This window comes from bacterium (assembly GCA_026708015.1).
In the GTDB taxonomy this organism is placed as follows: domain Bacteria; phylum Actinomycetota; class Acidimicrobiia; order Acidimicrobiales; family Bin134; genus Poriferisocius.
Window position 1 is genome coordinate 56006 of the sequence record JAPOVT010000003.1, and the last position, 55434, is coordinate 111439.

The 55434-nt window shown below is 64.5% G+C and carries 56 protein-coding genes, 4 tRNA genes and 1 other RNA gene (1 of these 61 running past the window's edge); 37 read left to right on the forward strand and 24 right to left on the reverse strand.

What is annotated here, in order from left to right; all coding sequences use genetic code 11:
• From tsaE to guaA, 9 genes are all read left to right on the forward strand, one after another.
• On the forward strand, positions 1 to 397 hold the 3' portion of the coding sequence (gene tsaE, locus OXG30_00745) for a tRNA (adenosine(37)-N6)-threonylcarbamoyltransferase complex ATPase subunit type 1 TsaE (protein ID MCY4133435.1). The gene continues 134 nt to the left of window position 1, outside the view; only the last 397 of its 531 coding nucleotides appear in the window; the start codon falls outside the window, past its left edge; its stop codon occupies positions 395 to 397.
• The gene (tsaB, locus tag OXG30_00750) at positions 373 to 1080 is read left to right on the forward strand and encodes a tRNA (adenosine(37)-N6)-threonylcarbamoyltransferase complex dimerization subunit type 1 TsaB (GenBank protein MCY4133436.1); all 708 of its coding nucleotides are present in this window, start codon (positions 373 to 375) and stop codon (positions 1078 to 1080) included. Before tsaE ends, tsaB begins: the two co-directional genes overlap by 25 nt.
• 8 nt (positions 1081 to 1088) lie before the next feature.
• Positions 1089 to 1571 carry a ribosomal protein S18-alanine N-acetyltransferase gene (gene rimI, locus OXG30_00755; GenBank protein ID MCY4133437.1) on the forward strand — a complete coding sequence of 161 codons (483 nt, stop codon included), beginning with the start codon at positions 1089 to 1091 and terminating at the stop codon, positions 1569 to 1571.
• Positions 1568 to 2617, forward strand: coding sequence for a tRNA (adenosine(37)-N6)-threonylcarbamoyltransferase complex transferase subunit TsaD (gene tsaD / locus OXG30_00760; GenBank protein ID MCY4133438.1), 1050 nt, complete (start codon positions 1568 to 1570; stop codon positions 2615 to 2617). The genes rimI and tsaD overlap by 4 nt, the downstream gene beginning before the upstream one ends.
• An 89-nt stretch (positions 2618 to 2706) precedes the next feature.
• Positions 2707 to 2997 carry a co-chaperone GroES gene (gene groES / locus OXG30_00765; GenBank protein MCY4133439.1) on the forward strand — a complete coding sequence of 97 codons (291 nt, stop codon included), beginning with the start codon at positions 2707 to 2709 and terminating at the stop codon, positions 2995 to 2997.
• Positions 2994 to 4649, forward strand: a complete 1656-nt coding sequence (gene groL, locus OXG30_00770) for a chaperonin GroEL (GenBank protein MCY4133440.1) — start codon at positions 2994 to 2996, stop codon at positions 4647 to 4649. The genes groES and groL overlap by 4 nt, the downstream gene beginning before the upstream one ends.
• 128 nt (positions 4650 to 4777) lie before the next feature.
• Positions 4778 to 6172, forward strand: coding sequence for a pyridoxal-dependent decarboxylase (locus OXG30_00775; protein ID MCY4133441.1), 1395 nt, complete (start codon positions 4778 to 4780; stop codon positions 6170 to 6172).
• A gap of 91 nt (positions 6173 to 6263) precedes the next feature.
• A complete protein-coding gene (locus tag OXG30_00780) occupies positions 6264 to 7427 on the forward strand; it encodes a GuaB3 family IMP dehydrogenase-related protein (GenBank protein MCY4133442.1) in 1164 nt (387 codons plus the stop codon).
• Positions 7428 to 7453: 26 nt separating this feature from the next.
• Positions 7454 to 9013, forward strand: coding sequence for a glutamine-hydrolyzing GMP synthase (gene guaA, locus OXG30_00785; protein ID MCY4133443.1), 1560 nt, complete (start codon positions 7454 to 7456; stop codon positions 9011 to 9013).
• 21 nt (positions 9014 to 9034) lie between these two features.
• On the opposite strand, the gene OXG30_00790 is transcribed toward guaA, so the two are convergent.
• Positions 9035 to 10399, reverse strand: coding sequence for a lysine 2,3-aminomutase (locus tag OXG30_00790; protein MCY4133444.1), 1365 nt, complete (start codon positions 10397 to 10399; stop codon positions 9035 to 9037).
• A 105-nt stretch (positions 10400 to 10504) separates the two neighbouring features.
• On the opposite strand from OXG30_00790, the gene OXG30_00795 reads away from it, so the two are divergent.
• Positions 10505 to 11635 carry a hypothetical protein gene (locus OXG30_00795; GenBank protein MCY4133445.1) on the forward strand — a complete coding sequence of 377 codons (1131 nt, stop codon included), beginning with the start codon at positions 10505 to 10507 and terminating at the stop codon, positions 11633 to 11635.
• Here the strand turns inward: OXG30_00795 and OXG30_00800 are convergent.
• Entirely contained in the window at positions 11632 to 12387 is a 756-nt protein-coding gene (locus tag OXG30_00800; GenBank protein ID MCY4133446.1) for an SDR family oxidoreductase, read from the reverse strand. The two genes, OXG30_00795 and OXG30_00800, sit on opposite strands and share 4 nt — an antisense overlap.
• A 54-nt stretch (positions 12388 to 12441) precedes the next feature.
• Positions 12442 to 12532: transfer RNA gene (locus tag OXG30_00805), tRNA-Ser, on the reverse strand.
• A gap of 75 nt (positions 12533 to 12607) precedes the next feature.
• On the opposite strand from OXG30_00805, the gene OXG30_00810 reads away from it, so the two are divergent.
• The 5 genes from OXG30_00810 (at position 12608) to OXG30_00830 (ending at position 17443) form a co-directional block, all read left to right on the forward strand.
• The gene (locus OXG30_00810; protein MCY4133447.1) at positions 12608 to 12796 is read left to right on the forward strand and encodes a hypothetical protein; all 189 of its coding nucleotides are present in this window, start codon (positions 12608 to 12610) and stop codon (positions 12794 to 12796) included.
• A 43-nt stretch (positions 12797 to 12839) separates the two neighbouring features.
• Positions 12840 to 12926 (forward strand) — tRNA-Ser (locus OXG30_00815).
• Positions 12927 to 12968: 42 nt separating this feature from the next.
• The gene (gene fabG, locus OXG30_00820; GenBank protein MCY4133448.1) at positions 12969 to 13739 is read left to right on the forward strand and encodes a 3-oxoacyl-ACP reductase FabG; all 771 of its coding nucleotides are present in this window, start codon (positions 12969 to 12971) and stop codon (positions 13737 to 13739) included.
• 63 nt (positions 13740 to 13802) lie between these two features.
• On the forward strand, positions 13803 to 15536 hold the full coding sequence (locus OXG30_00825) for an ABC transporter ATP-binding protein (protein MCY4133449.1): 1734 nt from the start codon (positions 13803 to 13805) through the stop codon (positions 15534 to 15536).
• 125 nt (positions 15537 to 15661) lie between these two features.
• Positions 15662 to 17443 carry an ABC transporter ATP-binding protein gene (locus tag OXG30_00830; GenBank protein MCY4133450.1) on the forward strand — a complete coding sequence of 594 codons (1782 nt, stop codon included), beginning with the start codon at positions 15662 to 15664 and terminating at the stop codon, positions 17441 to 17443.
• A gap of 38 nt (positions 17444 to 17481) precedes the next feature.
• Here the strand turns inward: OXG30_00830 and OXG30_00835 are convergent, their stop codons facing one another.
• On the reverse strand, positions 17482 to 18642 hold the full coding sequence (locus OXG30_00835; GenBank protein MCY4133451.1) for an ATP-binding protein: 1161 nt from the start codon (positions 18640 to 18642) through the stop codon (positions 17482 to 17484).
• A 91-nt stretch (positions 18643 to 18733) separates the two neighbouring features.
• A tRNA-Ser gene (locus OXG30_00840) sits at positions 18734 to 18821 on the reverse strand.
• 97 nt (positions 18822 to 18918) lie between these two features.
• Between OXG30_00840 and ffs the strand changes: the two genes are divergently transcribed.
• The 3 genes from ffs (at position 18919) to recR (ending at position 21680) form a co-directional block, all read left to right on the forward strand.
• An RNA gene (ffs, locus tag OXG30_00845) (signal recognition particle sRNA small type) lies at positions 18919 to 19018 on the forward strand.
• Positions 19019 to 19115: 97 nt separating this feature from the next.
• Positions 19116 to 21029: a DNA polymerase III subunit gamma/tau gene (gene dnaX / locus OXG30_00850; GenBank protein MCY4133452.1), complete on the forward strand. Its 1914-nt coding sequence runs from the start codon at positions 19116 to 19118 to the stop codon at positions 21027 to 21029.
• A gap of 39 nt (positions 21030 to 21068) precedes the next feature.
• Positions 21069 to 21680: a recombination mediator RecR gene (gene recR, locus OXG30_00855; protein MCY4133453.1), complete on the forward strand. Its 612-nt coding sequence runs from the start codon at positions 21069 to 21071 to the stop codon at positions 21678 to 21680.
• Positions 21681 to 21865: 185 nt separating this feature from the next.
• Here recR and OXG30_00860 read toward each other — a convergent pair whose 3' ends face one another.
• Entirely contained in the window at positions 21866 to 23044 is a 1179-nt protein-coding gene (locus tag OXG30_00860) for an acetyl-CoA C-acetyltransferase (protein MCY4133454.1), read from the reverse strand.
• Positions 23045 to 23096: 52 nt separating this feature from the next.
• On the opposite strand from OXG30_00860, the gene OXG30_00865 reads away from it, so the two are divergent.
• Together OXG30_00865 and OXG30_00870 are read left to right on the forward strand one after the other, a co-directional pair.
• Positions 23097 to 23972, forward strand: coding sequence for a flap endonuclease (locus tag OXG30_00865; protein MCY4133455.1), 876 nt, complete (start codon positions 23097 to 23099; stop codon positions 23970 to 23972).
• Positions 23973 to 23987: 15 nt separating this feature from the next.
• Positions 23988 to 25121, forward strand: a complete 1134-nt coding sequence (locus OXG30_00870; protein MCY4133456.1) for a nitronate monooxygenase family protein — start codon at positions 23988 to 23990, stop codon at positions 25119 to 25121.
• Here OXG30_00870 and OXG30_00875 read toward each other — a convergent pair.
• Entirely contained in the window at positions 25106 to 25681 is a 576-nt protein-coding gene (locus OXG30_00875; protein ID MCY4133457.1) for a TIGR00730 family Rossman fold protein, read from the reverse strand. The two genes, OXG30_00870 and OXG30_00875, sit on opposite strands and share 16 nt — an antisense overlap.
• Before the next feature lie 51 nt (positions 25682 to 25732).
• Between OXG30_00875 and OXG30_00880 the strand changes: the two genes are divergently transcribed.
• Together OXG30_00880 and OXG30_00885 are read left to right on the forward strand one after the other, a co-directional pair.
• Complete coding sequence (locus OXG30_00880) at positions 25733 to 27289, forward strand: acyl-CoA carboxylase subunit beta (protein ID MCY4133458.1); 1557 nt, start codon at positions 25733 to 25735, stop codon at positions 27287 to 27289.
• A 248-nt stretch (positions 27290 to 27537) separates the two neighbouring features.
• The gene (locus OXG30_00885) at positions 27538 to 28104 is read left to right on the forward strand and encodes an MOSC domain-containing protein (protein ID MCY4133459.1); all 567 of its coding nucleotides are present in this window, start codon (positions 27538 to 27540) and stop codon (positions 28102 to 28104) included.
• Here the strand turns inward: OXG30_00885 and aat are convergent.
• The gene (aat, locus tag OXG30_00890) at positions 28101 to 28781 is read right to left on the reverse strand and encodes a leucyl/phenylalanyl-tRNA--protein transferase (GenBank protein MCY4133460.1); all 681 of its coding nucleotides are present in this window, start codon (positions 28779 to 28781) and stop codon (positions 28101 to 28103) included. The two genes, OXG30_00885 and aat, sit on opposite strands and share 4 nt — an antisense overlap.
• 40 nt (positions 28782 to 28821) lie before the next feature.
• Entirely contained in the window at positions 28822 to 30312 is a 1491-nt protein-coding gene (locus tag OXG30_00895) for a peptidylprolyl isomerase (GenBank protein ID MCY4133461.1), read from the reverse strand.
• 100 nt (positions 30313 to 30412) lie between these two features.
• Here OXG30_00895 and OXG30_00900 point away from each other — a divergent pair, with 100 nt between their 5' ends.
• On the forward strand, positions 30413 to 31627 hold the full coding sequence (locus OXG30_00900; protein MCY4133462.1) for an aspartate kinase: 1215 nt from the start codon (positions 30413 to 30415) through the stop codon (positions 31625 to 31627).
• A 41-nt stretch (positions 31628 to 31668) separates the two neighbouring features.
• Complete coding sequence (locus OXG30_00905; protein MCY4133463.1) at positions 31669 to 32688, forward strand: aspartate-semialdehyde dehydrogenase; 1020 nt, start codon at positions 31669 to 31671, stop codon at positions 32686 to 32688.
• Here the strand turns inward: OXG30_00905 and OXG30_00910 are convergent.
• From OXG30_00910 to OXG30_00920, 3 genes are read right to left on the reverse strand one after another with little or no spacing between them, the layout of a single operon-like run.
• Positions 32685 to 32939: a pyrophosphohydrolase gene (locus OXG30_00910; GenBank protein MCY4133464.1), complete on the reverse strand. Its 255-nt coding sequence runs from the start codon at positions 32937 to 32939 to the stop codon at positions 32685 to 32687. The two genes, OXG30_00905 and OXG30_00910, sit on opposite strands and share 4 nt — an antisense overlap.
• Before the next feature lie 25 nt (positions 32940 to 32964).
• Positions 32965 to 33753, reverse strand: a complete 789-nt coding sequence (locus tag OXG30_00915) for an SDR family oxidoreductase (GenBank protein MCY4133465.1) — start codon at positions 33751 to 33753, stop codon at positions 32965 to 32967.
• A gap of 10 nt (positions 33754 to 33763) precedes the next feature.
• The gene (locus OXG30_00920) at positions 33764 to 34153 is read right to left on the reverse strand and encodes a nuclear transport factor 2 family protein (protein ID MCY4133466.1); all 390 of its coding nucleotides are present in this window, start codon (positions 34151 to 34153) and stop codon (positions 33764 to 33766) included.
• 108 nt (positions 34154 to 34261) lie between these two features.
• Between OXG30_00920 and OXG30_00925 the strand changes: the two genes are divergently transcribed.
• The 5 genes from OXG30_00925 (at position 34262) to OXG30_00945 (ending at position 39367) form a co-directional block, all read left to right on the forward strand.
• Positions 34262 to 34528 carry a helix-turn-helix domain-containing protein gene (locus OXG30_00925; GenBank protein MCY4133467.1) on the forward strand — a complete coding sequence of 89 codons (267 nt, stop codon included), beginning with the start codon at positions 34262 to 34264 and terminating at the stop codon, positions 34526 to 34528.
• A 100-nt stretch (positions 34529 to 34628) separates the two neighbouring features.
• Entirely contained in the window at positions 34629 to 36194 is a 1566-nt protein-coding gene (locus tag OXG30_00930; protein MCY4133468.1) for a methylmalonyl-CoA mutase family protein, read from the forward strand.
• Positions 36195 to 36198: 4 nt separating this feature from the next.
• Complete coding sequence (locus OXG30_00935; GenBank protein ID MCY4133469.1) at positions 36199 to 36645, forward strand: cobalamin-dependent protein; 447 nt, start codon at positions 36199 to 36201, stop codon at positions 36643 to 36645.
• A gap of 42 nt (positions 36646 to 36687) precedes the next feature.
• On the forward strand, positions 36688 to 37650 hold the full coding sequence (meaB, locus tag OXG30_00940) for a methylmalonyl Co-A mutase-associated GTPase MeaB (GenBank protein ID MCY4133470.1): 963 nt from the start codon (positions 36688 to 36690) through the stop codon (positions 37648 to 37650).
• Position 37651: 1 nt separating this feature from the next.
• Positions 37652 to 39367 (forward strand): acyl-CoA dehydrogenase, encoded by a 1716-nt coding sequence (locus OXG30_00945; protein ID MCY4133471.1) that lies wholly within the window; start codon positions 37652 to 37654, stop codon positions 39365 to 39367.
• Positions 39368 to 39375: 8 nt separating this feature from the next.
• Here the strand turns inward: OXG30_00945 and OXG30_00950 are convergent, their stop codons facing one another.
• Positions 39376 to 39780 carry a hypothetical protein gene (locus OXG30_00950; protein ID MCY4133472.1) on the reverse strand — a complete coding sequence of 135 codons (405 nt, stop codon included), beginning with the start codon at positions 39778 to 39780 and terminating at the stop codon, positions 39376 to 39378.
• A 175-nt stretch (positions 39781 to 39955) separates the two neighbouring features.
• Between OXG30_00950 and OXG30_00955 the strand changes: the two genes are divergently transcribed.
• Positions 39956 to 41296 (forward strand): peptidoglycan DD-metalloendopeptidase family protein, encoded by a 1341-nt coding sequence (locus tag OXG30_00955; GenBank protein MCY4133473.1) that lies wholly within the window; start codon positions 39956 to 39958, stop codon positions 41294 to 41296.
• Between the two features lie 75 nt (positions 41297 to 41371).
• The gene (locus OXG30_00960; GenBank protein ID MCY4133474.1) at positions 41372 to 42538 is read left to right on the forward strand and encodes a zinc-binding dehydrogenase; all 1167 of its coding nucleotides are present in this window, start codon (positions 41372 to 41374) and stop codon (positions 42536 to 42538) included.
• 2 nt (positions 42539 to 42540) lie between these two features.
• On the opposite strand, the gene OXG30_00965 is transcribed toward OXG30_00960, so the two are convergent.
• Together OXG30_00965 and OXG30_00970 are read right to left on the reverse strand one after the other, a co-directional pair.
• Complete coding sequence (locus OXG30_00965) at positions 42541 to 43608, reverse strand: Ldh family oxidoreductase (GenBank protein MCY4133475.1); 1068 nt, start codon at positions 43606 to 43608, stop codon at positions 42541 to 42543.
• A gap of 3 nt (positions 43609 to 43611) precedes the next feature.
• Positions 43612 to 44124 (reverse strand): DoxX family protein, encoded by a 513-nt coding sequence (locus tag OXG30_00970; GenBank protein MCY4133476.1) that lies wholly within the window; start codon positions 44122 to 44124, stop codon positions 43612 to 43614.
• Positions 44125 to 44158: 34 nt separating this feature from the next.
• Here OXG30_00970 and OXG30_00975 point away from each other — a divergent pair, with 34 nt between their 5' ends.
• Entirely contained in the window at positions 44159 to 44416 is a 258-nt protein-coding gene (locus OXG30_00975; protein ID MCY4133477.1) for a hypothetical protein, read from the forward strand.
• Positions 44417 to 44517: 101 nt separating this feature from the next.
• Here the strand turns inward: OXG30_00975 and OXG30_00980 are convergent, their stop codons facing one another.
• Complete coding sequence (locus tag OXG30_00980; protein MCY4133478.1) at positions 44518 to 44793, reverse strand: cell division protein CrgA; 276 nt, start codon at positions 44791 to 44793, stop codon at positions 44518 to 44520.
• A gap of 66 nt (positions 44794 to 44859) precedes the next feature.
• Between OXG30_00980 and OXG30_00985 the strand changes: the two genes are divergently transcribed.
• Entirely contained in the window at positions 44860 to 45447 is a 588-nt protein-coding gene (locus OXG30_00985; protein MCY4133479.1) for an aminodeoxychorismate/anthranilate synthase component II, read from the forward strand.
• Positions 45448 to 45450: 3 nt separating this feature from the next.
• Here OXG30_00985 and pknB read toward each other — a convergent pair whose 3' ends face one another.
• Both pknB and OXG30_00995 read right to left on the reverse strand, forming a co-directional pair.
• On the reverse strand, positions 45451 to 47820 hold the full coding sequence (pknB, locus tag OXG30_00990; GenBank protein MCY4133480.1) for a Stk1 family PASTA domain-containing Ser/Thr kinase: 2370 nt from the start codon (positions 47818 to 47820) through the stop codon (positions 45451 to 45453).
• 33 nt (positions 47821 to 47853) lie between these two features.
• Positions 47854 to 48651, reverse strand: a complete 798-nt coding sequence (locus OXG30_00995; protein MCY4133481.1) for a Stp1/IreP family PP2C-type Ser/Thr phosphatase — start codon at positions 48649 to 48651, stop codon at positions 47854 to 47856.
• Between the two features lie 133 nt (positions 48652 to 48784).
• On the opposite strand from OXG30_00995, the gene OXG30_01000 reads away from it, so the two are divergent.
• Positions 48785 to 48868: transfer RNA gene (locus OXG30_01000), tRNA-Leu, on the forward strand.
• 9 nt (positions 48869 to 48877) lie between these two features.
• Here the strand turns inward: OXG30_01000 and OXG30_01005 are convergent.
• Genes OXG30_01005 through larB form a run of 6 tightly spaced genes read right to left on the reverse strand, consistent with a single transcriptional unit; the run spans position 48878 to position 52348 of the window.
• Positions 48878 to 49156 (reverse strand): hypothetical protein, encoded by a 279-nt coding sequence (locus OXG30_01005; GenBank protein MCY4133482.1) that lies wholly within the window; start codon positions 49154 to 49156, stop codon positions 48878 to 48880.
• 51 nt (positions 49157 to 49207) lie between these two features.
• Complete coding sequence (locus OXG30_01010; protein ID MCY4133483.1) at positions 49208 to 49381, reverse strand: hypothetical protein; 174 nt, start codon at positions 49379 to 49381, stop codon at positions 49208 to 49210.
• Entirely contained in the window at positions 49378 to 49776 is a 399-nt protein-coding gene (locus OXG30_01015; GenBank protein MCY4133484.1) for a hypothetical protein, read from the reverse strand. The genes OXG30_01010 and OXG30_01015 overlap by 4 nt, the downstream gene beginning before the upstream one ends.
• Positions 49752 to 50468 carry an MBL fold metallo-hydrolase gene (locus tag OXG30_01020; GenBank protein ID MCY4133485.1) on the reverse strand — a complete coding sequence of 239 codons (717 nt, stop codon included), beginning with the start codon at positions 50466 to 50468 and terminating at the stop codon, positions 49752 to 49754. Before OXG30_01020 ends, OXG30_01015 begins: the two co-directional genes overlap by 25 nt.
• 10 nt (positions 50469 to 50478) lie before the next feature.
• Positions 50479 to 51666 carry a nickel pincer cofactor biosynthesis protein LarC gene (gene larC / locus OXG30_01025; protein MCY4133486.1) on the reverse strand — a complete coding sequence of 396 codons (1188 nt, stop codon included), beginning with the start codon at positions 51664 to 51666 and terminating at the stop codon, positions 50479 to 50481.
• Positions 51659 to 52348, reverse strand: a complete 690-nt coding sequence (gene larB / locus OXG30_01030; GenBank protein MCY4133487.1) for a nickel pincer cofactor biosynthesis protein LarB — start codon at positions 52346 to 52348, stop codon at positions 51659 to 51661. Before larB ends, larC begins: the two co-directional genes overlap by 8 nt.
• A 211-nt stretch (positions 52349 to 52559) precedes the next feature.
• Here larB and pheA point away from each other — a divergent pair, with 211 nt between their 5' ends.
• The 3 genes from pheA to OXG30_01045 all read left to right on the forward strand — a co-directional run bounded on the left by pheA (position 52560) and on the right by OXG30_01045 (position 55434).
• On the forward strand, positions 52560 to 53477 hold the full coding sequence (pheA, locus tag OXG30_01035; GenBank protein MCY4133488.1) for a prephenate dehydratase: 918 nt from the start codon (positions 52560 to 52562) through the stop codon (positions 53475 to 53477).
• 70 nt (positions 53478 to 53547) lie between these two features.
• Positions 53548 to 54768: an LLM class flavin-dependent oxidoreductase gene (locus tag OXG30_01040; protein ID MCY4133489.1), complete on the forward strand. Its 1221-nt coding sequence runs from the start codon at positions 53548 to 53550 to the stop codon at positions 54766 to 54768.
• A 27-nt stretch (positions 54769 to 54795) separates the two neighbouring features.
• The gene (locus OXG30_01045) at positions 54796 to 55434 is read left to right on the forward strand and encodes a helix-turn-helix domain containing protein (GenBank protein MCY4133490.1); all 639 of its coding nucleotides are present in this window, start codon (positions 54796 to 54798) and stop codon (positions 55432 to 55434) included.

The window sequence follows — 55434 nt, forward strand, 5'->3', positions numbered from 1 at the left end:
TGCCGGAAAGACCACCTTCACCCAGGGGTTCGCCGCCGCCTTGGGCATCAGCGAGCCGGTCACCAGCCCCACCTTCACCCTGGCCCGGGAATACCACGGAAGGTTGCTCCTCCATCACCTCGACGTCTTCCGCCTCGACCAGATTGCCGAAGTGCTCGACTTGGGCCTGCCCGAACTGCTGGACAGCGACGGGGTAATCCTTATCGAGTGGGGTGACGCCATCCGCCAGGCCCTGCCCAATGACTATCTCGAGGTCGCGCTGACCTTCATCGAAGGCCAACCCAGCCCGCCCGACGAGCGGATCGTGGTCTTGACCCCGGTGGGACCCAGATGGCAGGCCCGAGCCGACGACTTGGCGGCCGCCACCGATCCATGGAGGGAGGGCCCGCCGTGTTGATCTTGGGCATCGAATCGGCCACCCAGCAGGTGGGATGCGCCCTTGGCGGGCACGAAGGGGTGCTGGCTTCGGCCCATAGCGCTCGGGGCCGCCGCCACGCCGAGGCCATCGCCCCTCAAGTCCAGTTCGTCACCCGCCAAGCTCGGGTCGAACTGCGAGATGTGGGCTGCGTGGCCGTGGACCTCGGACCAGGTTTGTACACCGGCCTTCGAGTGGGCATCTCCAGCGCCATGGCCATGGCCTATGCCCTGGGGGTGCCGATGATCGGCGTGTCCAGCCTCGATCTGCTGGCCTTTGCTGTGCGCCACACCAATCGGGTGATCGTGGCCGCCATTGACGCGCGGCGCAGTGAGCTGTTCTACGCCTTCTATCGCCAAGTACCCGGCGGGGTTCAACGGGTGTCGGATGCCCAAGTTGGCACTCCCGACGATCTGGCCTCCCAGTTGCTGGCCACCAGCGAAGAAGTGCTGCTGGTGGGCGACGGCGCCCGCCGCTACTCCGAAGTATTCGACCGGCTTCAAAAGACCGAGATCGCCGAACAGGATTTGGCCCATCCCTCGGCCGCCTCGTTGGTACAGCTGGCGCACGCCCGGGCTCTGCGGGAAGAGTTCGTCAAGCCGTGGGAGCTCAAACCGATATACCTTCGGGTTCCCGACGCTGACATCAACTGGAGCACCCGATGATCGAGCCCATGAAACGAGCTCACCTCAGCGAGGTCATGGCCATCGACGCCCAGTGCTATCCGATCCCCTGGTCTCGGGAAGTCTACGAATCAGAACTAGCCCGCACTGACGATCGGCTCTACGTCATTGCTCATCCCGATCGAGTCGTCGGCCACGCCGGCGTGGCTTTCGAGGAAGATGAAGCCCACATCACCACCGTGACGGTGGCGCCCGATTGCCGAGGCCAAGGCATCGGCGCCCGGCTGTTCTTGGCCCTTGTCCTCGCCGCCCGCCACCGCAAGACGAGCCTGGCCCTGGAAGTGGCCGCCGACAACCCCTCGGCCCAGTCCCTGTACCGGCGCTTCGGCCTGGCCCCGGTGGGCATTCAGCGGGGGTACTACGCCAACATGGGCCTGTCACCCGACGCGGTGGTGATGCGGGCCGACAACATCCAACAGCCCGACTATGCCGACCGGCTCATCAAGATCGCGGTAGAACTGGACTGCGCATGACCGCCGTGGATTCCCCTAAACAAGCTCCCGCCATTGTGCTGGGAATCGAGACCTCCTGCGACGAGACCGCCGCTGCCGTGGTCTCCGGCCCATCCGACGTTCTCTCGTCGGTGATCAGCAGCCAGGTCGACCTCCATTCCCGCTATGGCGGGGTGGTTCCGGAAATCGCCAGCCGAGCCCATGTGGAGCTGCTCACCCCGGTCGTCGCTCAGGCGGTGATCGAGGCGGGACTCAGCGACCACGACGTGGAGGCGGTGGCCGCTACCGCCGGTCCCGGCCTTATCGGCTCCCTCCTGGTGGGGGTCAGTGCAGCCAAATCGCTTGCCCTGGTCTGGGATGTCCCGTACGTGGCGGTGAACCACCTAGAGGCCCATCTGTACTCCTCCTTCTTGGAGGAGCCCGACTTGGAGCTTCCGGTGGTGGTGCTGCTGGTGTCGGGCGGCCACACCTTGCTGGTTCTGATGGAGGCATTCGGCCGCTACCGGCTCATCGGCCAGACCCTGGACGACGCCGCCGGCGAAGCATTCGACAAGGTGGCCCGCTTCATGGATCTGGGCTATCCCGGTGGCCCGATTATCGACCGACTGGCCATGGACGGCAATCCGGAGGCCGTGGCCTTCCCCCGTCCCATGTACGACGACGGCTATGACTTCTCCTTCAGCGGCCTGAAGACCGCAGTGGTCAACCACGTGCGAAACCACCCCGATTTGGTGGTGGCCGACATCGCCGCTTCGTTCCAGGAGGCGGTGGTGGACGTGCTGGTATACAAGGCCCGCAAGGCCGCCGAGGAGTACGGGGCCAAGGGCCTGTGCCTAGCCGGTGGGGTGGCGGCCAACTCCTCGTTGCGGGAGCGCCTGCTCGACGCCTGCGTGGCCACCGGCATCAGCGGGTTCTTGCCCAGCCGTTCCATGTGTACCGACAACGCCGCCATGGTGGCCGCCGCCGGATGGCAAAGGCTTCAGCTCGACGGCCCCTCACCGCTGGACACCGGCGCCGATCCCAATCTCCCCCTCCCGTTCATCTCGCCCACCGATCCGACAGCCTGAATTGGCCTCAGGGCCGCTGAAGCCCTACTCTTAGCACTCGCCTATTGAGAGTGCTAAAGCTCAAATCTACCAACCATTTGGAGGCCAAGATGGCGCTACAGCCCCTTGATGACCGAATCGTTGTCCGCCCCGGCGAGTCTGAAGAGATGACCGCCAGCGGGCTGGTCATCCCCGACACCGCCAAAGAGAAGCCCCAGCAGGGCGAGGTCATCGCCGTGGGACCGGGCAAGCGGTCCGACAACACCGGCGAGCTGATCCCGATGGACGTTTCTGTCGGCGACACCGTTGTGTACAGCAAGTTCGGCGGCACCGAGATCACGGTGGACGGCGAGGATCTGCTGATCCTGTCGGCCCGCGACGTGCTGGCAATCGTCAAATGACCAAGATTCTCAAGTTCCGTGAAGAGGCCCGCCACGGCCTCGAAGCAGGCGTCAACCAGCTTGCCGACGCGGTCAAGGTGACTTTGGGTCCAAAGGGCCGCAATGTGGTCCTTGACAAGAAGTTCGGTGCTCCCACTATCACCAACGACGGCGTGTCCATCGCTCGCGAGGTGGAGCTGGACGACAAGTTTGAGAACATGGGCGCCCAGCTCATGAAAGAGGTGGCCACCAAGACCAACGACATCGCTGGCGACGGCACCACCACTGCCACCGTGCTGGCCCAGGCCATGGTCCACAACGGACTGCGCAATGTGGCCGCCGGGGCCAACCCGATGAGCCTCAAGCGAGGCATCGAGCAGGCGGTGGCCGCTGCGGTGGACTCTCTGGTCGATCAGGCCCAGGACATCTCCCAGAAGGAGGAGATCTCCCAAGTAGCTTCCATCTCGGCCGCCGACACCGCCATCGGCGACGTCATTGCCGACGCCATCGACAAGGTAGGCAAAGACGGCGTGGTGACCGTGGAGGAGTCGAACACCTTCGGCATGGAACTCGACTTCGTGGAGGGCATGCAGTTCGACAAGGGCTTCTTGTCCCCCTACTTCGTGACCGACGCCGAGCGTCAAGAGGCCGTGCTGGATGAGCCCTACATCCTGTTCAACCAGGGCAAGATCAGCTCGGTCCAGGATCTGCTGCCCGTGCTGGAGAAGGTCATGCAGACCGGCAAGCCGCTGCTGATCATCGCCGAGGACGTGGAGGGCGAGGCCCTGGCCACTCTGGTGGTGAACAAGATCAGGGGCACATTCAACTCCGTGGGCGTCAAGGCCCCTGGCTTCGGCGAGCGCCGCAAGGCCATGCTCCAAGACATGGCCATCCTCACCGGCGGCCAAGTTGTGGCCGAGGAGGTCGGGCTCAACCTGGAGGGCGTCACCCTCGATCTACTGGGCACCGCCCGCAAAGTGATCGTCACAAAGGACGACACCACCATCGTGGAGGGCGCAGGTTCCAAGGCCGACGTTGACGGCCGAGTGGCCCAGATACGCCAGGAGATCGATAACACCGACTCCGACTGGGATCGGGAGAAGCTCCAAGAGCGCTTGGCCAAGCTGGCCGGCGGCGTAGCCGTCGTGCAAGTGGGCGCGGCCACCGAGGTGGAACTCAAGGAGAAGAAGCACCGGATCGAGGATGCGCTGTCGGCTACTCGGGCTGCCATCGAGGAGGGCGTGGTCGCCGGGGGCGGCACCGCCCTGGTGCGGACCCGGCCGTCGGTGGCCAAGGTGGTCGAGAACCTGAGCGGCGACGAGGCCACCGGCGCCAAGATCGTGCTCGACGCACTGACCGTGCCGTGCTCTCTCATCGCCTCCAACGCCGGCTTCGAGGGTTCCATCGTGGTGCGCGACATCGAAGACGCCGAGGGCACCATCGGATTCAACGCTGCTACCGGTGTCACCGAAGACTTGGTATCCGCCGGCGTCATCGACCCGGCCAAAGTGACCCGGGCTGGATTGCAGAACGCAGCTTCCATCGCCGCCATGCTTCTCACCACCGAGGCCTTGGTGGCCGACAAGCCCGAACCCCCTGCCCCCCCGATGCCCCCCGGTGGCGACCCCATGGGCGGCATGGGAGGAATGGGAGGAATGGGCGGCATGATGTAGCCACCTGGCCGCATCAACAACCCAAAGAACAGTCTGGGGGCTGCCATCGCGACCGAGCGGGGCGGCCCCCAGTTCATTCCCCGCCCTCCACCGCAAGACCGCGGCACCGGTGGGCAACAATGACACCCATGGCAGAGCGACCGAACCACATGAGCCCGGAAGAGTTTCGGCAGCGGGGCTACCAGGCGGTGGACTGGGTGGCCGACTACATGGCGCGACTCGGCGAATTTCCAGTCAAATCTCCGGTCGAGCCGGGCGACATCCGGGCTATGCTGCCCACCGAGGCGCCTGCGCACGGCGAGGACTTCGCCGACGTGCTGGCCGACCTCGACCGGGTCATATTGCCCGGCATCACCCATTGGCAAGCCCCCGGCTTCTTGGCCTATTTCCCGGCCAGCGCCAGCGGGCCATCCGCATTGGCCGATCTGGTGTCCTCGGGCCTCGGTGCCCAGGGCATGTTGTGGGACACCGGCCCCGCGGTGACCGAACTGGAGCAACACGTCCTCGACTGGCTGGCCGTCGAGGTGGACTTACCCGAGAAGTTCCAGGGCAACGGCATCATCCAGGACAGCGCGTCCAGCAGCACGCTGTGCGCCATCCTCGCCGCTCGGCACCGGGCTGGCGGTATCGACGCCCTCCCCAATCTGGTGGCCTACACCTCCGAGCAGGCCCACTCGTCAATAGCCAAGGGGCTGCGGGTGGCCGGCATTCCCGACGAGCGGTTGCGGTCCATCGCCACCACGCCCACCTACGCCATGCGAGCCGACCACTTGGCCTATGAGATCGTTAACGACCAGAAGAACGGCCTGACCCCATTCTTCGTAGCGGCGACCGTGGGCACCACCTCCACCACTGCCATCGACCCGGTGACCGAGGTGGGCTGGGTGGCAGAAAATTTCAACGCCTGGCTGCATGTGGACGCCGCCTTCGCCGGCGCCGCCGCGCTCTGCCCTGAGATGCGATTTCTCAACGCGGGGCTGGAAACGGCTGACAGTTACGTGTTCAACCCCCACAAGTGGCTGCTCACCAACTTCGACTGCTCGGCGTTCTATGTGGCCGATCGGGCCAGCCTCAACGAGGCGCTGTCCATCACCCCGGAGTATCTGCGCAATCCAGCCAGCGAGTCGGGAGCAGTGGTGGACTACCGCGACTGGCAGGTGCCTCTGGGGCGGCGATTCCGGGCCCTCAAGCTGTGGTTCGTGCTTCGCCACTACGGCCTGGAAGGACTGCGGGCCCACATCCGCCGCCATATTGCTTGGGCCGCCGAGCTCACCGAGTGGGTGGACGCCGACGACCGGTTTGAGCTGGCCGCCCCCACCGTGGTCAGCCTGGTGTGCTTCCGACACAAAGGTGGCAATGGCGCCACCCAACAGGTTCTGGACGCGGTCAACCAATCCGGACGGGCCTACATCACCCCAACCACTATCGACCGCCAGCTCATCTTGCGGGTGGCCATCGGCAGCCCCCAAACCGAGCGACACCACGTGGAAGAAATCTGGAATCTCGTCCAATCGGCTGCTTGATTTCGCCTACCTCTTGGTGACGAAGTAAATCCCCCTATAGCAAGCCTGAAGGCTTTAGAATTCTTGGTTTCCAATACAAAGGGGCGTCGCGATGGCCGAGGTTGAGATCGGGCTGGGCAAGACCGCACGGCGGGCGTACGGGTTCGACGACATCGCCATCGTCCCCACCCGCCGTACCCGCGATCCCGAGGATGTGAGCATCGCCTGGGAGATCGACGCCTACCGCTTCGATTTGCCCCTCATGGCCGCGGCCATGGACGGGGTGGTCAGCCCCGACACCGCCATCGCCATCGGTCAGCTCGGCGGCGTGGGAGTGCTGAACCTCGAGGGACTATGGACCCGCTATGAAGATCCTGAGCCGGTTCTGGACGAGATCGCGTCCCAGCCTCCGGAGAAGGCCACCCTCCGCATGCAGGAGCTCTATGCCGAGCCCATCAAGCCCGAGTTGATCGGCGAGCGCATCCGCCAAGTCAAAGAAGCCGGGGTGATCTCCTGCGCCTCGGTCACCCCTCAGCGCACCGACCAGCTCGCCCCCCACATGCTGGCCGCCGAGCTCGACCTCATGGTCATCCAGGGAACGGTGGTCACCGCGGAGCACAAGTCCAAGAACCACGAACCGCTGAACCTCAAGCAGTTCGTTCGACGTCTGGAGATCCCAGTGATTGTGGGCGGCTGCGCCAGCTATGACGCTGCGCTTCACCTCATGCGTACCGGTGCGGCCGGCATCCTGGTAGGCGTCGGGCCGGGCCAGGCCTGTACCACCCGAGGCGTGCTGGGCATCGGCGTCCCCCAGGCCACCGCCATCGCCGACGCCCGGGCCGCTCGGATGCGCCACCTCGACGAGACCGGGGTGTATGTCCACATCATCGCCGACGGTGGAATGGCCACCGGCGGCGACATCGCCAAGGCCATCGTGTGCGGGGCCGACGCGGTGATGATCGGCTCTCCGCTGGCCGCCGCCCACGAAGCCCCCGGCCGGGGCCACCACTGGGGCATGGCCACTTTCCATCCCACCCTGCCCAGAGGCGCCCGGGTGCAAACCACCCCCCGGGGCACGCTGGAGGAGATATTGATCGGCCCGGCCAAGGAGAACGACGGGCGCCTTAACCTGTTCGGAGGTTTGCGCACCTCCATGGCCACCTGTGGCTATGAATCGCTCAAGGAGTTCCAGAAGGCCGAGATCATGGTCGCCCCCTCTCTGCAAACCGAGGGCAAGTCCCTCCAGCGGTCCCAGGGCATCGGGATGGGCCGTTGACCCCTGCCGACGGATTATCGGCGGCCATGAACGCAGCCCCGGACGGAGCCAGCCGAGACCACCCGGTCTTGGTGGTTGATTTCGGGGCCCAGTACGCCCAACTCATCGCCCGCCGAGTGCGCGAAGCTCACATCTACAGCGAGATCGTCCCCCACACCATCAGCGCCGATGAGATCACCGAGCGCCAGCCCGGCGCGGTGATCTTCTCCGGCGGCCCCAAGTCGGTCCACGTCGAGGGGTCGCCCCGCATCGACCCCGACATCTACCGCCTGGGCATTCCCATCCTTGGCATCTGCTACGGCGCCCAGCTCATTGCCGCCCAACTCGGTGGGGAGGTGTCCCGCACCGGCATCGGCGAGTACGGCCGCACTGCCATGAGCGTGAGCGACCCCGGCACCCTGTTCGGCCCCGATGAGGACATCGAGCGCCCGGTGTGGATGAGCCATTTCGACTCCATCTCCACTCCGCCCGACGGCTTTGTGGTCACCGCCTCCACCCCCCAGGCCCCGGTAGCCGCCTTGGAGAACCCCGAGCAGCGCATATTCGGAGTCCAGTTCCACCCCGAGGTGGCCCACACCCCCGGCGGGCAGGCGGTGATGGAGCGATTCTTGTACCGGGGGGCGGGGCTGGCCCCCTCGTGGACCACCGAGTCGTTCATCGACGAAGCGGTGGCCGCCACCCAAGCCCAGATCGGCGATGGTCGAGCGGTGTGCGGCCTGAGTGGCGGGGTTGACTCAGCAGTAGCCGCGGCCCTGGTCCATCGAGCGGTGAGACATCAGCTCACCTGCGTGTTCGTGGACACCGGCCTGATGCGCCAAGACGAGGGCCAGCAGGTAATCGACACCTTCCGCCGGTCCCAGGGCATCGAGTTGATCGCAGTGGACGCCGCCGATCGGTTTTTTGACGCCCTCGTTGGGGTGATCGACCCTGAGGAGAAGCGCAAGATTATCGGCGAGCTGTTCATCCGCATCTTCGAGGAGGCCGCCAACCAGGTGGACGGCGCCGCCTATCTGGTGCAGGGCACGCTCTACCCCGATGTGATCGAGTCGGGCTCCGATTCTGCGGCCAAGATCAAGAGCCATCACAACGTGGGCGGCATCCCCGAGGAGATGGACTTCGAGCTGGTGGAGCCGTTGCGCGACCTGTTCAAAGACGAGGTGCGGGCCGTGGGCCACGAACTGGGCCTGCCCGATGAGATCGTGTGGCGCCATCCCTTCCCCGGTCCCGGCCTCGGCGTGCGGGTGATCGGCGAGATCACCCCCGACAAAGCAGGCCTATTGGCCAAGGCCGACGCCATCGTGAGGGCCGAGATCACTGCGGCCGGATTGGAACGGGAGGTGTGGCAGGCCTTCGCCGTGCTGCCCGACATCCGCACCGTGGGCGTGATGGGCGACGAGCGCACCTACGGCCAGGTGGTGGTGATTCGGGCGGTGACAAGCGAGGACGCCATGACCGCCGACTGGGCCCGGCTGCCCTATGAGCTGTTGGAGAAGATGTCGAGCCGCATCATCAACGAGGTTGACGGCATCAACCGGGTGGCCTACGACATCACCTCCAAGCCCCCCGGCACCATCGAATGGGAGTGAGCCCAGCGGGCAGCTAGCAGATCAGGCCGCTCGGGTGGTGATGAGCTGCACCCGCTGGGGGGTGTCGGTCTTCATGTTGTTCAGCTCATCGGTGTAGAAGAACTTCTCCTCGCCGAACGCCGGGCGCAGCTCGTCGAGCCAAGACGCCTTCTCGTCGTAGGCGGCGAAGAACAGCCGGTTCACCCAGTCTGGGTCGCGACCCTGCACGAACTTGAGGCCGATCACCTTCTCACCGTTGATCTCCGCAATGCCGTCCACCAGCACCTTGCCCGGGGTGGCCGACATCGACGGTCCCCGCCAGGTGCGGGCCAGACCCGACACCTGTTTATAGGCGTCGGTGTAGATCTGGTACGCCTCCACCAGCGGCACCTCGAAGTACCGCTTCGCCCCGGTGTCGCGCTCCACGAACATGTAGTAGGGCACTGCTCCTAGGGCCACCTCGGTGGTGATCATGTCGGCCCAGGCCCGAGCGCTGTCGTTCACGTGGCGGATCAGCGGGGCCTGGCACCGCACCACCGCCCCGGTCTCGATGATGCGCCGCAGCGCCTCCCGGGACGCTTCGGTGGCCAGCTCAACCGGATGCGAATAGTGGGCCATGATGGCCAGATGGCGGCCCGAGGCCACGATTTCCTCGAACAGCCGCAACAGGTCATCGGCCTCCTCGCCCTCAGTGAACTTGTAGGGCCAGTAGGCCGGCGCCTTGGTGCCGAACCGGATGGTGCTGATCTCCAGGTCGTCGTTCATGAGCGGCTCGGCGTAGCGGCGGATCAGCTCAGTGCGCATGATCATCGGATCGCCCCCAGTGAACAGCACGTCGGACACCGTCGGGTTCAGCTTGAGATAGGAGACCAGCCGATCGATCTCCTTGCTGGCGAACTTGAGGTCGTCAAGCTGCACGAACTGCGGCCACCGGAAGCAGTAAGTGCAGTAGGCGTGGCAGGTCTGGCCTTGGGTGGGGAAGAACAGCACCGTCTCCCGATACTTGTGCTGCACGCCCTGCACCACCTCTTCCTCCAGGTATCCGGCGTTCATCTCCACCTGCCCGGCGGGATGGGGGTTGAGGCTCAGCTGGATCTCTCGAGCGGCGGCCTTGATCTCGGGCTGGGGCACCTCAGCTTTGATCATGTCGGCGATGCGGGAGAAATGCTCCGGGTCGAGCATGCCCTCTTGGGGGAACGTGAGCTGGAACATGGGATCGTCGGGCACGTTGTCCCAGTCGATCAGCTCCTCGCACACGTAATTATTGGTTTTGAATGGGAGGACCGAGCCCACCACGCGGGTCACCATCTTCTGGTGCTCGCTTAGCCGGTCGAAGCCAGGAGTGTCTTCCAGGTTGCGGAGCTGGAAGGTGCGGAAGGTGTGCTGTTCGCCGTTGTCGGTGCTCATGATGGGTGCCTCCCTGTTGTCTGTGCCTTGGGTGTCAGGGACTCCTCCGATGGTACCAGCCCCTCCGACATTTGTTAGGAGAGCTGGGTCTGCCACCATAGGCGGGTGCTGACCAAATTCGACGATTTCCCCATCCACCAGACCCCCGATCCCATCTCCACTCCTTCCACCGGGGAGAAGGACTTCTACGAGCGCTACTGGTTCAACGGCTATTCCAAGGCCGGCGACATGTATCTCGGCGTGGGCACCGCCCGCTATCCCCATCTCGGCATCCAGGACTGCGGCATCAGCATCGTCCACAACGGCGTGCAGCACGCCTTCCACGCCTCGGCCCGGGCCAACCCCGAGCCCTCCGACCTCAGCGTCGGCCCGTTCAACCTGGAGATCACCGAGCCCATGAAGGCCTGCCGGGTGGTGCTGGAGCCCAACGACACCGACTTCGCCGCCGACCTCACCTTTGAGGCCCGCACCGCGGCCATCGAGGAGCCCCGCCACCACTGGTCCGACGGCAGCCGCCGGATCATGGACACCACTCGATTCACCCAGTTCGGCCGTTGGCACGGCTGGATCGAATACGACGGCCAGCGCATGGAGATCGACCGGACCAAGACCTACGGCACCAAGGACCGCTCCTGGGGAGTGCGTCCGGTGGCCGGCGGCGACAACCGGGGCGCCCCCCAGGCGCCGCGGGCCATGGGGCTGTTCTTCTTGTGGGCCCCGCTCCACTGGGACGACATGTGCAGCCACTACCAGCTCTTCGAGGACACCCTGGGCCGGCCCCGGTTCCACGTGGGGGCCTTCCTGCCCGCCTATGAGTCTCTGGCCGACAACCCCGGCGTGGAGGACCCCGGCGTCGAGCCCATGCACCGCCTAGAGCACCGCCTCGAGTTCGAGTCCGGAAGCCGCATGATCAAGAGCGCCACGCTGGCCATGACCTCGCTGGAAGACGACACCCGCCACGAGATCACCTTCGAAAAGCAGTTCACCTACCGCATGAAGGGCATCGGCTACAGCCACCCCACCTGGTCGCACGGCGACTGGAAGGGCGAGCTAGCCATGGAGTCGGAACGCTGGAAGCTGGCCGATGTCGACGAGACCGCCTTCGAGAACCAGCACGTCCAGCACCTGATGAAGGTCCGCATGGGCGACCGCCAAGGCATCGGCGTCTTGGAGCAGTCCATCTTCGGCCCCTATCGCCCCTACGGCCTCGAGGGCCACATCGCTCCGCCTAGCTAGCGCAAGTAAGCATCCCCGCCGTCGATGTTGACGGTGGTGCCGGTCATGTAGCCGGCGGTGTCGCTGCACAAGAAGGCGACCACTCGGCCGATGTCGACTTCGGCGTCGCCCACCCGCTTGAGGGCGAAGCGCTCTTGGAGGGCGGCGAAACCATCGGGGTTGAATCCCTTCCAGTCCTCCATGGCCGGCGACATAGCCACCGGCATCAAGGTAATGGCCCGGATGCCGTCGGCCCCCCACTCCATTGCCGCGGCCCGGGTTATCGACTGGATGGCCGACTTCACCCCGGCATACACCCCCATGCCGCTGGGGTCAGTCTTCAGGCTCGACCCCGAGCCCTGGTTGATTATCACCCCGCCGTCCTTGAGGTACGGATGGCACAGCCGCATGAACCGGATGGAGGCCAGCGCCCCCGACGTCCACGCCGCCATGCACGCCTCGTCACTCACCTCCAGCAAATGCCCGTGGGGCACCTGCTGGGCGTTGTTCACCAGGATGTCGATGGTGCCGAAGTGCTCCACGGTGCGATCCACGCACGCCTGAATGTCGTCCAGTTCGTTCACGTCGCACACCAGCGCCAGGGCCGACCCGCCCCGATCGGTGATCTCAGCCGCCACCGCCTGCACCTTCGACTCAGTTCGAGCCGCCACCGTGACCCCGGCGCCTTCTGCCGACAGGGCCAAGGCGATACCCCGACCCACTCCCTGGCCCCCGCCGGTCACAATGGCCGTCTTTCCGTCAAGCATTCCCATGGCGTCGAACACTATCCCGGCGAGTTGGGCAAACCACGGGCGACCGGCAATGAGCGGAGAGGGTGGGATTCGAACCCACGAACCACCTTACGGCAGTTACTTCCTTAGCAGGGAAGCGCCTTCAACCGGACTCGGCCACCTCTCCAGGCCCCTCCACCCTAGCGGTTCGCCTTCGGCCTGGCCCTTTGGATTGCCGGGTGACCCTCTACGATCCGATGACATGACCCCGTTCGACACAGGCACCGCCGCCCATCTGCTGGCCGCCGACGAGGTGACCGCCCTGCTGGCCATCCCCGACGACTATCTCCAAATGTGCCTCATTCCGGTGGCCTACCTGCGGGGCGGCGACCTCAAACCCCCCGCCCGCAAGGATCCCGACGAGATCATCGCCTGGAACTCTTGGGCGTAATCCACCTCTTCAGCACCACTCTCAGACAAGTAATCTCCCCCTCGGAGGGATGGCAGAGCGGACGATTGCAACGGCCTTGAAAGCCGTAGGGCCTTCCGGGGTCCCGGGGGTTCGAATCCCCCTCCCTCCGCTTTGGGCGGCTTGGCGCGAACAGATGTGCTACTAAGCCCCCATGACCGTTCCTGCTTGGTCCCAGCCCCGCATCGCCATCGTGACCGGTGGCGGCTCCGGCATCGGTGAGGCCGTCAGCCAGCGGCTGGCCGCCGACGGCGCCGCGGTGGGCGTGTTCGACCTCGACGGCGAATCGGCAGCGGCAACCTCGTCGGCCATCGAGGCGGCAGGGGGTGCCGCCATTGGCGTGGCATGCGACGTGGCCGATCGGGCGGCAATAGAGGCGGGGGTCGCCGAGACCGTCGATCAGCTCGGCCGCCCGACAATTCTCATAAACAACGCCGGCATCACTCCTTTCGGGCGGTTCCTGGATATATCCCGAGAAGCCTTCGACCAGGTGATTGCCGTCAACCTCCGGGGCACCTTCGAGTGCTGCCAGGTGGTAATCCCCCACATGGTGGAAGAAGGCTGGGGCCGGATCGTCAACATCTCGTCGTCGAGCGCCCAAACCGGCAACTTCGGCCACACCCACTACTCGGCCTCCAAAGCAGCGGTGATCGGGCTTACCCGGTCGCTGGCCAAAGAGTTCGGACGCAAGGGCATCACCGTCAACGTCGTTCCCCCCAGCTTCATCGAAACTCCCTCGCTCCACCGGGCGGCCGAAGAGGGCCAGCTCGGCCGCGGAATCGAAGAGCACATACCCACCACCCCGGTGCGCCGAGTGGGCCAACCCGCCGACATCGCCGCGGCCTGCGCTTTTCTGTGCCGCGACGACGCCAGCTACATCACCGGACAGGTGCTCGGAGTCAACGGCGGGCGGGTAATCGTCTAATCCCTCATCCACGTCGGGCAATATCCTGAAGCGCGCGGCAGCCAGCCGCCCGCACAGCCACCCATGAGCCTTCGACGACTCCTCAAGAGCCATCTAGCCCCTCACCGACGGGCCATCGTGCTCGTCCTCATCCTCCAAGCGGGCCAGACCACCACCGGGCTGCTGCTGCCGGGGCTGAACGCCACCCTGATCGACGACGGCGTCCTCCTCGGCGACCAGTCGGTGATCTGGCGGATGGGCGGGATCATGCTGCTGGTCTCTTTCATACAGGTGGTGCTGCTCACTGTGGCGGTCTGGTACGGGTCGGAGGTGGCCATGGCGTTTGGCCGCGACATCCGGCGCGATGTGTTCGACCGGATCACCCGCTACTCCACTCGGGAGATCGGGCGGTTCGGCACCCCCTCGCTCATCACCCGCATCACCAACGACACCCACCAGATCCAGACGTTGACTGCGCTGGTAACGATCATGATGATCACCGCTCCGCTCACCATGATCGCCGGCACGGTGCTGGCCATCCGCGAGGACGCCGGCTTATCGGTGCTGTTGCTGGTGGTGGTGCCTCTCGAGATTGTGGTGGCAGGGGCGATCATCGTCGCCATGAACCCGGCGTTCCAGCAGATGCAGGAGCGCATCGATCGGATCAACGCCGTGCTGCGCGAGCAAATCACCGGCGTGCGAGTGGTCCGGGCCTTCACCCGGGAACCGACCGAGAGCGCCCGGTTCGCCGAGGCCAACCACCGCCTCACCGAATCCTCACTGCGGGCAGCTCGGCTCATGGCCGCGGTGTTCCCCGCGGTCACCCTGCTGGTGAACCTGTCCAGCGTGGCCCTGTTGTGGATCGGGGCCGATCGGATCGAAGACGGATCCACCCAGATCGGGTCGCTGGTGGCCTATCTCACCTACCTGCTCCAGATCCTCCTTGCGGTGACCATGGCCGCGTTCATGGTGTCGATGATCCCCCGAGCGGCGGTCGCCGCCGAGCGCATCGTCGAAGTGCTCGACACCGAGTCGTCGGTGGAGCCCCCGTCGGTCCCGGTGCAGAAATTCACCCGGCCGGGGACGGTGGAGTTCCAAGAAGTGGGCTTTCGATATCCCGGCGCTGAGCATCACGTGCTCGAAGGCATTTCGTTCTCTGCCGTCCCCGGCGAGACCACCGCCATCATCGGGTCGACGGGCGCGGGCAAGACCACGCTGTTGACGCTGGCCGCTCGGCTGGCCGACGCCAGCTCCGGGCGGGTTTCGGTGGGCGGAATCGATGTCCGCCGACTCGACCAGGCCCTGCTGTGGGGCGCCATCGGCTACGTGCCCCAGCGGGCTTATCTGTTCAGCGGCACGGTGGCCTCCAATCTCCGCTACGGACGACCCGAGGCCACCGACGAGGAACTGTGGGAGGCCCTAGAGATCGCCCAGGCCTCGGGCTTCGTCCAGACGATGCCCGAGGGGCTCAAGAGCCGCATTGCCCAAGGGGGCACCAACGTGTCCGGCGGCCAGCGCCAGCGGCTGTCCATCGCCCGGGCCCTGATCGCCCAACCGGCGGTTTACCTGTTCGACGACTCCTTCTCCGCCCTTGACCTCGCCACCGAGGCCCGACTGCGCCTCGCCCTCGAACCCCGCACCCGCGATGCCGCCGTATTGGTGGTGGCCCAGCGGATCTCCACCATCGAGACCGCTGATCAGATCATCGTGCTCGAAGGCGGAATCGTGGTCGGCCAAGGGCGCCACAACCAGTTGGTGGACACCTGCCCGACCTACGCCGAGATCGTCTCCTCCCAGAGAGGAGGTGAGACGGCATGAACCAGCGCGATCCCGACGACGCTGATACCCCCAAGGATCAAGGCCCCGACGACAACGGCCAAGACGACGAGGACCAAGAGGCCCTACAAAAATACGGACGGGAAGCGCTGCGTTACTCCGGCCGCATGAGCGCGCCGATGCCCGCAGAGACCAGTCGCAACTTCCGGGGCACCGTCCGCCAACTAGCCAAGATCACTGGGCGGGAAACCCCGATTCTGATTCTGGTCATGGTGCTGGCGGTGATGAGCGTGAGCTTGACGGTGATCGGCCCTTGGCTCCTGGGCGGGGCCACCGACATCATCGTGACCGGCGTGCGCGAAGGCGGCATCGACACCGACCGGCTGCGGGATCGACTCCTCACCATCGGCGGGGTGTTCGCCTTGGCGTGGGCGCTGGGCCACGCCCAGAACTATCTGCTCAGCGGAGCGCTCCAACGGTCGATGTTCCGCCTGCGGGAAACCATTGAAGCCAAACTCCATCGCCTGCCCCTCTCCTACGTCGACCAGCACGCCCGAGGCGACCTGCTCAGCCGGGTGACCAACGACATCGACAACCTCTCCCAGAGCCTCCAGCAGACCATCAACCAGATGCTCACCGCGGTGCTGACCCTCGTCGGGGTGACGGTGATGATGCTCACGGTCTCCCCCCTCCTGGCACTAGTGGCTTTCGTGACCGTTCCGCTCTCGGTGGTCGCCACCCGGATCTTTGCCACTCGAGCTCGACCCCGGTTCCTCCGGCAGTGGCGCACCACTGGCACGCTCAACGCCCAGGCCGAAGATGTGGTTAGCGGACACGCCATCGTCACCGCCTTTGGCCGCCAGGACCAGGAGCGCCAGCGGTTCGCCGATGAGAACGCCAAGCTCTACGACTCCAGTCGCGCGGCCCAGTTCCTGTCGTCGGCCATGCAGCCGGTGATGATGCTGATGGGCAATCTCCAGTTCGTGTCCGTCGCCGTGGTCGGCGGGCTGCGCATCTCCAGCGGTGCGATCACCATTGGCGACATGCAGGCCATGATCCAGTACACCCGGCAGTTCGCCATGCCCGTTCAACAGGTGGCCTCGATGGCCGCCACCTTCCAGTCAGGCATCGCATCGCTGGAGCGGGTGGTGGAGCTGCTCGAAGTCGACGAGATCAGCGCTGACCCCGAACCGGCACCCCATCCGCCCACCCGGGGACGAGTGGCATTCGAAGCCGTCCACTTCTCCTACGAGCCCGACAAGCCCCTCATCACCGGGCTCGACCTCACCGCCGAGCCGGGCCAAACGGTGGCCATCGTCGGCCCCACCGGTGCCGGCAAGACGACGCTGGTGAACCTGCTGTTGCGGTTCTACGAGCTCGACGGCGGCCGGATCACCCTCGACGGGATCGACATCACCGCCATTCCCCGCCGAGAGCTGCGGTCGAAATTCGGCATGGTGCTCCAGGACACCTGGCTGTTCGGCGACACCATCTGGGAGAACCTCCGCTACGGCAATCCCGACGCCACCGACGCCCAGGTCATCGAGGCCGCCCGGGTCACCTATGTGGACCGCTTCGTCCACTCGCTGCCCGACGGCTACGACACCGTCATCAACGACGAGGGCGACAACATCTCCGCCGGCCAAAAGCAGCTCCTCACCATCGCCCGGGCCTTTCTCGCCGACCCGGCGATACTCATTCTTGACGAGGCCACCTCGTCGGTGGACACCCGCACCGAGGTGCTCATCCAAGAGGCCATGAACGCCTTGCGGGCCGACCGCACCAGCTTCGTAATCGCCCATCGCCTGTCCACCATCCGCGGCGCCGACACCATCGTGGTCATGGACGGCGGACACATCGCCGAGCAGGGCTCACACGACGAGCTGCTGGCCCGCGGCGGCCTCTACGCCAGCCTCCACGCCGCCCAATTCGCCGGCCAAGCCACCTGACCGCCGACACGGCAAACTCGCCATTGTTGACGGGGCCGCTACGGCCCGGGTACAGGGTCTTGTGCGGTTAAGAGATCTGACGCGCCAATAGCGGAGATGCGGTCGGTGAGCGGGAATCGGTGGGGGCCTGCGTACACAACGAAGAGGTGGTCGAGGTCGAGGTCGGCTAGGGCGATGTGCATCGACTTGGTGACCGTCGGCTGGGCGGTGCGCTTGATCTCGAATCCGAGGACCCTTCCATCGATTTCCATACGAAGGTCAAGCTCGGCGCCTCCGTGGGTCGACCAGTAGGACGGATGAGCGGGGGCGAATCTGGCCAGAATCTGCTCGACCACCATGCCCTCCCAGCTTGCGCCCAGCATTGGGGAGCGCTCGAGGTCGTACATGCTGGAAATGCCCAGCAAGCGGTGCAGCAGTCCCGAATCGCGGATGTAAATCCGAGGCGACTTGACCTGCCGTTTGGAAGTATTGGCGTACCACGGCGGCAATTGGCGGATCACCAGGGCGTCGCTCAGCGCGTCTACGTAGCGCCTCACGGTTGATTCCGAGACATCGATCGACCGGGCGATTCGGGCGCCGTTCCAAGTCTGCCCATGATAGTGGGCCAGCATCATCCAGAATCTCCGCATCGTTGTGGCCGGAAACCGGAAGCCGAGAGCGGCCAAATCGCGCTCCAAGAAGGTGGAGATGTAGTCGTCGCGCCATCGGTTTGACGCCCCGTCAGTGGCAGCCACGAAAGACTCGGGCAAGCCCCCTCGCAACCACAGCTCGTCAAGGTGACTAGGGCCGACATCGGCAAGCCGAAAGCCCCCCAACTCCACAAAGGTCACCCTCCCCGCCAAAGACTCCGAGCTCAGGCCGACAAGATCGGGCGACGCACTGCCCAGCACCACGAAACGGCCCGGCCTGCGATTCTCATCCACGAGCACACGAAGCGCGGGGAACAAATCCGGCATCCGCTGAGCCTCGTCAATGACAATCGTCTCTCCAGCGTCGCGCAAAGCGAGCATCGGCTCGACAAGACGGGCAAGGTCGCGATGGTCTTCGAGATCGAAGAACGCCGCCGGTGGTGAGTCAACGGTCTGACCCACCAGCGTGGATTTTCCCGCCTGTCGAGGACCGGTGAACAACGTCACCGGAGCGTGCGATATCGCTTCGCGCAACCTTCTTACGTCAATGGGCCTGTCAATCAACGCCATACGGAGAGCCTAACCTTGAAATTCCATCATGTCACAACAGAATATCAAGGATAGTGCCGATCTAGCGATGGCCACCCCCGTCAGATCCAAGTGGCGGAGGGGGTGGGATTCGAACCCACGGTGACTTGCGCCACACACGCTTTCCAAGCGTGCCGATTCGGCCGCTCTCGCACCCCTCCGGGAGCACCGAAATTTACCGCAACCCAGCGGGCGGACCTGAACCGGTTGCCGCTATCCTGTTGCCATCTGGGCCGTGTGCCCGGTTTGGAATGTGATGGTCGGGTCCTGTGCAACGCCAGCCCGTGAACCGAGTCAGGGCCGGGAGGCAGCAGCTCTCAGCGGATCCTGGGGTGTGCCGCAGACTTGCCTGGCCATCACTTTCGAGACCGGGATCACACGGCTCCACTGATTCTGCCCCACTGATTCTGCCCGTCTGAGCCTCATTGTCACTCAGCCTGAGTAAAGTCAGCACAATGGCCCTTCAGGCGCTCTATCGACGGTATCGGCCGGGCTGCTTCGCGGAGCTGCGGGGGCAGGAGCCCGTCGTTCGAGCCCTGCAAAACGCGGTCCAGCAGGGGCGGGTCGGCCACGCCTATTTGTTCAGCGGCCCCCGTGGCACCGGTAAGACCAGCACGGCCCGCATCTTGGCCAAAGCCCTCAACTGCACCAACCTGAGCAGCGACGGCGAACCCTGCGGCCAGTGCCAGTCGTGCCTGGACATCGCCAACAACGCCTCTTACGACCTCATTGAGCTGGATGCCGCCTCCAACAACAAGGTGGACGATGTCCGCGACCTCATCTCCCGGGTAGCGATGGGCTCTCCCGGCAAGGCCAAGGTGTATGTGCTGGACGAGGTCCACATGCTCACCCCCGGTGCCGAGAACGCCCTGCTGAAGACGCTGGAGGAGCCCCCCGACCATGTGGTGTTCGTGCTGTGTACCACCGAACCCCACAAAGTGGTGCCCACCATTCGCAGCCGCACCCAGCACTTGGAGTTCAACCTCATCGACGGCGACGTGCTGGCCGACCACGCCCGCTGGGTAGTCCAGCAGGCCGGGCTCGAAGTAGGCGACAATGCCATCGACCATGCCGTACACCGGGGAGCCGGATCGGCCCGGGACACGCTGTCGGCCCTCGATCAAATCGCGGCCGCCGGCGGGGTGACCGATCGGCTCGACGCGGTCGATGCCGTCATCGACGCCCTAGGAGGCCAGGACTACGGCCCCGCGTTCGTGGCAGTACACGATGCCCTACGATCGGGGCGCGAGCCCCGGATAATCGGCGAGGCCGTTCTCGACCGACTCCGCAACGCCTTTCTGTGCGCGATGGGCGCCGATCTCAGCCACCTCACCGACGCCCAACAGGAGAGCGCCCGAGCCACCGCGGCGCTGATCCCCCCGGCCGGGCTCACCCGGGCGCTGGAGGTGTTGGGCACTGCCCTCGTGGACATGCGCCAGGCACCCGATCCCCGGGTCGACTTGGAGGTGGCACTAGGGCGGCTCACCCGCCGCGACCTAGACACCGACATCGCCGCCCTGTTGGAGCGCGTCGAACGCCTGGAGCGCCACGGGCCGCCTGCGTCTGCCGGGACCTCCGGCCGCGACAACCCGGCCCCTGCCGCCGATGCCTCGTCTCCGGCCGGGCGGGCCCCTGGCCCCAGCAGCGGACACGAGCGAGCCCGGGCCGCCATCGCCCAAATCCAGGCTAAGCAAACCGAAGCCGAAGCAAGTGCCACCGCCCCTCCCGCTCAGGACTCCGAATCCGAAGCTGCCCAATCCCCCGATCGGAGCCCACGGCCCACATTGGGAGCAGTGCGGGCGGGAACGGCGCCCGCTGCTAAGCCAGCCGACCCCGAGCGCCATGAAGCTGCTTCAACCTCTGTGACCGGCGCTGGCCCCGCAAAGGCCAGCGAGCCGCTGCCCTCCCGCGAGGAGATCGTCCTCGCTTGGGGAGACACCATCTTGGCCAACCTGTCCAACAAGGCCAGGGTTCGCTTCCAGGTCGGGCGCTTCTTGGCCAACGACACCGACGGCGCGGTGTTCGCCTTGCCCAGCCAAATCCAAGTAGACCGCTGCGACGAGGTCCGCGACGAGATCGACAGCGCTCTTGGCCAACACTTCGGGCGAGCTGTGCCCATGCGACTGACCGTGGACGACGACAGCACCGCTCCTCCCCCCGATCTCGGGCCCGCATCTGAGCGCTCGATCCCCACCGTTCACGACGAGGCCGAGGCCATCGACCCCGACGAACTCATGGACGAGGAGACCGTCGCCCAAAAGGCCCTCTCCAACCTCATGGCGGCGTTCCCGGACTCCGAGTTGATCTCCATCGAATCGCCAGCGGCCGCTGGCCCACCGAGCACTGGCCCACCGAGCACTGGGCAGTAAGACCTGGGGACTGGGGGATCAGGGAATGCCGAACCGAGCATGAGCAGCGTCTACACCGCTCCGGTTCAGGTGCTTATCGACGAGTTAGGCCGCCTGCCGGGCATAGGTCCGAAGTCTGCCCAGCGCATCGCCTTCCATCTATTGAAGGCATCCGAGCAAGACGCCTTGAAGCTGGCCGAGGCCATCAAAGAGGCCAAGGCAAGAGTTCGGTTCTGCCAGCGGTGCTTCAACATCAGCGAGCACGCCGAGTGCGAGCTGTGTGCCGATCACCGGCGCGACCCAGCCACCCTGTGCGTAGTGGAAGAGCCCCGCGACATCGTGGCGTTGGAAAAGACCCGAGAATTCCGGGGCCGCTACCACGTGCTCGGCGGCGCCATCAATCCCATCGAGGGCATCGGCCCCGACCAGCTCCGGGTCAAGGAGTTGCTGGCCCGCATCGACGACGAGAACGTGACCGAGGTCATCTGCTGCACCAACCCCAACATCGAGGGCGAGGCCACCGCCATGTACTTGGCCCGGCTCATCGAACCCCTCGGGGTGGCCGTCACCCGCATCGCCAGCGGTCTTCCGGTAGGCGGCGACCTGGAATACGCCGACGAGCTCACCCTCAGTCGGGCTCTGGAGGGACGCCAGCGCATCTCCGCCAGCTGAGCCTCTCATCTCCCTCAAGGGCAAGGCCGCTCCGGCTGAGCCGACTACCCGTCAAACGCAAGACACCGCCTTAGCGAGCCGGGCGGGGGGCATTGGGAACCGGCACGCATAAGGCGGCGCTTGTTTGTTGCGATTACATTACAAAGATGACGAAACAAAGTCAAGTCATACCGGGCTTGTAATAATCAAACCTGGACCAGCAGGGCGTCCCCCTGACCACCGCCCCCGCACAAGGCTGCTGCCCCTGTTCCACCGCCTCGACGGCGAAGCTCGTGAAGCAGGGTGAGCACAATGCGATTCCCGCTGGCCCCTATGGGATGTCCGAGGGCGATGGCACCACCGTTGACGTTCACCACGTCGTCTGAAATCCCCAGATCGGCCATCGACGCCACCGCTACCGCGGCAAATGCCTCGTTGATCTCGAACAGGTCCACGTCGCCCAGGCTCAAGTTGGACGACTTGAGCGCCTGGAAGATGGCCCGCGACGGCTGGGTGAGCAGCGATGGATCAGGCCCGGCCACCTGCCCGTAGCCCGCGTACGTTCCCAGCGGCTCTACGCCGAGCTGCTCGGCCCGCTCCCGGCTGGCCACCACCAGCGCGCTGGCCCCGTCAGATATCTGGGAGGCGTTGCCCGCGGTGATGTTGCCCGACTCGGCGAACGCTGGGCGCAGCCGGCCCAGCACCTCCGCGGTCGCCTCCGGGCGCACCCCCTCGTCGGCCATCACCGATACTAGGTCTCCCCGGCGCAGGGGCACCTCCACCGCCACCAGCTCGTCGTCGAACAAACCCGCACCTGCCGCTGCCGCGGCCCGATGGTGCGACTGCGCGGAGAAAGCGTCCTGGGGCTCGCGGTCCAGCCCGCTCGACGCCGCATACTTCTCGGTTCCGATTCCCATAGCGCAGTGGTCGAATGCGCAGAACAACCCGTCATACATCATGGAGTCCACCAAATCGCCGTCACCAAGGCGATACCCCTCTCGGGCCCGGGTGAGCAGATAGGGGGCCTTGGTCATCGACTCCATGCCCCCGGCCACCACGATCTCGGCATCGCCGGCCGAGATCATCTGATGGGCCAGATAGACGGTGTTGATCCCCGACAGGCACACCTTGTTCACCGTGGTGGCCGGCACCGTCATGGGGATTCCGGCTCCCACTGCCGCTTGCCTAGCCGTGGCCTGGCCCTCTCCGGCCAACAGAACCTGCCCCATGAACACGTAATCCACCTGTTCGGGTGCCACGCCAGCCCGGTCCAGCGCCGCCCCAATGGCCAATGCCCCCAGCTCCGTGCCCCGAAATGACGCCAATCCCCCTGACATCTTCCCAATCGGCGTACGGGCCCCGGCCAAGATCACCGTGCCACTCATTGCTTCTCCTTCGTCCGTTCATCTCCGCTGCCGAACAGGATACGGTCAGGGCGTGCGGATTCACCTGGTCGACGGTACATACGAGCTGTTCCGCTACCACTTCTCGCCTGGCAACCGCGATCCAGAGCACGGAGCGGCCCGGGGCGTGGTGCACAGCATGCTCCAGCTGGTGGACGACGGGGCCACCCACATCGGAATAGCCACCGATCAGGTGATCGAATCGTTCCGCAACCAATTGTGGCCCGGTTACAAGACCGGCGAGGGAGTGCCCCCGGAGTTGATGGGCCAATTCCCCTTGGTCGAAGAAGCCCTGGCCGCGGCCGGATTCTGCGTCTGGCCCATGGTCGAGCACGAGGCCGACGATGCTCTAGGGGCTGCGGCCCGCAAAGCCGCCCTCGACCCGAGTGTGGAGCAGGTACTGATCTGCACCCCCGACAAAGACCTGGCCCAGTGCGTTACCGCTGACGGGCGCATTGTTCAGTACGACCGCCGACAGCAGAAGCTCATCGACCACGATGGGGTGGTGGACAAGTTCGGAGTGCTCCCCGAATCCATACCCGACTATCTGGCCCTGGTGGGCGACACCGCCGATGGCTTCCCCGGACTACCTGGCTGGGGAGCCCGCTCCACCGCGACGGTTTTGTCCCACTATCGCCACCTGGAGAACATTCCCGACGCCGTCGGCCAGTGGGAGGTAAGCGTGCGGGGCTCGGCCAAGCTCGCCGCCACCCTGTCCGAGAACCGGGAGCTGGCCTTGCTATTTCGGACGATGGCTACCATCGCCGACGATGCCTCCACTTTCGGTCGCCTGGACGAGTTGCGCTGGATGGGCCCCACTTCCGAATTCCCCGAGTTGATGGGCAGAATGGGTGGCGAGCACCTGATCGAGCGATCTGAGAAATCGAAGGCCCGAATCGGGCAAGACTGAGAGGAAGAACCACCCATGCGAACCGCAGTCACCGAAATGTTTGGCATCGAGTTTCCGATCCTCGCCTTTACCCACTGTCGCGATGTGGCCGCCGAGGTCAGCCGGGCCGGCGGATTGGGGGTGCTGGGGGTTGTCGGACACACCGAGGACGATCTGGAAACTGATCTGGCCTGGATCCGGGAGCAGGTCGGCGACCGACCCTTCGGCGTCGATCTTGTGGTTCCCGCCCGCTACGAGGGTGTGGAGCAAGGCGGGCTGGACGTCGAACAGGCCAACTCACTCATCCCCGATGAACATCGGCAATTTCTCGACGAGTTGCTCGAGCGCTATGACGTGCCGCCGCTACCGCCCGACGACGGCTCACCCCGGGACTGGGGTCCCGCGGCCCCGCTGTCAGGCCGCCGCGCCGGCCGCCAGCTCGAAATCGCCTTGGCCTACGAGCCTGCCTTGCTGGCTAACGCGCTGGGTCCGCCTCCCCCGGAGATGATCACCCAAGGCCACGCTGCCGGGGCCAAGGTGGCTGCCCTAGCGGGCCGGGCCGCCCACGCCGAGCGCCATGTGGCCGCGGGCGTCGACCTCATAGTCGCCCAGGGATACGAAGCCGGCGGACACACTGGAGAGGTGGGCTCCATGGTGCTCATCCCCGAGGTGGTGGATGCGGTGGCTCCGGTGCCGGTATTGGGCGCCGGGGGCATTGGCCGAGGGCGCCAAATGGCCGCGGCCATGGCGCTGGGCGCCCAGGGAGCGTGGTGCGGCTCGGTGTGGCTTACTACCGAGGAGGCTGAAACCCATCCCGCGGTCAAAGAGAAGTTCTTGGCTGCCGGATCATCTGACACAGAGCGGTCCCGCACTATCACCGGCAAGCCGGCCCGGATGCTGCGCTCGGCCTGGACGGAGGAATGGAATCGGCCCGATACCCCCGACCCACTCCCCATGCCGCTTCAGATCATGCTGACCGGAGAGCCCCGCCGCCGCATCGACCGGGTGGCCCACCACCCCGGCAGCGGCGCCGAGAAGCTGACCAACTACTTCGTCGGCCAGATCGTGGGTGCCATGAACCAATCTCTCCCCACCCGCCAGGTGGTCTACAACCTCGTCGAGGAATTCATTGAGGCCGTGGAAGGACTCACAGCTCAACTCGACGACTGATAGAGCAGCGCTAAAGCCTCATCAATCGAACCGGCCCGCCGGATGATCTTCGCCTTGTCGGGCTTCACAAATCCGTTCTCTACCAGCCCGTCGTGAAACTCGGCCAGCGACTTCCAGAACCCGTCCTCGTCCAACAGCACAACCGGCTTGTACCGCCCGCCCTCGTGCAGTCCTAGCTGGGTCCATGTGGCCGCTTCGAACAGCTCCTCCAGCGTGCCCAGCCCGCCGGGAAGCGCGCAAAAGCCGTCCGACAGCGAGTACATGAGCTGTTTGCGCTCGTGCATGTCGTTGACAAGGTGGAGCTCGGTCAGCCCCTGGTGGGCCACCTCGATTTCGTTCAAGAAATTGGGGATGACCCCAATAACCTCACCACCCGCGGCCATTACCGCATCGGCCATGACCCCCATGAGCCCGATCCGCCCCCCGCCGAACACCACCCCAATGCCCTCGTCAGCCAACCGCCGCCCCAAATCGGCGGCCAATTCCGCATAAGCCGGCTCATTCCCCAGCGACGAACTGCAAAACACCGCCACCCGCCGACGCGTTTCCCCAGATTCCATAGTCACAAGAGTGAGGCTACCGACCCGAACCCCATGTAGCCTGTCACGACAATGGCCGAGCACTCGATGAAGGACCGCCTCAACGACCTGGAACGCCGCAAGCACGAGGCCATCCATGCCGGTCCCCAGCGGGCGGTCGACCGCCAGCACGAGAAGGGCAAAATGCTGGCCCGGGAGCGTATCGAGTACCTGCTCGACGACGGATCGTTCCACGAGCTCGATATGCTGGCCCGCCACCGGGCGCTGGACAGCGGGATCGAGGAGCGGCCCTACACCGACGGAGTGATCACCGGTTGGGGCACCATCGACGGCCGCAAGGTATTTCTCTTCGCCCAGGACTTCACGGTGTTCGGCGGGGCTCTGGGAGAGGTGTTCGCCGAGAAGATCCACAAGGTGATGGACCTGGCCCTGTCGGTCGGCGCCCCCATGATCGGCCTCAACGATGGCGCCGGCGCCCGCATCCAAGAGGGTGTTGTGTCGCTTGACTCCTACGGAGGGATTTTCCACCGCAATGTCAAGTCGTCCGGCGTCATACCCCAGGTCAGCGTGATCCTCGGCCCGTGTGCCGGAGGTGCGGTGTACAGCCCGGCCATGACCGATTTCGTGTTCATGGTGGCCGAGAAGTCGCACATGTTCATCACCGGCCCCGATGTGGTGAAAACGGTCACCGGCGAAGAGGTAACCCTCGAGGAACTGGGCGGGGCCCGCTCCCACTCCACCAAGTCGGGTGTGGCCACCTTTGTGGGTCCGACCGAGGAGGAAGTTCTCGACGAGGTCCGGTTCCTAATCGGCCACCTGCCGGCCAACAATCTGGAGGAACCCCCGCAGGTCGCCGCCACCGACGATCCCGAGCGGCTTACCCCCGAGCTGCGCGACATCATGCCCGACAGCCCCAATCTGCCCTACGACATGCGCACGGTGATCCAAGCAGTGGTGGACGACGGGGAGTTCATGGAGTACCACGCCCACTGGGCCCAGTCCATCGTGTGCGGCTTCGCCCGGCTGAACGGCTACACCGTGGGCGTAGTTGGCAACCAGCCCATGGTGCTGGCCGGCGTGCTGGACATCGAGTCGTCGTCCAAGGCAGCCCGATTCGTGCGGACCTGCGACGCCTTCAACATCCCGCTGCTGACCTTCGTGGACGTTCCCGGCTTTCTGCCCGGCGTCGACCAGGAGCACGGCGGCATCATCCGCCACGGGGCCAAGCTGCTGTACGCCTACTGCGAGGCCACCGTGCCCCGCATCCAGGTCATCACCCGCAAGGCCTACGGCGGGGCCTACGTGGTGATGGACTCCAAGTCGGTTGGCTCTGATCTCTCTTTCGCCTGGCCGGCTGCCGAGCTGGCTGTAATGGGCCCGCAAGGGGCGGTGGAGATTATCTATCGCCGCGAGCTCCAGTCGGCTGCCGATCCGGTGGCTCGAAGGGCCGAGCTGGTGGATGACTACACCGAGCGGTACGCCAACCCCTACATTGCCGCCGAGCGAGGCTACATCGACGACGTCATCGATCCGGCCGACACCCGCCGCCTCGTGATCTCCGGTTTCGAGATGCTTCGCTCCAAGCGCGAGGATCTGCTGCCCCGAAAGCACGGCGTTATTCCTCTCTAATCTCCACCGTCGGAAAATCACTCTGGCCAGACCCATAAGACCAGCTAGAACAGCCCTATGAGCCTCATTCAGATCACCCCGCAGCCCACTGAATCCGAAGTAGCTGCCATTTTGGCCGCCTATGAGGCTCTCTGGCCCCGTCCAGTAGCAGCAGAGCCATCGGCATCCGCCGGCCCTCGCTGGCGGTTCAGCGGCCGCTGGTGGGCTGCGCCGGCCACAACCCGCCGCCAGCGGCAAGCTCTGAAGCGATGACCGCTGATTCCGCTCACCATCGCACTCCCGAAGAGCTGGAAGCCTCCCTTTCCCATATCCGTCAGGCCCCGGCCGACAATGGCACCCTGGAATTGATCGTGCGCCGTCCGGCAGTAGACGAGCGTGAGGTGTTGGAGTCTGGGACGCTCAGCCTGGAAGAGGGTCTCGTCGGCGACACCTGGAACCAGCGAAGCTCCTCAAAGTCCCCTGACGGGGGTCCACTGCTCGACGCGCAGCTCAACATCATGAACGCCCGGGCCGCGGCCGCAGTGGCCGGGCCCATCGACCGTTGGGCCCTCGCGGGCGACCAGCTCTACATCGATCTCGACATCAGCACCGAGACCCTGCCACCGGGCACCCGCCTCGCCCTGGGCGAGGCGGTCATCGAGGTCACCGCCGAACCCCACTCCGGCTGTGGCAAGTTCTCGTCTCGGTTCGGCCTCGACGCCCTGCGGTTCGTCAACTCCCCCACCGGCCGAGCCCTAAACCTCCGCGGCATCAACGCCCGGGTCATCCACCCCGGCCCCATCCACACCAGGGACAAGGTGACCCGACTGCCCTAACGAGGCCAAGGAGCCGACGGCTGCTTAACTGCCAATTTCAACCGAGCCAAATACTCGCTCCGAGAAATCTCCACCGCCCCCAGGCTCGCCATGTGCTCCGTGGCCCACTGCACATCCAGCAGTCGGGAAACACCGCCGTGATTCAACCTCCCCACCAGAGACACCAGCGCCACCTTGGACGCGTCCCGGTCGACGTGGAACATCGATTCCCCGGCGAACAGCCCACCAATCGACACCCCGTAGAGTCCGCCCACCAACTCCCCATCCTCCGACCAAGCCTCCACACTGTGAGCCCATCCCAAGCGGTGCAGCCGCACGTAGGCATCCCGGATGTCTGGCGATATCCAGCCGTGGGGTCGTTCAATGGTGCGACAAGCGTCGATCACGTCGGCGAAGGCGACATCGGCGGTGATTCGATAGCGGCGCAGCGAACGGCGCAGCGAACGGGTGACCCGCAATTCGTCGAGCGGAATCACCCCGCGGGGATCGGGCGACCACCAGCCCAGCTTGTCGGTGCGCCCCAGCGGCATGGGGAACAATCCAGATCGGTAGGCCGCCAGCAGCGTGCCGGGCGCCAGGTCGGCACCCACTGCCACCAACCCGTGCTCGTCGGCCGTCTCCGCAAGGGGGAACTCCCACTGGCTGGGCTCGGGGTGGTATCGACCATTTGGCCTCACCCCAATACTCTGCCCCACTCGGCGAAGCCAGGGTGGAGGGTTACCCGGTTTCTTCGATGGTTACCGAATTGACGATCACCTGGGGTTCGGGCGCCCCTCCCAGCCGGTTGCCGGGCTGGTCAACGTGGCTGGCCAAAATGGCTTCGGCCACTCCCAGGCTCTCAGCGTCCATCTGGCCGAACACCACATAGGTGCCCTGGCTGTTGAGCAAGGCGGTGTTCTCGTTGACTGCGAAGAAGAACTGGGCGCTGGCGCTGTTGGGCGCCCCGGTGCGGGCCATCACGATCTGGCCCGGCTCATAGGTAAAGCCCGAGCCTTCGTCGACGATGGTGTAGCCCGGCCCGGGATCCGACGGCGAGTTGGTGTGCGGCGCCCCGCCCTGGATGATGCCGATTCCGGGGTCGGTGCGGAACAACAGCGTGTTGTCGTAGTAGTGGTATTGGGCCAACACCGCGAAGTTGTTCGCCGTGATCGGCGTGTTGACCATGTCGAGGTCGATCCGCATCTCGCCTGCGGTGGTATCGAACACCGCGGTGTACTGCTTGGACGCGTCCAAGCACATGGGCTGAGGGCCGTCGAAATCGAGGACCTGTGGTCCTGATCCGTCGGCTGGTGGACATCCGCTCAAGTCAATGCTCCCTTCAGGAGGTGGGTCGGTGGATTGGATGGCGATGGAGTTGACGATGACCGACTCCGACGGCCGCCCCCCGAAGGCGGTGTCGGGGTCATCCACATGAAGTGCCAGAGCATCGAGAACCACGGCCAAGCTGCCGTCGGAAATCTGACCCAGGCTGGTGAGCCCCGACACCGGTTGGGATGGCAGGAACTCGTCATAGGCCAACAAGAGGAACTGTCCGGTCGAGTCTCCCTCGGCCGACCACAGTAGCTGGCCCTGCCGATACTCATCGGGTTCACTCGCTGCCACCGTGAACCCCGGTCCGGGATCGTCGGCATTGTTGGTGTGCGGTGCCCCGCCTTGGATGTAACCGCCGGTGGGATCGGTGTAGAACACGGCTGTTCCGTCGTAGTAGCCGTAGCCGGCCAACGCCGCGAAGGCGTTCACCGCCTCAGGGTTGGCCTCCTGGTCGAGGGCCACCCTTATCTGTCCCAGGGTGGTTTCGAATACCGCGGTGTAGTCGAGCCCGGGATCAAGGCATTGAGCGGGCGCCGACTCAAATGAGGTCACGCGGAACGCCGGGCCCGTCGGATCGGGGCAGGGCGTGGTTTCGCCGGTCAGCTCGTCGCCCGGGCCCGGGGGCGGGGGTAGGTCGGGAAAGCCGTCGGTGCCAGGTGCAACGTCGGCGCCATCGCCTTGGGTGGTATCGGCGATCGCGGCGTCCCCGCTGGAGTCGTCACTGCCGTCATCTCGCACCACCAGCCACAAGATCACCACCGCCACCACGATCACCGCGGCGATCAGGACAACCCGAACACCTCTAGAGCGGATTCGACCGCGGCTTTCAGTTACCTTGGCCCGCTGCTGCGCAACCTGTCTGCGCGCCCGCTGACGCTGCCTCTTATCGGTGGCCATCGCCTGAAATCTACGATGGCAATCGCCCAAGTGCCTACCAGCACAAGAAACTCGGATAACAACCACAAGAGTGCCCATGAGCGACCGGTAGCGTTTGTTCGTGGCCTTGGTGGTTCAGAAGTTCGGCGGCACGTCGGTGGCCAATGCCGATCGCATCCGCGAAGTGGCCGACCATGTGCGCCGGTGCCGGGATCGCGGCGATCACATCGTATTGGTGATCAGCGCCATGGGCAGGGAGACCGATGATCTGTTGTCGCTGGCCTCGGCGGTGTCCACCACCCAGCCGGGTCGGGAGCTGGACATGCTCATAACTGCCGGGGAGCGCAAAGCATGCGCGTTGGTTTGCATGGCCCTGCACGACCTCGGAGTGCCGGCCGACTCGTTCACCGGCAGCCAGGCCGGATTCATCACCGACACCAACCACGGCAACGCCAAGATCTTGGAGATCGCCCCCGACCGCGTTCAGGCCGCGCTGGACGCCAACCGGGTGCCGGTGGTGGCCGGATCGCAGGGGGTCAGTACCGAGAACGACGTGACGTTCTTGGGCCGGGGAGGCTCCGACACCACGGCGGTGGCGCTGGCCCATACTTTGAGGGCAGATGCCTGCGAGCTCTATACCGACGTGCCCGGGGTGTTCACCACCGATCCCCGGGTATGCCCCGATGCCCGCAAGCTGGGCTCCATCTCATTCGACGAGCTTTTGGAAATGACCGCGGTGGGCTGTCCCAAGCCGGCCATGCGGTCAGTGGAAGTCGCCCAGAACTACGGAGTCAAGCTGCACATTCGATCCGCATTCACCTGGGAGCAGGGCACCTGGGTGGTCAAAGAGGAGTCTTCCATGGAGCAACCCATCATCCGGTCGGTCACCCCCGACACGTCGGAAGCGAAGATCACAGTCACTGGCGTGGCCGATAGGCCAGGGGTGGCCGCCACCATGTTCCGCAAGCTGGCCGACGCCGGCGTGAACGTAGACATGATCGTGCAGAACGCCTCCGAGCACGGCGTCACCGACATCTCGTTCACGGTTCCCGACGGGGATGCCGACACGGCGGCATCGCTGACCAAGACAGTGGCCGACGAGATCGGGGCGACCGGTGTGACCGCTGATCGCAAGATCGCCCGGGTTAGCCTGGTGGGAGCGGGGATGAAGTCCCATCCCGGCGTGGCCGCCACCATGTTCGAGACGCTGGCCCGGGAGAAGATCAACATCGAGATGATCTCTACTTCTCCCATTCGGATCAGCTGTGTCATCCGCCAAGATCAGACTGACGCAGCTGTTTCTGCGCTGCACGAGGCCTTCGAACTCTCCCGTTAACGGCCGCGGTTTTCTGCCTTGTCGGCAGTAGGATTTTCGCCGTGAGAGTTGCCATTGTGGGCGCCACCGGCCAGGTGGGCGGGGTGATGCGCCGCCTGTTGGCCGAGCGGGATTTCCCGGTTGACGAGCTGCGGCTGTTGGCCTCGGCCCGCTCAGCCGGACGCACCATATCTTGGCGGGATCAAGAACTGGTCGTTGAAGATGCCGCCACTGCCGACTACCGCGGGGTGGACATAGCCCTGTTCTCCGCGGGGGGCGGCACCTCTCGGGAGCTGGCCCCTCAGGTGGCCCAAGCCGGAGCCATAGTGATCGACAACTCTTCGGCCTGGCGCATGGATCCCGATGTGCCCTTGGTGGTGCCGGAGGTCAACGCCCACGCGCTGGCTGAGATTCCCAAGAGGATCGTGGCCAATCCCAACTGCACCACCATGGTGGCCATGCCGGCGCTCAAGCCGCTGGCTGTCGAAGCCGGACTGCGACGCCTGGTGATCTCGTCGTATCAGGCGGTTTCGGGGGGTGGACTGGCCGGAGTAGCCGAATTGGACGAGCAAGTGCGCAAGGTAGCCGACGACGCTATCGGCCTCACCCACGACGGCCAGGCCGTCTCTTTCCCGGCATCCTCGGTCTTTGCTGCGCCCATCGCCTTCAACGTGGTACCTGAATGCGGGTCCTGGATCGATGACGACTCGGGGGAAACCTCTGAGGAGCGCAAGCTGTCCGACGAGAGCCGCAAGATCTTGGAATTGCCCCAGTTGGCGGTCAGCGCTACCTGCGTGCGAGTGCCGGTGTTCACCGGCCACTGCCTGGCCATCAACGCCGAATTCGATCGCCCCCTAAGCCCCGAGCGGGCCACCGAACTGCTCAACGACGCCCCGGGCGTTGTGGTCGACGATGTACCCACGCCCCTGGTCGCGGCAGGCATCGACTCTACCATGGTTGGCCGCATCCGCATCGACCGCACCGTCCCCCACGGCCTGTCCTTTTTCGTCGCCGGCGACAATCTCCGCAAAGGCGCCGCCCTCAACGCCATCCAAATCGCCGAGACACTGATCACCGCCTAGCGCGGCGGGTTATCTCGATACCTCAGCGCCGCCTCTTCCAAACTGAGATCTAACTGATTGGCCAACGACGCCAACCAAGCCAGCACATCCCCCAACTCGTGCAACCGCTCCGCGTCATCGCCCTTACGCACCGCCTGGGCTAGCTCCCCCAGTTCCTCGCACAGCCAGGCCACTGTTGCCGGAACCCCCCGCTTCCGATCCTGGGGACCGTATAAGTCGTCCATGAGCTGTTGAAAGGCTGCAATCTCCACCGCCGCACGTTATCTATCGCAGCAATCAGAGGCGATAGCCCCCATCCACGCTTATCACTTGTCCAGTGATGCCCTCGCCCGCTTTGGAGGCCAACAGCACAGCCATAGGAGCCAGTTCCTCAGGCTCGAGAATCCGGCGCTGGGCACTTTCGGCATGGGCGTCAGCTTCAGCCTGGGCCGCGGTGATCCCCTTGGCCGCGGCCAAGCGTTCGAAGTCCACCAACGCGGTGTTGGTCCACCCCGGACACAGGCAGTTCACGGTGATCCCATGCGGTGCCGCTGACATGGCCATCTGCTTGGTCAGGCCTACAAGACCGTGTTTGGCCGCGGTGTAGCCCACGCTGGCCGCCGCTCGCTTGGAGGCACCCGAGCCGATGTTGATGATGCGGCCATAGCCCTGCTCTCGCATGGGGACAAGCGCTTCCTGGCTGGTCCAGAAGGCTGAGATGAGATTCAGCCGCAACGTGGCCATGAACGGCTCGGCGCTTCCCGAGAAGGGATCGTGATTTCCCCCCGAAGAGCCCCCCACGTTGTTCACGAGCACGTCGACTCGCCCGAACTCGGCCACCGCCACCCGCACCGGTGACCGGGCCTGGTCTTCATCGGCGGCATCGGCCACCACCGCCAATCCTGTAGCACCTACGGCGGCTATCTCTCCTACAACCGAATCGAGCTGCTGCCGAGTTCGCGACGACACCACCACTGTCGCCCCCTCCTGGGCCATTCCCAGCGCTATGGCCCGCCCGATCCCCCGTCCCCCGCCGGTGACTAGTGCCACTCGACCCTTGAGTGCTCCCCGATCGGAGTCCGTCATGCGCGTTGTTCTACCCGAACGAAATGACGCGATGGGCTAGCTTCCACCCGTCGCCAGTGCGCACCAGCCGATCCTGGTAGGTGCCGAACAGCGCAATCGAGGGCTCCGTGGCGGTGTGTACCCAGAACTGAAAGTAGGCGTCAGACACGGCCTCGTCGCCATCCACCTCCACCGTCTGGGTGGCAATCACATGCCGCGTATTGCTGCCCGGCCCTACTGTCCCCGCCGCTCTACGCTCTATAGCTCCGGCCAGGAGATTGTCTCGCCCCTGCAACTCTCCACCCGGCATATCCCACCGAGCGTCATCCGTGAACAGGTCCACGTACTCCTCCAAGTCCCCCCCATCCGACAGCATCGCCAGCCGGGCAACAATATTCCGAATCGCTAATTCATCACTCATGCCCCGAGCTTAAACCACGCCCAACAGCCACAATGCAGGCGAGCGCCTGAGGCCGGGAGCGGGCTGTGCTCAGACTTGGGAGCGGCGGCTGCGGGCAGCGTCAACTGGATGAGCCGTCAGCCTGGGAAGTCTGTGGAGGACAAGGCGAGGATCGTTTTGGCTGTGTTGCGGGGGGAGGTCTCGGTTGCGGAGGCGGCCCGCCGGGAGGGGACGTCGGCGGTGTCGGTCTCGAAGTGGCGCGACCAGTTCCTCGCCGGAGGACGGCGATTGATCCAACGGGGCGATGGATTCGTCGCCACCCTCGTCGTCGGCCAAATGGTGATCGCCGACGGAGGCCTCACCGGCGCCCGCCCCGGGATGCTGGTGAGGAGCTGAACCGCTCTTAGACCCCAGAAGACGCCTGAACCCACCGGCTAGCGGCAGATTGCCGATAGTTGCACTTCCAATTATCGGACTTCCACGATAGAATTCCCCAATGGTCGAGACCATGTCGGGAATTCCCCTCGACCCCTCCTACGGCGACGGATTGCAACCTGGCGACTACCCCTACACCCGCGGGCTGTACCCCACCGGCTACCGCAGCAAATTGTGGACTATGCGGATGTTTGCCGGGTTCGGAACCGCCACCGATACCAACGCCCGATTTCATGCATTACTCCGGGCCGGGGGAACCGGGCTGTCCACCGCCTTTGACATGCCCACCCTCATGGGCCGCGACTCCGACCACGAGTGGTCGGTGGGCGAGGTAGGCCGGGCCGGAGTTGCCGTCGACACACTGGCCGACATGGAGGACCTGTTCTCGGGCATCGAACTGGGCAAGGTCACCACCTCGATGACCATCAACGGGCCAGCCGCCATCCTCATGGCCATGTACATCGCAGTGGCTGAAAAGAATGGCGTCGGCCGGGTACACCTTGGCGGAACAATCCAGAACGACATCCTGAAGGAGTACCAAGCACAAAAGGAGTACATCTTTCCGCCCCGGCCGTCGGTCCGACTGGTCACCGATCTGATTCACTTCACCACCGCGGAAATGCCCCGCTGGCACCCGGTCTCCATTTCCGGCTACCACATCCGCGAGGCCGGCGCCACCGCCGCCCAAGAACTGGCCTTCACGCTGACCAACGGATTCGCCTATGTCGAAGCCGCCGTCGCCGCCGGCCTCAACGTGGACGATTTCGCCCCCCGGCTCTCGTTCTTCTTCAACGCCCACAGCGATTTTTTCGAAGAGATCGGCAAATTCCGGGCCGCCCGCCGGATATGGGCCACTTGGATGAAGGACCGCTACGGCGCTACCAACCCCCGGTCGCAAATGTGCCGATTCCACATCCAGACCGCGGGCGTCTCTCTCACTGCCCAGCAACCCGAGAACAACATCGCCCGAGTGGCCGTCCAAGCCCTGTCCGCGGTGCTCGGAGGCACCCAGAGCCTGCACACCGACTCCTATGACGAAGCCCTGGCCTTGCCCACTGAGAAAGCCGCTCGCATCGCCCTTCGCACCCAGCAGATCGTGGCCCACGAAACCGGTGCCGCTTCGGTGGTCGACCCACTGGGCGGATCCCACTTCGTGGAGTGGATGACCGACGAGATGGAGCGCCAAGCCAACGAGATCTTCGACCACATCGATCAACTTGGCCGCGGCTCCATGCTGGAAGGGGTGTACGCCGGCATCGACGATGGCTACTTCGTAGGGGAGATCGCCGACGCCGCCTACCGCTTCGAACGCGAGGTGAACGCCGGTCGGCGCATCATCGTCGGGGTCAACGAATTCACCGAGAACGACGACGACGAAGCCAATCTGCTGTCCATCGGTCACGCCACCGAGGAGATGCAGATCAAGCGCCTCGAGCAAGTCCGCGGCGATCGTGATGACGATGCGGTCCGAGCTTCTCTCGCCGCGCTGATCGATGTCGCCAAACAGCCCGACGTCAATCTCATGCCCTCCATCATCGACGCAGTGCGGACCTATGCCACCGGGGGCGAGATCGTCGCCGCCTTGGAGTCGGTGTTCGGCACCTATGTCGAGACCGCCGTGGTGTGATCCCATGAGCGAGACATCCGGCCACTCACCGCGGTTCGCAGACGACCCAGAGCCACTGAGAGTGGTGTTGGCCAAGTTGGGCTTCGACGGCCACGACCGAGGTCTGAAGGTGGTGGCCCGCACCCTTCGCGATGCGGGCATGGAAGTGATCTACTTGGGCTTGCGCCAAACCACCGAGAGCATCATCGCTGCTTGTGAGCAGGAGGACGTCGACGTGATCGGGCTGTCAATGCACAACGCCGGTCATCTCACCCTGGCGCCTCGCATGGTGCAGGCGGTCGACAGCGCCGGATTGGACGTGCCGGTGGTAATCGGGGGAATCGTGCCCGCCGAAGACGTCAGTGTTTTGATCAAGGCCGGTGTGGCCGCAGTGCTCGGACCCGGCGCATCAGCCGAGGAAGTGGTGGCCGCTGTGAAGGCTGCCGTGGGCCGCCATTCCGCCGCCCGGTGAATTGTCGCCTGTGAACCCCGAACTGGATTGCGAACGGTTCGCATGAAGAGTCCCAACTCACTCGACGAGTTGTTCGAAACAGCCCGAACCGGCAACCGACGGGTGTTGGGCCGGCTGCTCACCATGGTGGAGCGCCAAGACGACAACGCCGTGATGGTGTCTGAGCGGGCCCACCGCGATGCCGGACAGGCCCGGGTAATCGGGGTCACAGGCGCCCCGGGCAGCGGCAAGTCCACCATAACCGGTCATCTGGCGGCCGTCTCCGGTGCTGACCAGCCGGCCATCCTGGCCATAGATCCCAGCTCTCCTCTGACCGGAGGGGCCATTTTGGGCGACCGCATCCGAATGGACAACAACGTCAGCAGCAATACTTTCATTCGTTCGATGGCCACGCGGGGACACGCCGGTGGGCTGGCGGTGGCCGTGCCCGACGCAGTCCGGGTGCTCGACGCGGCCGGCTACGACCCGATCATCGTGGAGACCGTTGGAGTTGGCCAAGTGGAGGTAACCATCGCCGCCGCGGCCGATACCACCGTGGTGGTAGTGACTCCCGGCTGGGGCGACGCGGTGCAGGCCAACAAGGCCGGGTTGTTGGAGGTGGCCGATATCTTCGTCGTGAACAAGGCCGACCGCCCTGACGCCCGCGGCGCCCGCCGGGACCTGGAATTGATGCTCGATCTCGGACACCGGGGTGACTGGCGGGCCCCCATTGTTTTGACCACTGCCACCGAGGGGAAGGGCATCGACGATTTGTGGGCAGAAGTCGAGCGTCACACCTCGTATCTGAATCACTCCGGCGAGCTGGTTCGCCGCCGCTGCCGACGCCGTCGCAGCGAAGTGGTCGACCGGGTCGAGCTCGGTTTGCGCGACCGGACTCACCGCATCGTCGAAGACCAGTCCAGTGAGTCTGCGCTGAGCCTCGTCGAGCGCCACGAGCTCTCTCCTGCCGCCGCTGCCCAGCAGTTGCTGGCGTCGTTGATTCCCGACAACCCCCCTGAAGACTGACATGAGCACCTATTCACCACCCTTGGACGACATCGCCTTCGCCCTGCGCTACATCGCCGGTTTGAACGATCTGGCCCAAATGCCGGCATGGACCGATACCGGACTCGACCACACCGAAGACCTCCTAGCTGAGGCCGGGCGGCTAGCGGCCGAGGTTATGGCCCCCATCAATCGAATGGGCGATGAGGTCGGCAGCGAGCTCAACACCAACGGCGACGTCACTACTCCCAAGGGATTCCGTCAGGCCTACCAGCAGTATGCCCAAAGCGGCTGGACGGCAGTTTCGGCCCAGCCCGAACACGGCGGGGCCGGCTTTCCGCTGGTTGTCGACGTGGCCATCCAAGAGATGTTCACATCGGCCAATATGGCGTTCTCGCTGTGCCCGATGCTGAGCCAGAGCGCCATCGGCACCCTCAGCGTCCACGGCAGTTTCGAGCAAAAGAACCGCTGGCTGCCCCCGCTCACCAGCGGCGCCTGGACCGGAACCATGCTCTTGACCGAACCCCAAGCCGGCTCCGATGTCGGCGCGCTCACCACTCGAGCCGAACCCCAAGGCGACGGGAGCTACCGCCTGTGGGGTCAGAAGATCTTCATCACGTGGGGCGACCACGACATGGCCGACAACATCGTTCACATTGTGCTGGCTCGCGCCCCCGACGCGCCGTTGGGCACCCGGGGAATCTCCTTGTTCATCGTGCCCAAGTACCTGGTGGAAGACGACGGCGCGCTGGCCGAGCGAAACGCAATTCGGTGCATCGGGCTTGAGCACAAGGTGGGCATCCACGCCAGCCCCACTTGCGTGATGGAACTCGACGGGGCAATCGGTGAGTTGGTGGGGGAAGAGGGCGAGGGCATGCGCCTGATGTTCACCATGATGAACAAGGCCCGCCTGTTGGTGGGGCTCGAAGGCCTAGCGGTGGCCGAGCGGGCCTACCAGCAAGCGGCGACCTTCGCCGCCGACCGGCGCCAAGGGCGCCGAGCCGACACCGAGCCCGGAATCCAAGCACCGATAGTTGAACACCCCGACGTGCGCCGAATGCTGCTGGACATGCGGGCCCGCACGGAGGCCATGAGGGGCTTACTGCTTCTCAACGCCGCCGCGGCCGACCGCGCTGCCGGCCATCCCGACCCGGACCAACGCCTACGAGCCCAACAGCGGGCCGAATTGCTCACCCCGGTGTCGAAGGCCTGGTGTACCGACCAGGGCGTCGAAGTGGCGTCGCTGGGCATCCAGGTACACGGCGGCATGGGATACATCGAGGAAACCGGGGCCGCCCAGCATTGGCGCGACAGCCGCATCGCCCCCATCTACGAGGGAACCAACGGCATTCAGGCCATCGATTTGATCGGACGCAAGCTCCCAATGGCCGATGGCGCTCCTCTGGCTTCCCTGCTGGAGGAAATGACCGGTTTGGACAAGAACTTGGACCAAGCGGTCGCAGCCGTGGCCGACTCCGCCCGCTGGTTGGGTGAGCACCCCGGCGATGACGCTCTGGCCGGGGCCACCCCGTTTCTCCAGATGCTCGGCCTCACCGTCGGCGGATGGGTCATGGCGCAAACCTGGGACACGGCCCAACGTCTCCAGGCAGCCGAACCTCAGCGGGCTGAATTCTGGGGGGCGAAGCAGACTTCCAGCCGCTTCTACCTCGATCAGATCCTTCCGACGGCCCCCGCCCTGCTCTCCGCAGTCACCTCTGGAGCGGCCGCGCTGGGCTAGCGGCTCAACTATCCGCCGAGACGCTCGCGAGCTGAAGCGCTGCGGGCCAGGAGATGCGCCGGCACCGTGGCGTCGTTAATCACCACGTCCTCGTTTGCCCCATCATCTACGGCTGCGTCCGGCTGGTCACCAGAGTCGCTGCCCAATTCACCCCCGGACTCGGCGGCAACTTCGGCCGCAGCCTCAGCTTCGGCCCGCTTGATCAGGAAATCCTCCCATTCGGCTTCCCTGACCAGCTTGTCGCGATGGATTGAGCCCCGTTCAGCTCCGCTGTCGAACCGCACCCAATAGCGCAGCCAGCGCATGCCGGTGTGCAGCATCACCTCGCCCGAGGTTCCCTCAGCCACTCCGGCCAAATCTTCGGCGAGAACAACTCGCTCTCGACGATCTAGGAGGTCGGATCCGCTGGCCATGCCCTCAGGGTATCCACCACATGAACGACCGGAGAAACCGCGCCAATAGCACCTATGTCATTGACCACAATCACAACATCAGTCACACTGAACTAGTCGAGGGGTGCTTGGAATAATGTTGCAATTTAGTTACGTTTGTACTTGTCCCCGCCGCCGCGAGATGCGATAGCTCCCTATGCCCAAAGTCGTCCGGATCGTTGTCCTGCTAGCGGTCTTGTTGCCGCTGGCACTCAGCGCCCCCGGTGCGGCCCAAGACGATTTCTTCGAAGAGCGGCAGCAGCAGATCGAAGACAAGAAGCGGGAAATCGAAGAGAGGCGGCAAGAACAGCTCGCTCTCCAGCGGGAGTCGCTGTTCGCCATCCGGGAACTAGACGTGACCAATGCCCTGATCGAAGAGGTCGACCAGCACCTCAATCAGGTCAATTCCTGGATTGCAGCCGCAGAAACCCGGCTACGAGCGTTGGAACTCTCCCAAACGGCGGCACAGAAGCGTGTAGCTGACGCGCAGGAGCGGGCTGGCGATCTGGAGTTGGAGATCGCAGAAATCCGGCTGCAACTACAAGACCAAGTGGTGGCGATCTATCTCGACTTGGTGTACGAGCCCAACTTCCTCCTGGAAGACGGCGACCCCAACCGCAATGCTCGCCGCCAGTTCTATGTTGAGGAATTGGGGGCCGACGCCCAGGTTCTCATTGACCGGCTGCGCCGGGCCTACGACGACCAGCAGGCTTCGGTGCAGCAAGCCGAACAGGCTCAAACCGAGATCGAACAGGCTCAAACCGAGATAAACGATGCGCTGACGGAGCTGGCCGATCTTTTGGAGGCCCAGCAGAAGCTCCAAGAGGAGTGGAACCGAAAACGAGAACTCCTTCAAGCGAGAATCGCTCTCGAAGCCCAAGAACAGGCCGACATAGAGGGCGAGATATCTGGACTCGAGCAGAACATCGAAGAAATCGAAGACGAGATCGAGCGCGAGAGAGAGCGGATCCGCCAGGAAGAAGAGCGGCGCAAGCGCGAGGCCGAACTGGCCCGACTGGCTGAACTGGAGCGCCAGCGCCAAGAGGACTTGGCCCGACTGGCCGAGCAGGAACGCTCCGGCCAGTTCGATGACATCCAGATCCCCGCTCCCCCTGAGTTCTTCAGACCAGTGGAAGGGGAGGTCGTTTCAGGGTACGGCAACCGGGTCCACCCCATCTTCGGCTATGTTCGCTTCCACGCCGGGGTCGACTTCGCCAACCACATGGGCGACCCCATCTTTGCGGCCGCCTCCGGGACCGTTATCCAAGTCAAATCCCGCGAGGGCTACGGGAACACCATCATCGTCGACCACGGGGGTGGATGGACCACGCTGTACGCCCACCTCTCGCAGTACAACGTGTCCCTCAACCAGCAGGTTGAGATCGGCCAGACCATCGGCTTCGTCGGCAGCACCGGGTGGTCCACCGGTCCCCATCTCCATTTCGAAGTGCGCTACCGCGGATCGCCCCGCGACCCGGCCAAATACGTCGACCTCTGAGAATGCCACAGTCAGGTTTGCCGGCAATACCCCGTTTGGTTGTCCTGGCCCTGAACTCACGGCAAGACTGATCGAATGGAGGCTCTGGTCTTCGAGCGAAAGCCCGTCCGCTATGTGGCCGCCGCGGCGGCTTCGCGGGTAGTGCCCGGCGCGGGGGGCGGCGTTGGACCCCTGCGACTGCGCGACATCGACCCGCCGGAGTTGCCCGGACCTGATTGGCATACGATTCGACCCCGGCTGACTGGCATCTGCGGCTCGGACCTGGCCACCGTGGAAGGCCGGTCCTCCCGCTATTTCGAGCCGTTGGTGTCGTTCCCGTTCGTACCCGGCCATGAGGTGGTAGGAGTCGACGATGATGGCCGCCGACTGGCTCTCGAGCCGGTTCTGGGACCGGCGGCTCGAGACGAGCCCCTCCCCTTCCCCGGTGCTGCCCCCGGCGACGGCGAGGACTACGGCTACCTGCTCGGGGGCGCTATCAAGGACGGCATCCAGATCGGCTTCTGCTCCAGCACAGGCGGTGGTTGGGGAGAAGCGCTGGTCGCCCATCAGAGCCAGCTTCATCTGGTCCCCGACAACTTCACCGATGAAGCAGCAGTAATGCTGGAACCCGCGGCCGGCGGGGTCCATGCCGCCCTCAAGGCCCAAGTCCAGCCGGGGGACTCGGTGGCGGTGCTGGGAGCAGGAACGATGGGACTGTGCTCGCTGGCCGCCCTGCGGTCGCTGACGGAAGCCGGAACGGTTATCACCACCGCCAAATACCCCCACCAGCGGGATCTGGCCACTGCCCTAGGCGCCGACATCGTGGTCGACCCCCGAGAGGTGCGCCGGGCTGCGCGGAGGTTCTGCGGCTGTCGGATGCTGGGCGACTACCTGTCGGGTGGCGTAGACATCACGATTGACGCCGTGGGCAATCCCGGATCCGTGGCCGATGCCATTGCCATCACTCGGCCTCGGGGGCGAGTGGTGCTGTTGGGCATGCCGGAATCGGCCCGCATCGACCTGACGGGGCTGTGGCATCGCGAGACCGAAATGGTGGGCGCTTACACCTACGGAACGGAATTCCTCCATGGCGGAAGGACGGCCACCAGCTTCGAGATGGCGTTCGACTTGGTGGCCTCAGCCAACCTGGAACAGCTGGTCTCCGCCCGGTATCCCCTGCATCGCTACCGGGAGGCCATCGCCCACGCCGCGGAGGCCGGCTCTCGAGGCGCCATCAAGGTTGTCTTCGAGCAAGACGGCTGAATTCAAGAACCCAATGGGGGCAGGCCGAAGTCCGCCCCTATGACGCTGATCTCCTCCACCAGCGCCACCGGCAGCGGGATCCCTGAAACCAGGCGTTCGGCCCGGTTCTCGTGCTCGATTTCGCCAGGCACATAGATCCGGTCCACCCCATCAGCTCGCTCGGTGTTGTGAACATCCCTAATGAGCTGGTCCATCTGCTCCCGAAATCGGTCCAATCCGCAAAATCGCTCCAAGTCCAGGGTCAAGAACATCCATCCCTTGGCCAATCTCCGGTTCCCCACCAGTTCGCTCTCGGTTTGCTCGGTGTGGCCGAAGCTGCTTCCGGCGACAATGCCCGAGAGCACCTCCACCATCAGGGCTATGCCAAATCCCTTGTAACCCCCAAACCAGCACAGATTCTGAGCCGACGCGGCGGCGGTGTCCGTGGTGGGGCGGCCCATTTCATCGTTGGCCCATCCCTCGGGAATGGTCGGGTCGCCCCGCTTCTTAGCCAGCAGGATCTTGTTTCCGGCCACCGCGGTTGTCGCGATGTCGTACACCACCGGCATCTCTTCCCCTGCGGGAACCGCCCAGGAGAACGGATTGGTGGAGAAGATGCCCGTCCGCCCTCCATAGGGAGGGACGATGGCCGGGCCGTTTTGCACTGCCATCGCGAAGCAGCCAGCCTCAGCCGCGGGAAGTGTGTAATAGGCCAACGCCCCCAAGTGGGTGCCCTCCCGAACAGAAACCGCCGCCACCCCATGGGCTTTGGCCCGTTCGACGGCCAGTTCCATGGCCGCCACCCCTGACACCTGCCCGAATCCGATACCGCCCTCCATCATCACGGTGGCGCCGTCGTCGCGTACAACCTCCACTTCGGTGACCGGGCGCAGATGGCCCGATCGCAGCCGGTCCACGTACAGCTCAATCAAGTGGGCGCCATGGGAGTCCACCCCCCGCAAGTCGGCTTCCACCAGGTTGTCCACGACGATCTCAGCCTGATCGGAGGGAACCCCCAGTCCTTCCAGAATGTGGATCTCGTAGCGCCGCAAATCGCTGTGGTCCAACAGGACCACATTGGTATCGCTCACTGTTCAGGTGGCTTCCTCAGGCTTCGGAGGGCGGTAGAACAGGGCGAGCTGGGTCAACCCCGCCAGCACGCCGCCTCCCGCTGCGATGGCCAGGCCAACGTATCCGTCCCAGTCGTCATCGATTCCCAGGGCGCTGTCCACCGACCACTCCATGGGCCCCAAGGTGGCCACTGACACGGCAACCAAAGCCAGCACAAAGGTGTACTCCCATCCTTCCCGCACGATCATGAATCCGTTGTGGCGGTGTACAGTCCAGGCGGCCACCACCATGACTCCGACCATTCCGGCGGCCGCCAGCGGAGTGAGGAATCCCAATGCCAGCAACAACCCTGTGCTGATCTCGGTGAGCGCTGCCATCCAGGCATGCAGCTTGCCCGGCTTCATCCCCATGCTGTCGAACCAGCCCGCGGTACCGGGGATTCGCCCGCCCTGAAAGATCTTGCCGTACCCGTGGGCGGCGAAGGTGAGCCCGATGCCCACCCGCAACAGCAGCATTGCCAAATTCATCTCGTCCATGGGTCCACAGTACTGGCACGCCTACGCTTATGAGGTGCCCCTGTGGCTAAGCGTGCTCATTGCCACCCTTGCCGGGATGATCCTCATCCGGGTGGGCATCGGCGTGCTGTTGATGATTCGCCAGCCCCTTCCCCCTCCGCCGCCTCCCGGTGAACTGCGCAGGGTCAAAATCACCTACCGGTGCTCAATCTGCTACGCCGAAGTCCGCATGACCGTCGCCCCTGAAGAAGACCCCGAGCCCCCTCGGCATTGCGGCGACGACATGGATTTGCTCGCCCCCATTGACGAATAGCCACTTATCAACCGCGCAATTGGTTGTCCACAGGCTGTGAACAAATCTGGGCACAAACTACAACCTCGTAACTAAGACGTGACTTGAAGGCAACCCGGCTGCTAATGCCACTGGGTGGCAACCAGCATTCCCGCTAGCAGCAGTCCGAGACCGGCCAGCAAGTACCAGTTGTTGGTGTCGCCGGGCAGTAGCGCCACGTAGTTGAGCACGATCACGATGGCGCCCAGCGCCAACAAGGCGATCATCAACACCGGCACCCAGATTGGGCTGATCTTCTCGGCGGAGGCCGGCACCCGGGGCGCGGCCTCATTCTCGGGCCGGGTACCCCTTGGCGTTACCCGCCCGCCCTGCACTCTGCGCTTAGTCGGCTTGGACATGGGCCAAGGATAGACCCCGAATTATCCGGCACTCGTGGTCAGCGGTCCCCGATATCGTTGGCACCCGTGAGTTCCAGAATTCTGGTGATCGACAATTACGACTCTTTCGTCTACAACCTGGTTCAGTATCTGGGTGAACTGGGGGCTGAACCAATCGTCTTTCGCCACGATGCCCTCTCCCTGGAGCAAGCCCTCGACTTGGACCCCGACGGCGTCCTCATCAGCCCCGGGCCAGGACGCCCTTCCGACGCTGGTTTGAGCAATGCCCTCATCAAAGAGTTCTGCGGCGTCCGACCAGTGCTCGGCGTATGCCTTGGATTGCAGTGCCTTGGCGAGGTCTTTGGCGGGCAGGTAATCCGAGCCCCCCAAGTCATGCACGGCAAGACGTCGATCATCAACCATACCGGGGAGGGAATTTTTGCCGGACTCCCCGATCCCCTAGAGGCCACCCGCTACCACTCGCTCATTGTGGAGCGGTCTTCGGTACCCGAAGTCTTGACCATTACTGCGGAGACCGACGACGGGCTGGTGATGGGGCTACGCCACCGCGATCACCCGGTGGAAGGGGTGCAATTCCATCCTGAGTCGATCCTTACCGCTTCTGGCCACGACATGTTGTCCAATTTCCTGGCCCAGACCTCAGCGAGCCCCTGATTCCTAGTTCCAGGACACCGCGCAGCCATCATCGACGCCGGGCGTGTCGCCATCGATCCCCTCGGTCCAGTTGGCGGCATTCGCCGCCGCGGCCGGCATCGGATATGGGGGTTCCAGATTCCACTCCACCGAGAATCCCGGGATGTCGGAGTAGGTCCCAGCCAACGCACCGCACTCTGATTGGAACCTGCCAGACAAGGCGTTCCAGTTGGCGATGCTACCCAATGCCCCTGGTTGGCTTGCCGCGGCAATGGACCTCAAATTCACCTGCGAAGCCGCATTCCTGGCCTCAGTTTGGCGGGGAGTGAGCACCTCGACTGGGCCGCTCGTGGGCCCTGGACCGACGGTCGCCGGGGGCTGCACCACCGAAGTCGGCTGCCCCAAACACGCGTTCACCTCCGTCCCCAGTGGGTGCTCTTCATCGGCAGGAGGGACCTGACCCATGATTCGACCAACCAACTGCTCGGCGTCATTGGGGAAATCGCACTCGGGAACCGGCTGGATCAGTATCAATTCCAACTCGGCCAACCGCTGCACGGCTGTCTCCGGATTCAGCCCTATCAGACTGGGCACCGCCACGTAATCCGGTCCAGTGGAAACCACGATGGTGATCGGGGTGTCGGGCAACAGCAACACGGGGGGTCCGGGCTCAGTGCCGATCACCAAACCTTCCTCCACCTCCTGGGATGGCTCCATGACGGGCTCGTCGATAACCGCCAGCCCGGCCTGGGCCAAGACCTGGGTGGCTTGCAGCAAGGTCATTCCCTTGACATCGGGGACTTCCACGGGCTGAATCCCCTCCGCCACATGAAGCACCACTGTGCTGCCCGGTGCCACCTCGCTTCCGGGGGCAGGTTCTTGGCGTAGCACTTGACCAGCCGGTGCGGTAGACCCTGTCTCCACTCGCAATTCTGTTGCGAACCCGCGGTCTTGCAGGAAGCGGGCGGCGTCGTTGGCGTTCTGGCCCACCACGCCGGGCACTGCCACCGGAACCGCTCCTGAGCTCACTGTGATCTCGATTTCGCCGCCCTGTTCCATCTCGCCTAGCGCCGCCGGGGCCTGAGAGATCACTTCGTTGGCCTCCACCGTCTCACTGGGCTCGAAGATTTGGCTGACCACGAATCCGGCAGCCCGAAGCTCTCGGATGGCTGCCTGGCTAGATAGCCCCACCACATCGGGCACCGAAACCAGGGGGACAGGGGTAACGGTCACTGCTGGTGGGGCGACTTCATCGCCGTTATCGAGAACGTTCGAAAGCACGAAGAACACCAGCACGGCCACAGCAATGAATATCACCGCGGCCGCGGTGTATAAACCAGCACGCGAAGAGGGCTCCAACACTGTCACCGGCACCGCAGGCTGAGGGGATGGCGATTGAGGGGCCGGAGGCTGGTCGGCTGGGGGCTGGGGCGGCCCGCCGGAGGCGGGCGGGGGGGAAGCTTGCTGGGCACCCGCGGGCTGTTTAGCTTCCTCAGCCAGCGGAGTCTCAGCCGCTGACGGGGTCTCATCCGGCTGCTTGCGAGCTGACAGTTGGTGGCGGCCTTCTCGATATCGCCGCAAATCTCGTTGGAGATCTCGAGCAGTCGGATATCGCTGTGTCGGATTCTTGGCCAACAATTTCATGGTGATGGCCTCTAGCGACTCCGGCAGTACAACCCCCAGCGACGAGGGAGCGGGCACTGCTTGCTGGACGTGCTTGTAGGCCACCGCCACCGAGCTGTCGCCGGTAAACGGGGGCCGACCGCACAGCATCTCGTACAGCACGATCCCCAGCGAATACAGATCACTGCGGTGATCTAGTGACTGCCCCTGGGCTTGTTCTGGGGAGAAGTAGGTGGCCGTTCCCATTACTGAGCCGGTCTGGGTGAGATTCGACTCAGCTCCCCCGAATGCGGCAATGGCAATCCCGAAGTCGGTGACCTTCACCTTGCCGTCGGGCGACAGCAACACGTTGCCCGGTTTCACATCACGGTGGATGACTCCGTTGTTATGGGCAAATCCCAATGCCGCTGCCACAGACAAAGCGATTTCTGCGGCATGCTCAGGCGGCAATGGACCATCCGAGCGCAACAGCTCGGCCAAGCTCTGGCCCTCGATGTACTCCATGACGATGTAGTACGTGCCTTCGGCCGAACCCCAGTCATACACCGCCACAATGTTGGGGTGGCTGAGGTTGGCGGCCGCCGTCGCCTCCCGCCGGAATCGCTCTACGAAGCTCGGATCAGCAGCGAATTCGGGGAACAAGCGCTTGATGGCCACGGGCCGCGACAAGAGGGTGTCATGCCCCAAAAAGACGTCGGTCATACCGCCGCGAGCAATCTGGCTTCGCAGCTGGTATCGACCGCCCAAAAGCTCCTGACCGTTGTCTGGCATGGCAGAAATAGCGTACTTCTTGACCTGCCCGTTTTAGGGTAGGGCGACGTCGGCTACGTCCACGATCACCACCGTTACGTTGTCGCTTCCACCGTGCTGCAAGGCTTGGCTCACCAATGCATCGGCCGCCTCTGTCGGCGACTCGAATTGCAGCAGGATTGCGTGGATGTCCCGATCGGCCACTTCGTTGGTCAAACCGTCGGAACAAAGCAGATAGCGATGGCCGCTAACCGGCTTCAGAACCCAGTCGTCCACCACTACCTTCGACTCAATGCCCAGAGCCCGGCTGAGATGGTGCCGGTACATGTGGACTTCTGCTTCTTGGCGAGTGAGGATGCCGGCTTTGACCATCTCCTGCACCACGGTATGGTCCTCGGTGAGCTGGTGGAATCCGCTGTCATCGCAGCGATACACCCGGGAGTCGCCGACGTTTACCACCGCCAACGCTTGGCTCTGTTCGTGCTCGACCACCGCCAACGCACACAAAGTCGTACCCATCCCATCCAGCTCGGGACTCGACGTGGATTTGGCCAAAATCTCTTCGTTTGCCTGATCCACCGCATCCACCAGCTCATCGAGCGTCGGCGCCGGCGACTCATTCGGTCGACGGGCAAACAGGTGTCGGCGGCGATCTCCGGTCCGGGCCTTAACCTCGGTCTCGATGCGGGCAGCCAGCACTTCAACCGCCAAGGCCGAAGCCACTTCTCCGCCTTGGTGACCCCCCAACCCGTCAGCGACCGCGAAGATCTCCCCTTCAACCAGCATCGAGTCTTCGTTTTTCTCTCGACGTCGGCCTCTATCGGTGGCTTGTCCCGCCTCTAGCCGGATCATCAGAGTTCCATGACCGTGGTGCCCCCACTTTGCGCAGGACTATAACCAGCATCCATCAAGATTGGCATTCGGCTACGTACTTCGGCTCAATCTTCTGTTCGCCCGTCTTGTACGCTGACCACCCCGACAACCAGCGCGAGTGGCGGAATTGGCAGACGCGCAGGATTCAGGTTCCTGTGTCCGCAAGGACGTGGGGGTTCAAGTCCCCCCTCGCGCACTGTTGGCCTCAGCCAACCGTCCCCTCAGGGGTGGGGGTGGGGATTTCGGTCACCGGGATGACCGGGGGCGGACCCCAGGCAATGGCTGCTTTGGAGAACCCCGCGGCCATGGCCACGGTCAGGGCCAGTTCAGCCAACTCGGCTGGGGTAAACTCCTCGCTCAGCGCATTCTGATCCGCCTCGCTCAGCCCCGATGGGTCGGTGATCACCGCGTCGGCCATCCGCAAAGCCAGCTTCAACCTTTTCGGCAGATCACTGTCGGCGTAGTCGTCTTTTATCTGCTCCACCAGTTCTTCGGTCAGTCCCTGCTGCTTCGCACCTGCGAAGCGGAGGTTCTTTCAAATGTTGCAGTCGTTGACCCGCGCATTTCGGAGCCGGCCCACCTCTTTGGTGGCCTGGTCGAGCTGCCCTTCGCTCCACAGCGTGCCGTAAAAGCGGTTGAACACCGCAAACAGCTCGGGCTGGTGGTCGAACAGCGACATTCCGCCTTCGGGAATGGCGATCCTGGTCATTCCATGACTCCCTTCAATGCGGCCCGGCTGCGAGCCAGAGCCTCGAACGTGGCAATTGCGGTGGTGAGTGCAGCCAACTCCGGCGGCGACAGATGGGTGTTCAACTCGGCGCACAACTCGTCGGTCACGCCGTGGGCATCCAGCACGTATTGCTCGGTGAACGCCAACACGACCCTTTCTCGGTCGTCTTGGGGAGACACAACCAACGCCTCACCTTCGATCATCTGCTCAATACGGGCACCGCAGAGCTCCAGCAATCCGGGATCCAGCCCAACCCCATCAAGAGCCTGCACCAACTCTTCCAGCGGGCCGGCCACATGGGGGTCCAGAGCGGCTAGAGAACCGTCGGTCAACGACGAGCCCACCTCGATTAGCCCCCGAACATAGCCAGCCATTGCTCGGCCGAGCGGGGCATGAACACATAGTTGGTGCGCCGGGTCTCACCCATCGAAGCCGACGGCTGGGGCGAGTACAGATGGCCGGGATACAGAGTGGCGCTGTCGGGAACCCGGGCCAGGCGCTGGGTGAGGCTCTCATACATGGCCGCCGGATCGCTTCCCGGCAGATCGGTCCTCCCACACCCTTCCAAGAACAGCGTGTCTCCAGCCACCAGACGCCCGTTGGTCAAAAAGCACTGACTCCCGGGAGTGTGGCCCGGCGTGTGGATCATCTCGATGTCCACCTCCCCCACCGACAACACATCACCGCTTTCGTGCCGACACAGATCGTCTTCCCCGATACCGGTGGTCATGGTGACATAGCGGGCCTCGTCAGCCTGCACATGCACCGGAACCGACACCAGATCCAACAGCTCGGCCACCCCCGCGATGGAGAACTGCATCATCGACCCGCCCACATGATCGGGGTGGCAATGCGTGGCCAACACCCCCGTAAGCCGCATCCCATCAGCCTCGACCAGATCCACGATCCCCTGCGGGTCGTAAGCCGGATCCACCACTACCGCTTCGCCCGTCTCCCGATCCCCGATCAAATAGACGAAGTTCACCATCTGCCGGGCCATCATGTCTCCCAGAGCCAAATCCCGCCCCGACAAGAGCTGCCTGAAGTACAACCGGTCGTTTTCCATTTCTTCGATACTAGGCAACTGGCTCGTCGTCCCCCTGCCGCCGCCAAGCTTCCTCCGCCAACGACACAACCTCACGCGCCGGCAACCCCAACAGCTTGGAAGCCCGCACCGCCTCATCGTGCTCCACCTTTACGCGCCCGGCGCTCACCTTCACCCGAACCCTTCGCCCGTCCACGTCAACCTCATGCTCCAATCGCGCCCGGGGCCAACGCTCGATCAACTGCCCCCGCACCCCTAGCGTGCCCGTCTCCTCCGCCAGCGTGGCCGCCACCTGATCGCCCACCGCAGGATCAGCCAACGCACTCACCGTGTAAGCCGGTCGGCCCTTCTTCATGATGATCGGCGTGATCCAAGCATCATGGGCCCCCGAATCCATCAACACTGCCACCGTGTGGGCCAGTGTTTCCCCGGTGGCGTCATCCACGTTGGTCTCAAACAGCATCACCGGCTGGCCCGCGGGGCGAGACGCCGCCATCGTCCCCACCACCACCTGGGTCAGGTTGGGACGGTCCTCCAGTTGGTTATCGCCCGCGCCAAACCCGCTCGCCGAAATCGTCATCGGGGGCATGGGCCCCCAGCCTTCCGCCAGCGCCGAAAGAATTGCCGCCCCGGTAGGCGTGGTCAGCTCCAAGCCAACATCCAAGCCGAACGTCGGGCACCCCACTAGCAATTCCACCACCGCAGGAGGCGGATTGGGCAGCCGCCCGTGGGCGCTGCGGATCATTCCCCGCCCACAGGCCACTGCACTGGAGTGAACCTCGTCGATCCCCAATACCTCTAGCGCGGCGCAGGTGCCTACCACGTCAATGATGGCGTCCAACCCGCCTACCTCGTGGAAATGGACCTGCTCTGGTGGTCGACGATGCAGCTTGCCCTCGGCCCGGGCCAGGGCATCGAATATCGCCAGCGCCCGGTCGGCCACCCGGTCAGGCAAACGAGCCTCTCCGATGAGAGCGTTGATGTGGCTGGCCGTGCGCACCACCGACGTCTCCTGGGTGAGCACCCGCACGTCGGTGGCCGCGATACCCCCTCGCTGGGTGGGGTGAGCTTGCAGATCCCACCCGCCCAAGGGCAGCAGGTCACACATCTCCCGCACTTCGACCACATCGGCCCCGGCGTCGATCAGCGCCCCCATAGCCATGTCGCCCGCGATTCCGCTGAAACAATGGAACCAGCCAATGCCAGCCGGCTCAGCCATCTTTCAACCCTGCCGACGACACTGCTCGATCCCTCGTCTTGAACAGCCGCAGCACCGCGCAGGCCGCCCCAAATCCATTGTCCACCCCCACCACGGTCACGCCCGCGGCACATGACGACATCATGGCCAGCAGCGGTGTGACTCCTTCCAGCGAGGAGCCGTATCCCGCACTGGTGGGCACCGCCACCACTGGCGCCATTGTGAGCCCGCCCACAACCGAGGCCAAGGCCCCTTCCATCCCGGCTACCACCACCACGGCGTCGGCTTCGGCCAGTGAGTCGACCTCATGGAGAATCCGATGAAGTCCGGCCACCCCCACATCGTTCAGCCGCTGCGGCGCCAGTCCGTGGGCGGCCAGCACCACGCTGCACTCATCGGCCACCGGTAGATCGGCGGTACCGGCCGCGGCCAACACCACCCTTTCGGGCCGCGGCGGCGCCAGCCGCCAAACCACCGTGGTGTCGTAGCGCTCCCCCTCGGGATTGAGGGCCAGCGCGACGGCGGTCTGTCCCGCTGAGGCCCGGGTCAACAGCACAGGACCGCCTGGTTGATCGAGCAGCTCCTTCACGATGGCCGCGCACTGGTCGGGCGTCTTGCCCGGCCCGTACACAACCTCGGCCAGACCCTGGCGGAGGCTGCGATGATGATCAATCCGGGCAAATCCCAAATCGGCAAACGGCAGCCGCCGCAATTGCCGAACGGCGTCATCGGCCGATAGCGCGCCGCGGCGCACGTCGTCCATCATTTGCCGAAGAAAAGCCTCATCCACCTCGTTATCCCGCCCCTTCTAGAAGTTCTCGCCAAGAGTCCTTGCCATTTTCTCACCGCGACGGCGTTTCTCAATACCACTATCCTGCCCCTTTGTGACTGGCTCTGCCCGATCCAATTGCCAAGTGGCCTATCTCGGACCTCCGGGCACGTTTACCGAGGAAGCACTTCTCACCCAACCCGACCTGGCTGAAATCGGTCACCTGCTGTGCCGATCAATCCCCGAGGTGCTCGAAGCTGCCGCGTCCGGACGCGTCGACTTGGGGTTCACCGCCATCGAGAACTCCATAGAGGGCACGGTAAATGTCGCCCTCGACGCCCTGATCTTCGAGCATGATCTGCTCATCCAACGAGAGGTGATCATCGATGTCCGCCTTCACCTTCTCGGCCTTCCCGGCGCCTCCATGGACGGAGTCCAGCGCGTCATCAGCTTTCCCGTGGCCATCGCGCAGTGCCGGCGATACCTGATTGACAACCTGCCCCACGCCGAAGAAATAGCAGCCAACTCCACCGCGGCGGCGGCCCGCGACCTGGCCATCTCCCAAGACGTCGCCGCCGCCGCCATCGGCACCGCCCTTTCCCAAGAGATCTACGGACTCGAGCTAATCGCCACCGACATCGAGGACCATCCCGAAAACCAGACCCGCTTCGTCGCCGTGTCGAAGTCCGGCGTGCCCGCCCCCACCGGCAACGACAAGACCTCCATCGTGGTCTTCCAGCGCGCCGACCGGTCGGGGTCTCTGATGGGCATCCTCGCTGAGTTCGCGGCCCGCTCCATCAACCTCACCAAACTGGAGTCTCGGCCCACCAAGAAGGCTCTGGGCGACTACTGCTTTCTGATCGACCTCGAAGGCCACGTCGCCGACCAGCTGGTAGCCGACTGCCTCACCAGCATCGTGGCCAAGCACGGCGAGGTGAAGTTTCTCGGCTCCTATCCCACCACCACCAGGGGCAGTGAAGAGCAGAACAGCAACGCTTCCACTGCGTGGACCGAGGCCCAACACTGGATTGAGGAACTGCGCGGCCAGGTGGATTCCGATTGATTTGACAGGTTCTAATAGCTTCCATTAGAACTGCTGCCGTCCACTTTCCCCCAAGGACGCGGAGGAGACCATGGAATTCGGCATTTTTGTCAACGGCTACATTCCCGGGCCGGCAGCCCACGACACCGAGGCAGAGCACACCGCTTTGATGCGAGAGGCCCATTACGCCATCACCGCCGACAAGTACAACTGGAAGTACGTCTGGTTCGGCGAGCACCACTGTCTCACCGAGTACAGCCACATGTCGGCCCCAGCCCCGGTCATGGGCTATGTGGCGGCCAAAACCGACCGCATTCATCTCTCAACCGGCATCACCAGCCTGCCCACCGCCAAAGAGCACCCGGTTCGCATTGCCGAGCGGGCCGCCATGCTCGACCACATCACCGAGAACCGCTTCGAGTTCGGCACCGGGCGAGGAGCGGGCAGCCACGAGGTGGCCACCTTTGGAGGGCTCACGCCGCCGGAGACCAAGTCGATGTGGGACGAGGTCATCCGCGAGATCCCCCGCATGTGGGAGCAGCGCGACTACTGCTTCGAGGGCGAGCACTTTTCGGTGCCCAAGCCCCACAACGTGCTGCCCAAGCCCTACGGCAACGGCCACCCCCCCATCTGGGTGGCATGCGGCAATCCGCCAACGTTCGCCAAGGCCGGCTCGCTGGGCATCGGCGCCATTGCCTTCAATTTCGAGCCCATTTTCAACCTCAAGGGTCGCATTGACGCCTACAAGGAGGCCATCGGCAGCCCGGTGGAGCAGATCGGCCAGTTCAAGAACGACAACGTGATGATGACCAACGCAGTCATCTGCCTCGAGGACCGTGATCGGGCCCGGGAGATTGCCAAGTCCAAGGGCCGGGGCTACCTGGTCACCATGGTGAACCTCTACCACGACACCATGCCCAAGTCGCCCGACACCATCACTTGGCCGTCGGCGCCCATGCAGATCGAATGGACCGACGAGATGCTCGACGGCGCCATCGCCGGCGGCTACATGCTGTGCGGCAACCCTGAAGAGGTGTGCGAGCAGGTGGCTCGCTATCAGACAGTGGGCTGCGATCAGGTGGTATTCGGCCTCCCCGGCGAAGGCATGGAGCACGACGAGATCGACGAGATGCTCGAAGTCTTCGGCACCAAGGTCATCCCCGAGTACGACCCCGATCCGGTTCATTCCACCGACCGCTACCGGGCTACCGCCCAGCGCCGCTACTCCGACTTCCAATTCCCGCTGCCTGAGGGCATCGACGTGGAGCTCATCCCCGAAACCGCGCTGTTGCCCCTGGGCCACGGCCAATAGGCCGCGCAGACCGAGGAGCGAGCGGCCATGCCGCGCGACGCCACCGAAACCCGAAGCCGATTGATCGCCGAAGCCGAGCGGCTATTCGCCGACCAGGGCATCTGGCGGGTACGGGTGCAGGACATCGTGGCCGCAGCCGGTCAGCGGAACAGCTCGGCGCTCTCCTATCATTTCGGCTCCCGCCAAGGCGTGCTCGACGCCATCCTGCGGGATCACGGGGAACCCATTGACCAGGAGCGGAGCCAGGTGTGGGCCGAGGAGGGCGACGATGGGACTTCGGTCCTCATCGAGGCTCTGATCCGACCCCTCACCCGTCGTTTGTCCACATCCAGCGGGCGGTGCTATCTGAGGATCGTGGCTCAGCTCAGCGCCGAATTCGCCCGCTGGGATCTCGACCCCACCCACGTCCCAGCCAATCTCAACGCCATCTTGCGCCTGCTGCGGGATCGGACCCTGGCCAGCGACAAGGCCCAACGGGACGAGCGGGTGCTGGCCATGATCCAGCTGATGACCGCCTCGTTGGCTGAACGAGCTCGCCGCATCGAGGCTGGCGATCCTCTGGACACCGATGAAGACGTGTATGCCGCCAACCTGGTGGACATGCTGACTGGGATCATCGAGGCACCGGCTCGCGCTGCCCTGATGCATTGTCGACCGCTGCAATAG

What these genes read in the sequence shown, in the direction of transcription:
- OXG30_00995 (MCY4133481.1), bottom strand. Translation starts at nt 48,651, where the DNA reads ATGATCCGGCTAGAGGCGGGACAAGCCACCGATAGAGGCCGACGTCGA.
- pknB (MCY4133480.1), bottom strand. Translation starts at nt 47,820, where the DNA reads ATGCCAGACAACGGTCAGGAGCTTTTGGGCGGTCGATACCAGCTGCGA.
- OXG30_00835 (MCY4133451.1), bottom strand. Translation starts at nt 18,642, where the DNA reads ATGGCGTTGATTGACAGGCCCATTGACGTAAGAAGGTTGCGCGAAGCG.
- OXG30_00925 (MCY4133467.1), top strand. Translation starts at nt 34,262, where the DNA reads ATGAGCCGTCAGCCTGGGAAGTCTGTGGAGGACAAGGCGAGGATCGTT.
- OXG30_00830 (MCY4133450.1), top strand. Translation starts at nt 15,662, where the DNA reads ATGAGCGCGCCGATGCCCGCAGAGACCAGTCGCAACTTCCGGGGCACC.
- OXG30_01040 (MCY4133489.1), top strand. Translation starts at nt 53,548, where the DNA reads ATGGAATTCGGCATTTTTGTCAACGGCTACATTCCCGGGCCGGCAGCC.
- tsaB (MCY4133436.1), top strand. Translation starts at nt 373, where the DNA reads ATGGAGGGAGGGCCCGCCGTGTTGATCTTGGGCATCGAATCGGCCACC.
- OXG30_00955 (MCY4133473.1), top strand. Translation starts at nt 39,956, where the DNA reads ATGCCCAAAGTCGTCCGGATCGTTGTCCTGCTAGCGGTCTTGTTGCCG.
- groL (MCY4133440.1), top strand. Translation starts at nt 2,994, where the DNA reads ATGACCAAGATTCTCAAGTTCCGTGAAGAGGCCCGCCACGGCCTCGAA.
- OXG30_00960 (MCY4133474.1), top strand. Translation starts at nt 41,372, where the DNA reads ATGGAGGCTCTGGTCTTCGAGCGAAAGCCCGTCCGCTATGTGGCCGCC.
- OXG30_00930 (MCY4133468.1), top strand. Translation starts at nt 34,629, where the DNA reads ATGGTCGAGACCATGTCGGGAATTCCCCTCGACCCCTCCTACGGCGAC.
- OXG30_00970 (MCY4133476.1), bottom strand. Translation starts at nt 44,124, where the DNA reads ATGGACGAGATGAATTTGGCAATGCTGCTGTTGCGGGTGGGCATCGGG.
- OXG30_00945 (MCY4133471.1), top strand. Translation starts at nt 37,652, where the DNA reads ATGAGCACCTATTCACCACCCTTGGACGACATCGCCTTCGCCCTGCGC.
- dnaX (MCY4133452.1), top strand. Translation starts at nt 19,116, where the DNA reads ATGGCCCTTCAGGCGCTCTATCGACGGTATCGGCCGGGCTGCTTCGCG.
- OXG30_00860 (MCY4133454.1), bottom strand. Translation starts at nt 23,044, where the DNA reads ATGAGTGGCACGGTGATCTTGGCCGGGGCCCGTACGCCGATTGGGAAG.
- OXG30_00895 (MCY4133461.1), bottom strand. Translation starts at nt 30,312, where the DNA reads ATGGCCACCGATAAGAGGCAGCGTCAGCGGGCGCGCAGACAGGTTGCG.
- fabG (MCY4133448.1), top strand. Translation starts at nt 12,969, where the DNA reads ATGACCGTTCCTGCTTGGTCCCAGCCCCGCATCGCCATCGTGACCGGT.
- OXG30_00920 (MCY4133466.1), bottom strand. Translation starts at nt 34,153, where the DNA reads ATGAGTGATGAATTAGCGATTCGGAATATTGTTGCCCGGCTGGCGATG.
- larC (MCY4133486.1), bottom strand. Translation starts at nt 51,666, where the DNA reads ATGGCTGAGCCGGCTGGCATTGGCTGGTTCCATTGTTTCAGCGGAATC.
- OXG30_00885 (MCY4133459.1), top strand. Translation starts at nt 27,538, where the DNA reads ATGACCGCTGATTCCGCTCACCATCGCACTCCCGAAGAGCTGGAAGCC.
- OXG30_01010 (MCY4133483.1), bottom strand. Translation starts at nt 49,381, where the DNA reads ATGACCAGGATCGCCATTCCCGAAGGCGGAATGTCGCTGTTCGACCAC.
- OXG30_00880 (MCY4133458.1), top strand. Translation starts at nt 25,733, where the DNA reads ATGGCCGAGCACTCGATGAAGGACCGCCTCAACGACCTGGAACGCCGC.
- tsaD (MCY4133438.1), top strand. Translation starts at nt 1,568, where the DNA reads ATGACCGCCGTGGATTCCCCTAAACAAGCTCCCGCCATTGTGCTGGGA.
- OXG30_00950 (MCY4133472.1), bottom strand. Translation starts at nt 39,780, where the DNA reads ATGGCCAGCGGATCCGACCTCCTAGATCGTCGAGAGCGAGTTGTTCTC.
- OXG30_00870 (MCY4133456.1), top strand. Translation starts at nt 23,988, where the DNA reads ATGCGAACCGCAGTCACCGAAATGTTTGGCATCGAGTTTCCGATCCTC.
- OXG30_01045 (MCY4133490.1), top strand. Translation starts at nt 54,796, where the DNA reads ATGCCGCGCGACGCCACCGAAACCCGAAGCCGATTGATCGCCGAAGCC.
- OXG30_00825 (MCY4133449.1), top strand. Translation starts at nt 13,803, where the DNA reads ATGAGCCTTCGACGACTCCTCAAGAGCCATCTAGCCCCTCACCGACGG.
- OXG30_01020 (MCY4133485.1), bottom strand. Translation starts at nt 50,468, where the DNA reads ATGGAAAACGACCGGTTGTACTTCAGGCAGCTCTTGTCGGGGCGGGAT.
- OXG30_00915 (MCY4133465.1), bottom strand. Translation starts at nt 33,753, where the DNA reads ATGACGGACTCCGATCGGGGAGCACTCAAGGGTCGAGTGGCACTAGTC.
- OXG30_00875 (MCY4133457.1), bottom strand. Translation starts at nt 25,681, where the DNA reads ATGGAATCTGGGGAAACGCGTCGGCGGGTGGCGGTGTTTTGCAGTTCG.
- OXG30_00790 (MCY4133444.1), bottom strand. Translation starts at nt 10,399, where the DNA reads ATGAGCACCGACAACGGCGAACAGCACACCTTCCGCACCTTCCAGCTC.
- OXG30_00780 (MCY4133442.1), top strand. Translation starts at nt 6,264, where the DNA reads ATGGCCGAGGTTGAGATCGGGCTGGGCAAGACCGCACGGCGGGCGTAC.
- guaA (MCY4133443.1), top strand. Translation starts at nt 7,454, where the DNA reads ATGAACGCAGCCCCGGACGGAGCCAGCCGAGACCACCCGGTCTTGGTG.
- groES (MCY4133439.1), top strand. Translation starts at nt 2,707, where the DNA reads ATGGCGCTACAGCCCCTTGATGACCGAATCGTTGTCCGCCCCGGCGAG.
- rimI (MCY4133437.1), top strand. Translation starts at nt 1,089, where the DNA reads ATGAAACGAGCTCACCTCAGCGAGGTCATGGCCATCGACGCCCAGTGC.
- OXG30_00935 (MCY4133469.1), top strand. Translation starts at nt 36,199, where the DNA reads ATGAGCGAGACATCCGGCCACTCACCGCGGTTCGCAGACGACCCAGAG.
- OXG30_00980 (MCY4133478.1), bottom strand. Translation starts at nt 44,793, where the DNA reads ATGTCCAAGCCGACTAAGCGCAGAGTGCAGGGCGGGCGGGTAACGCCA.
- OXG30_00810 (MCY4133447.1), top strand. Translation starts at nt 12,608, where the DNA reads ATGACCCCGTTCGACACAGGCACCGCCGCCCATCTGCTGGCCGCCGAC.
- recR (MCY4133453.1), top strand. Translation starts at nt 21,069, where the DNA reads ATGAGCAGCGTCTACACCGCTCCGGTTCAGGTGCTTATCGACGAGTTA.
- OXG30_00775 (MCY4133441.1), top strand. Translation starts at nt 4,778, where the DNA reads ATGGCAGAGCGACCGAACCACATGAGCCCGGAAGAGTTTCGGCAGCGG.
- OXG30_01015 (MCY4133484.1), bottom strand. Translation starts at nt 49,776, where the DNA reads ATGGCTGGCTATGTTCGGGGGCTAATCGAGGTGGGCTCGTCGTTGACC.
- OXG30_00800 (MCY4133446.1), bottom strand. Translation starts at nt 12,387, where the DNA reads ATGGGAATGCTTGACGGAAAGACGGCCATTGTGACCGGCGGGGGCCAG.
- meaB (MCY4133470.1), top strand. Translation starts at nt 36,688, where the DNA reads ATGAAGAGTCCCAACTCACTCGACGAGTTGTTCGAAACAGCCCGAACC.